This window comes from Nonomuraea sp. NPDC049152 (assembly GCF_040648355.1).
Classification (GTDB): domain Bacteria; phylum Actinomycetota; class Actinomycetes; order Streptosporangiales; family Streptosporangiaceae; genus Nonomuraea.
Genome location: NZ_JBEZDO010000011.1, coordinates 1 through 56,443 on the forward strand (window position 1 = coordinate 1; position 56,443 = coordinate 56,443).

Below are 56,443 nucleotides of genomic sequence, written 5' to 3' on the forward strand. Positions count from 1 at the left end.
CACGACCAGTTCGTCGTCATCGAACGTCGTCAGCATGAGCACCCGGGTCGCCGGTGCGATCCTGACGATCTCCGCCGTGGCGGCGACCCCGTCCATGCGCGGCATGCGGATGTCCATCAGTACCACGTCGAGGCGGTGCCGCCGGACGACCTCGATCGCGTCGCTGCCGTTCGCGACGTCGTGGGTGACCTCGATGCGTTCGTCGGCCGACAGCACCGTACGGAGCGAGGCCCGCAGCAACTCCTGATCGTCGACGAGCATGACACGGATCCCGGTCATGCCCCCTCCTTCGTGGGGAGCCGCGCCCGCAGCACCCACCCGTCGTCCCCGTCGTCTATCGACAGGGTGCCGCCTGCGGTACGCACACGTTCCTCGATCCCTATCAAGCCGGTCCCCTGGCTGCCGCCGTCGCGAAGCGCCTTGCCGCCGTCGTCGCGCACCTCCACCACCACCTCGGCCGGGGTCCAGCGCAGGCGAACGGTCACCTCGACCGGTGGTTCGAGGTGGCGCAGCGCGTTGGTGATGCCCTCCTGCACGGTACGGACCGCCGCGACCTCGGCACTCAGGCTCATCGGCCGTCGCTCACCCACCTCCGCGAACGTCACCGCATGGAGCGGGCTCGCCGCCGAGGCCGCGAGGTCAGGGAGGGCATCGAGCGAGATCGGGACCTCTCTGGGCCGGGAATCGGCGCGCAGCGCCACGGTGGCCGGGCCCAAGGTGGCCAGCATCGCTCGCAGACCTTGGTGGGCGTCCCGGCCGGCCTCGGCGATGTCGCCGAGTTCGCGGCGGGTCGCCGGATCCGCCGTCGTCACCGCCGTGGCCTCGATCCGCGCGACCATGACGGTGACCGTGTGGGCGATCACGTCGTGCAGGTCGCGGCGGATGCTGGCCCGTTCGTCCGCGACCGCCGCGGCCAGTCGTTCGCTCTCGGCTCGTCGGCCGGCCTCGTGCCTGCGGCGTACCAGCAGGGCCGCAAGCCACACACCGCCGACCACGAGCATCAGCAGCCCGCCCTCGACCAGGCGGGTCCACCCAGGGATGTCAGAGGGCAGCCGGGCCCACGCCACCAGCTCGGTGAGGACGATCCCGAGCGCGGCGACGGCCAACGCAACCACCGAGGACCTGACCGAGACCAGGCTGGTCAGCCGCCACAACGTGAGGGGGAAGCACACAGCCGAGGGCAGCATGCTCGGTGACCAACCCAGGGAGGGCGTCATCACCAGGACGAGCATTGCCAGCGCGCCGATCGCGTACCCCACCCACGGCCGTCGATGGGCCACCACCGCTCCCACATGGAGCAGGACGGCAGCACCCGCCGCGGCGAAGATCTGCCACAGGTCCGCGCCGAGGTGCCAGACGCCCGCCAGGATGATCACCGTCAGGAGAGCCAGGACCACGTGCGCCACCACCGTCGTCGCCGGCCATGTGCTCCGGCGCTGGGAGGCTGTCACGGTCATCGCCTCCCGGTGGGCTCGTGGTGGGGAGCCGTGCCGTACCTGGCTCGACGTGCCACAGGATAGCCAGCAGCGGGCAGGCCGATCCTGGCGCCCCGCCACGAACCCGCCGGCGAAGCCCGTCGATGAGCTGCCTCATCGAATGCCGAGCCGTCGAAGCGGCCGGCGTCCCAGAAGACTGCGCGCGCGGGCAGAACGTGGAGCGGGCGGGCAGGCGCTGTCCTGAGCTGTGGTCAAGCGGCGTGGTGGTATTCGCTGATCACGCTTGTGATGGGCGGAGGCGCTGAAGGAGATGGGCCTCCGAGGGCTCCACTTCCATGATCTACGGCACACGGGAACAGCCTGGCCGCGCAGTCCGGTGCGAGCATCGCCGACGCGCTCAGCACACGCGTGAAGGCCGAGCAGAAGAAGACGAAGAAGAAGCGCACCAAGCGGGACGACGCCGGAGGCTAATGGCACGTTAACGGCACGAACGCCCCACACCATGATCGGTGATGGGGCGTTTGGGGAGGTGGACCTAAGTGGACCTAATGTGCGCTTACTCGAACACCGCGCCGCAGGTAGAAGCACTGACGTTAGCGCTCAGCGCGTCGCTGTGATCACAGGGCCCACGCCGCTTCAGGATGACGAGCCGAGAGCGTTTCGCGACCAACACTCCGACTAGGTCGTCTCAAAGTCAGCTTCCCTACTGCATGCCAACGGCCTTGCCCGGCTGCCCGGACAGGATCCTCCGTGAGTTCGTGAATTCTGAAGGGCCGTTGAGCGCGAACCGAAGGGTAAAGACCGACGGAGGGCGCTTCGGGGACTTGGGTTCACTTCAATGCTGTGCGGACTTTCGCGAAGAAGGCGGAATCCGTCGCCATTCGTACAAGGAACTGCTGGTGAGCATAGCTACCCATCCCGGAGAGCCAGGTCGTCTCAGGTAGTCGCCGCAGTGCGAGGACGGTCTCGCGCGGCTTCTGACCTGGCCGGACGATGTACATGGCCTCGCTGATGACGCCGGGCAGCGAGCCGCCCTTGGTGCCGATGAGGAGCGTGTCGGGATCGGCGCCGGGCTGGCGCATCGGCCATTCCAGATGCCGGCTCGCCGTCTTGTCATTCCTGAGCCCGGCGAGCACTCTGCGCAGAACGTCAGGTTCGACGCGGGTCACGGTTTCGCTCCAGGCAGCCTGCTGGGCAAAGCCGGGAAGCGTGAGCCGCACCGGTTTTCCGGCCTTGACGTAGTTCTTCAGGCAGACGTCGGCGGGGAGCGTGCAGCCACCGAAGGCACGGAGCATCTCGCCGTTGATGGTGCTGACGCGAGTTTGCGCGATCTTGCGCAGCGCGCCGGGGCCGAGGCGGTCGCGCAGCAGGTCGGCGGCGGCGTTGTCACTCTCCTCGATCATGGCGGAGACGAGCTGGTCGAGCGTGACGCTCGTACCGGGCTTGAGTCGTTGCAACGCCGCTTCGTGGGCGCCGCCATCGGTGCCGGGCAGGTGGTAGGAGTTCCACAGGGCCACGGAGACGTGTTCGTCCGGCTTCGTCTTTCCCTGGCGGACGGCGTCGGTGTAGGCGGCGAGGTGGATGATCTTGATGGTCGATGCCACGGGGGCGAGGCGGTCGGCATGGTGGCTGATGCCCTGCGTCACCAGCGCGACGTCGTCGGGATGAGCGCGGATGTAGGCGAGTACGGCCTCTGTGTCCGTGAGGTCGGCGGGGGCGGCGGTCATCGGGGCCGCCAGCAGGGGAGCCAGGAGCATGGCGACGATGGTTCGCATATATCAGTCCAACCTTTCGAGATGATCGGTCAGTTACCGCGTTCAGCCGGGAGGGGTGCCCTCGGTGATCTGCCGGAGTATGGACGTGTAGCTCTGGAAGGCGTCGCGCCCTTCGTCGGTCAGCGCCAGCCAGGTTCGAGGGCGTTTGCCGACGAAGCCTTTCGTCACCCGTACGTAGCCCGCCTTCTCCAGCGTTTGGATGTGCTTGGACAGCAGCGAGTCGCTGACCTCGATCGTGTCTCTCAGGAAGCCGAACTCAGCCGTTTCCGCCGCCGCGAGCATGGCCATGATGGACAGCCGCACCGGGGCGTGGATGATCTCGTCGAGCGCGTGCCGGGGATGGCTCACCGGTCATCCGTGGAGCGGAATATGCGCACCGCGCCATACAGCAGGGGGGCGCTCGCGATCAGGGCGACCAGTACACCAGCCACCGCCCACAGAGGGCCCGGCTCCTGCGGGTGCAGGAACATGTTGTAGAGGGCCCCGATCACGGTCGTCCCAACGAACGCCGCGGTGACGGAGAACGAGAGCCGGTAGTGCCGCCGGTCGTAGACGCGCTGGCGCGAGATGTAGATGAACCCGGCCACGGTAAGGGCGCCGATCGCCAGAATGGCGTAATTCTTGACCGTTGCGGGGCCGAGCAGCGTGGCCAGCCAGTAGCCGGTAACTCCGAGCCACATCCCCAGGTAGAAGCGTGCGCCCCGTCGGCTGGACTTCCGCACTGCGCCCTGCGCGCGGTCCACTTCGCGAAGGGCGGCTTCCGCTGACAAGTCGTCATGTTCCGGCATGTTTCCTCCAGCTCAAACATTTGACTCCTAAGAGAGTACTCAACTGTCGTTCAAGTGTCCAGTGATGAATGGATCGCCCTAGATGGGGCTGGATGATCAGTTAGCAGGCATGGCCGGCGCGGAGAGTGAGGTGTGGTCGGAAGGCCGGCTACGCCGGGGGCCTGATCTTTAAAGGACTGGTCGAACGGGTGACATCTGCCAGCTGGGGCCTCCCGGCCCGAGAGCGATACGGCGACGCCGCAAGCAGGTCTTGGCCCCGGACATAGCGACAGCCTGCGCATCGAGATCAAGAAACAGCTCGCCAAGATCGACGCGCAGGAAGACCAGTACCTCGACCTCGTCGGTGACCCTGACTGGCCACGCGAGAAGATCGCCAAGCGCCTGCGCGGCATCCGAGACGAACGCGCCCGCCTGGAAGCACAGCTCACCCGAACTCACGGACCGTCGGCTGTGCAGGTCGAGGCCGTTACGCCTGAAGATCAGGCCGATTTGCAAGCAGGATGTGTCTGGATGACCTACCGATGTGTGCTACCAGGTAGCACCAAATAGCACTCCGTTGTAGAGTCGATGGGTGAACGCTCCTGAGCCTGACCACTCCCACCAGATCTCCCAGCGCGACTTGCGCAACCGATCAGCCGAGATCATGGACGGCCTGGAGCGCGGAGAGCGGTACGCCGTCACCCGTAACGGCCACCACATCGGCGACCTCGTCCCCCTCCGCCGCCGACGCCGGGCCGTCTCTCGGGCCGAATTCGCCGCCGTGTCCCGCGGCATGCCGAGGCTGGACGACCGAAAGTACCGCGAGGATATGGACCACCACGTCAACGACGATCTCTACGACCCTTACGACCGCGCTTACGGCAGAGGCGAGTTCGCGGAGGACGGGGAATGACCCACGCTCAAGGGTTGCTCGACACCAACATCCTCATCCTGCGCGCCGGAATCGATCCCGACGAGCTACCCGACGAGATGATGATCAGCGCCATCACCACCGCAGAGCTGTCGGTCGGCGTATTGGTGGCGACCAGACCTCAGGAGCTCGCCCAGCGAATGAAGATCCTGCAGACTGCCGAGGCCGAGTTCGATCCCCTACCCTTCGACGACACCGCCGCCCGTGAGTACGGCCAACTGTGGACAGCCGTCATCTCCTCAGGACGCAAACCCCGTCCTCGAACAGCGGACCTGATGATCGCCTGCGTAGCCATCGCCAACCGGCTACCCCTTTACACCTGCAACCCCAAGGATTTCAAAGGCCTGGACCACCTGCTCACAGTGGTCCCGGTCACCCGCCCACGATGAGGCGGCGCAGAAAAGAACGCGGCTGGGCAGACAGCTTGGTTGCGCGGCTCCCAAAAGTCCCTTGCACCACTGAAGCCCAGGTGACGACCACAGCGTCCGACCTGGGCTTTTTAGTTCCGAGAGAGGGGTGGAGCCTAGGAGATTCGAACTCCTGACATCCTGCTTGCAAAGACGCAAGTCGATCTCGCTTCACCAGCGCCAACGCACCTCAGCGTACCGATCACACTCCCGTGACTTCCCACCGTTCCCCCATTTTCCCGCCCTATCGGGCACGCAACGGGCACGCCAGGGATGGCGTTTGGTCGAGGTTGCGTTCACCGGCGTCGCCGAAGGCGCCTGCCGCCACTTCCGGTCGCCGAAGCCGCTTCACCGGCCCGCCCTATACAGGCGAGTTCTATTCAGAAGGTCAGCAGAAGGCTTCCTGGACCGAGTTCGGCGGCTCGGCCACGATCAGGGCATGACGAAGAATGGACCAGCGCAGCCGCCGACGGCGGGTGGAGGAGCAGGCTTGCGCCCGAACTGGACGGCAGTGAGCGCTCTGGCGGGTGCGGTAGCCGCCATGGTCGCGCTGGTCGCCTACCTGATGCCGTCGTCCCCGCCTCCGCAGCCCCAGTCCGACGCGGTAGTCACCACCCCGGCTCCGCAGCCGTCGTCACCGGATCCGGTCACCACCCGGCCCGCACCGCCGGACCCGAGCCCGTCGCCCGAGTCCAGCGCGCCCCAGCCGCCGGTGCCAAGCCCCACGCGAGCGGTCCCGGTTGACTCCCCGCTGGTGTCAGCGGTCCGGCCCGGCGGCTGTGACGAGGCGGCGACGGTGCTGACCGCATACCGCCGGAACGCCGGGACCACCCGCAGCAGCCAGGCAGCCGCAGCTCACCAGACCTACCTCGATCTGATGGGCACGGTCCTCGACGCGCAAGGAGCGGTGGGGGCGACGATCAGTCGACTGGCCGCCGAATTCCAGGAACTGAACTTCCGGCTGACCGGCATGACCGGCGGCGATCCCAACCAGGTGATCGCGGATATCAACACGGACCTCGCCGAGCTCAAGAGGCTGTGCGGATCCGGCTGACCTGACGACACGTCACAGCCGGACTGGCACGCGGCGGCTGCGGAGCAGCGGGGCCAGTGGGTCCGCGCATGAGCGCCGTTCCCGCGTGCTCATCACCTCCGCCAGCGCACACCCGACCTCGCAACTGCGGCAGGCGGCTCACTTCGCGGCCTTCCCGATCGACATCCCGCTACGATCCCAACGAGTTGGTCCGTGCAGCTGAAAGAGAGCTGAGAGTCCGGTTCACGAGCTGGGTAGAGCGTTTCGTGGAAGGGGTCTGATCACATCACCGGCGACGGAGGTCCAGGCTCGTCTTCGCGTGAACGTATATCTATCGCCGGTTCCAGGGGCCGCAAGGCGAGCATGCCGACGGCCACAGACGGCTTCCATCGGAGGACTTCCGCCAAGTCCCGGGCCGGCAGAGATCTCCGCCGGAGGCGTCTATGGCGCGAGGAGATCAGGTGTGACGCCCGTGTACGCCAAGGCTTGGACGGCGTCTGGGCTCCAGGTGTACTCGACTACGGGTAGTTCAAAGCCCGCCGGGAAGCCTTCCACGAACTCTCGTGTGGCCTGGCCGCCGCTTCGCTCGTAGAAGCCGATGGCCGGCGCGTTATCACGGAGCACCTCGAGGTAGATGGCCTTACCGGAATGATGGGCGGCTGCCCAGGTGAAGGCGTGACGCATGAGCTGACGACCGATGCCTGAGCGTTTGCGTGTGGGGAGCACGTGGAGGTTCTCCAGCAGGACCCGGCCGTCGGGCTGCAGGAACAGATAGACGAACCCCTGAAGCGCGATGCCCTCTACCGCTACGACCAGCAAGACGGAGTTCTCGCCTACAGACTCAAGCGTGGACGACGAGAGTCGCGTGGTCCAGATGGCCCTGCGCACTTCCTGCAGCGGTCCGTTGAGGTAGGTGGCGGGCATGATTCCGGCGTAGGCAGTCTGCCAGCTCTCGGTGTGCAGCGCTGCGATAAGTTCGGCGTCATCCGTTGTGCCTGTCCTGAAGTGCATGGGCTTAGAGGGTGCCATGGCCACTTATAGGCCTGACGGCGAGGTCGATGTTGGCACGAACGCCCCGCACCGTGATCGGTGGCGGGGCGTTTGGGGAAGTGGAGCCTAGGAGATTCGAACTCCTGACATCCTGCTTGCAAAGCAGGCGCTCTGCCAACTGAGCTAAGGCCCCTGGAACACCGTCTGACCTGCAAAACACCGGCGCGGTCGGACAGCTTCGGCTGTACACCGTAGCAACAGCATACGGGCTCTCGCCACCCGATGTGCCTTCCACGCCCCGAGGCGCGCCCCAACGGTCCAAGCGCAGACGTGTCGCTGCTCGGAGGCGACAGAGCTGTCCCGGTGCGAACGGTCAGCGGAATGCCGGGGCGCGGTAACCGGCTGCCTGACGGATGCCCTGATCGGGTCGATGAAAGCCGGATCACTTGCTTCCTCTACAAGCAGCGGTGATCGCCGACGCCGTGCCGCGGTGGCCTGGCTCTCTCCGGCGGTGGGTGCTCTCGGGCCACACGAACGCCGCAGGGCGTGCGAACGGCGCATGAGGCGAGTATCGCGGCGGGTCAGTTCTGGGCGGCGGCCACCGCGGGTGGGTCGTATTTGCCGCCGAGGATCAGTTCGGGGAACTCCGCCAGTGAGTCGAGGATGTGCGTGGCCCCGCCCTTCAGCAGGCGGTCTCGGCTGTGGACGCCGGTCAGGAGTCCCGCGATCACCGATGCGCCCGCTCGGCGTCCGGTCAGCATGTCGTTCTCGGAGTCGCCGGCGACGGCCACCTGCCGTACGTCCTCGACGCCCAGACGGAGCACCGCGTGGAGCACCATGTCGGGCCATGGCCTGCCGCGGCCCGCGTCCTCGGGGCTGATGGCGAGGTCGATCTTGTCGTGCCAGCCGAGCACGCTCAGCACCCTGCTCAGCGTCGTACGGCTGAAGCCGGTGATCAGCCCGATGTGGATTCCCGAGCCCCTGAGCTTGTCGAGGGCCTCCAGGATTCCGGGCACGGGAACGAGACCTGCCCGCTCGATGGCGCCCTCGTAGGAGCGCTCGAACGTCAGGTTGGCGGCCTGCGCCTGGGCCTCGTTTCCGGGAAAGATCCCGCGGAAGACATCGATCTTGGGGCACCCACGGGACCGGTGCACGTGGACCATGGCCCGCGCGTACGCACCGGTCCCTGGGACGATGCCCTGGGTGGCGATTGCCTCGGCGAAAGCTCGTTCGACCGTGGCGATGTCGCCGATCGTGGTGCCGGCGAGGTCCAGACAGACCAGCTTGATGGGGCCGGACTCGGTCATACCCTCGTCGCCACGATCGTTAGTTCTCGCTGCCGGTCGCCTCGGTCCAAAGATCGAGCTCGGCGCGGTCGGCCTGCACCTTACGCCAGATCAGCAGCCCCCCGAGGGCGAGCAGCGCCAGAACGAGCAGCTTCTTCACGGTGTGACCCCACTTCTTCGACGGTCTCACCTGCCGGGGTGAGACAACGCCCGGTTGCAACGGTTGCAACGCAGCCTAGCAAGGCTATGCGGTGCTCCCCCGGGTGCGGACCTATCCAGTTCTACCCAATCTTCCGATAAGACAGCGCCATCGTCGAAGCGGATCGGCTTCGCGTCCCATCTTGGACACCCCTTTGCAAACCCCTAGGGGGTATGTTACGTTCTCGGCCGTTCACAGATACCCCCAGGGGGTACAAGAAGGGAGCGACCATGTCGCAGTCACGGAGGTGGTGGGCGCTCGTCGTGCTCGCCGCCGCGCAGTTCATGGTGATCATGGATACGTCGATCATCGGCGTCGCCCTCCCCGAGATGCAGCGCGACCTCGGGTTCAGCCAGGGCGGCCTGCAGTGGGTGTTCAACGCCTACGTCGTCGCGTTCGGGGGGCTGCTGCTGCTCGGCGGACGCCTGTCTGACCTGTTCGGGGCCCGCCGGATCTTCTCCACCGGCTGGGTGATCCTGACGGCCGGCTCGGTCGTGGCCGCCGCCGCGGGCACCGCGTGGGTGGAGATCCTCGGCCGCGCCGTCCAGGGCGTCGGAGGGGCGCTGATCGCGCCCGCCGCGATGACGTTGCTGATGACACTGTTCGGGAGCGACCAGCGAGAGCTGGGGAAGGCCATGGCCCTGTACGGCGCGGCGGCCCCCGCGGGCGGCACGGCGGGGGTGTTCCTCGGCGGTGTGATCACCGAGTGGCTCAGCTGGCCGTGGGTGTTCATCGTGTACATCCCGATCGGCCTGATCACGCTGGCGGCCATTCCTGCGCTGCTGCCGGCCACGCAGGGCAGGCGCGGCTCGGTGGACGTGCTCGGCGCGGTCACCGTCACCGGCGGCATCGCGCTGGCCGTGTACGCGATCGTCCAGGCCGCGGAGCGCGCGCCACTGGCCGAGGCGGCCGCCGCGATCGTCCTGCTCGCGGTGTTCCTGATCAGGCAGCGCGGCGCCCGCGAGCCGCTCATGCCGCTGAGGATCTGGCGCACGCCCGGTCTCGCACCCGCGAACCTGGCCATGGCGCTGCTCGGCGCCGCGTGGATCCCGATGTGGTACTTCCTGAACCTGTTCCTGCAGCAGGGCCTCGGCTACGGCGCGTTCGCCAGCGGGGCCGCGCTGCTGCCGATGACGGTCACGGTCATGATCTTCATGATCGGGATCACTGCGCGGCTGCTCGGCCGGTTCGGCGCCAAGCCGCTGATCGTGCTGGGGCTCGGCGTGCTGGCGGTCGGCGTGGGCGGCCTGGCGTTCAGCGGGTCGGCGTTCCTGCCCGCGAGCCTGGTGTCGGCGGTGGGCATGTCCCTGGCGTACATCCCGGCGATGATGTCGGCGCTGTCGGGGGTGGCCCCGGAGGAGAGCGGGCTGGCGTCGGGCATCGTCAACACCACCTACAACGTGGGGTCGGCGCTGGGGCTGGCGATCATGACCGCGATCGCCACATCGCGGGAGGACGGCTTCGACGCCGCCTTCGTCGGCGCGGGGGTGGTGGCCGCGGTGGGCGCACTGCTCACGCTGGCGCTCATGCGGCGCCCCGCGCGGGTCCCGCAGGAGCCCGCCGCGCAGGTGTAGCCGTCCGTACGGCAAGCCGCCCCAAGCGCCACCCCAGGCGCGGGCCGGCCTCTGTCCAGGGATACGCCTCACCGGGCGCACGGGGCCTGGGCCCCAACGGACCCCCAGCCCCGCGACAAGAAAACCCCGCAAACCAGGCCCATCGGAATACCCTAGGGGGGTACGGTGTTACACTGAAGGTAGAGGGAGGCGAGAACCATGGCTGGATACACCGGCAACAAGGAAGACCACCTCAGGCGGCTGCGCCGGATCGAGGGCCAGGCCAGAGGCCTGCAGCGGATGGTCGAGGACGACAAGTACTGCATCGACATCCTCACCCAGGTGTCGGCCGCCACGAGCGCGCTCCAGTCCTTCGCCATCTCCCTTCTGGAAGAGCATCTCGCCCACTGCGTCGCGGAGGCCACCATGAAGGGCGGCCCCGAGGCGCAGGCGAAGGTCAAGGAAGCCACCGACGCGATCGCGCGACTGGTCCGTTCGTAACCGAGACGCGTATCCGCACACATAGCAGGAACACAGCGACAGGGAGATATGACATGAGCACCGCCACCTACACCGTCAAAGGCATGACCTGCGGCCACTGCGTGAGCTCGGTGAAGGAAGAAGTCGGCGAGGTCGCGGGTGTGACGGGTGTCGAGGTGGACCTGACCTCCGGCCTGCTGACCGTCGAGAGCGCCGACCCCGTCGACAAGGGCCGGATCGTCGCCGCCGTCGAGGCGGCCGGATACGAGGTGGCGCATCAGTCGTGAACACTCCCGCCAAGCTCGTCGTCTACGTCTCCAGCCTCGCCGCCGTCTTCGGGGCGGCGCTGGGCGTGGGCAACGCGGTCGGTGAGGTCGGCACGCCGCCCAAGGCGAGCACCCACACCGGGACCGCCGCCCACACCGGGACCGCCGCCCAGGCAGAGGGCGTCGCTCAGACAGAGAGCCACGAAGGAACCGCAGACCACAGCCACACAGAAAGCGCCGAGGCGACCAAGACGGCCACGGCGCCCCAGGATACCCCCGGGGGGCTCCAAGTGTCCGAGAACGGCTACACGTTCACACCGGCGACCAACACGCTGAAGACCGGGCAGCCGACCGACTTCAGCTTCACCATCACGGGCCCCGACGGCAAGCCGGTCACCGGCTACGAGATCCAGCACGAGAAGAAGGTCCACTTCATCGTCGTCTCCCGCGACCTGAGCACCTTCCAGCACCTCCACCCCGAGGAGGGCGCTGACGGCGTCTGGACGGTCAGGCTGACCCTCCCCGAAGCGGGCGTCTACCGCGCCTACGCCGACATCCTCCCCACGGGGGCAAGCGCGATGACGCTCGGCACCGACCTGTTCGCCGCGGGCGACTACGCGCCCAAGCCGCTGCCGGCGGTCAGCCGTACCGCCGAGGTCGACGGATACACCGTGTCGCTCGCCGGAGACCTGGTGCCGGGGAAGGCGGGCAAGCTGACGCTGACGGTCGCCAAGGACGGCAAGCCCGTCACCGACGTGCAGCCCTACCTCGGCGCGCTCGGCCACCTGGTCGCGCTGCGCGCCGGCGACCTCGCCTACCTGCACGTGCACCCCGAGCAGAACAGCCTCACCTTCTACGCCGAGGTGCCGAGCAGGGGCGACTACCGGCTGTTCCTCGACTTCAAGCACCAGGACCAGGTCCGCACGGCCGCGTTCACCCTCAATGCCGCGACGCCCGCCGACGCACCCGGCACCGCACCCAGCACCGCACCCACGGCCGAGCCCACCGAGCCTCACGGCCACGGCCACTAGACGCAGCCGGAAGGAGAAGCTGATGGCCCCCGAGACAGCCGTCGAACTCTCGATCGGCGGCATGACCTGCGCCTCCTGCGCCAACAGGATCGAGCGCAAGCTCAACAAGATGGACGGCGTGACCGCCACCGTCAACTACGCCACGGAGAAGGCGAAGGTCACCTTCCCCGACGGGCTCGACCCGCAGGTGCTGGTCGCCGAGGTGGAGAAGGCCGGCTACACCGCCGAGCTCCCCCGGCAGGAGGCCGAAGGGCGGCAGGAGGCCGAGGAGAAGGACGAGCTCAGGCCGCTGCGCGACCGGCTGATCACCTCCGTGGTGCTGGCCGTGCCGGTGATCGCGATGGCGATGATCCCGCCGCTGCAGTTCCCCTTTTGGCAGTGGCTGTCGCTGACGCTGGCCGCGCCGGTCGTGGTCTACGCGGGCTGGCCGTTCCACAAGGCCGCGTGGACGAACCTGCGCCACGGCGCGGCGACCATGGACACGCTGGTCTCCATCGGCACCCTGGCCGCGTTCGCGTGGTCGGTGTGGGCGCTGTTCCTCGGTACGGCGGGCGCCCCTGGCATGACGCACCCGTTCGACTTCACGATCGCCAGGACCGACGGCTCGGGCAACATCTACCTCGAGGCCGCGGCGGGCGTGACCGCGTTCCTCCTGGCGGGGCGCTACTTCGAGGCCAGGTCGAAGCGCAAGGCGGGCGCCGCGCTGCGCGCGCTGCTGGAACTGGGCGCCAAGGACGTCGAGCTGGTCGACGGGCGGCGCGTCCCTGCCGAGCGGCTCAAGGTCGGTGACCGCTTCGTCGTACGGCCCGGCGAGAAGATCGCCACGGACGGTGTGATCGAGGAGGGCTCGAGCGCGGTCGACGCCTCGATGCTGACCGGCGAGTCCGTGCCCGTGGAGGTGCGGCCAGGCGATCGCGTCGTCGGCGCGACGGTAAACGCGGGCGGACGTCTGGTCGTCAAGGCGGAGAAGGTGGGCGCGGACACCCAGCTGGCCCAGATGGCCAAGCTGGTGGAGGACGCGCAGACCGGCAAGGCCGAGGTCCAGCGGCTGGCCGACAGGATCTCCGGCATCTTCGTCCCCATCGTGATCGCCCTGGCGGTCGGCACGCTCGGCTTCTGGCTGGGCACCGGCGGCGGCGCGGGCGCGGCCTTCACCGCCGCGGTCGCCGTGCTGATCATCGCCTGCCCCTGCGCGCTGGGCCTGGCCACGCCGACCGCGCTGCTGGTGGGCACGGGCAGGGGCGCCCAGCTGGGCATCCTGATCAAGGGCCCCGAGGTGCTCGAGTCGACCAGGAGGATCGACACGGTCGTCCTGGACAAGACCGGCACGGTCACCGAGGGCAGGATGACGCTGACCGCCGTCCACCTGGCCGAGGGCGAGAGCCGTGAGGAGGTGCTGCGCCTGGCGGGAGCGCTGGAGCACGCCTCGGAGCACCCGATCGCGCGGGCCATCGCGAGAGCGGCCGGTTCTGAGGCGACGGTGGAGGACTTCGCCAACGTCGAGGGGCTGGGCGTCCAGGGCATCGTCGACGGGCACGCCGTGCTCGTCGGCCGCCCGATGCTGCTGGCCGAATGGTCGCAGCACCTGCCCGAGGAGCTGGCTCAGGCGCTGGAGCGGGAGCAGGAGGCAGGCCGTACCGCGGTGGCGGTCGGTTGGGACGGCAGGGCGCGCGCGGTCCTCGTGGTGGCCGACGTCGTCAAGCCGACATCGAAGGAGGCGATCCAGCGGCTGCGGGCGCTGGGGCTGACCCCCGTGCTGCTCACCGGCGACAACGAGAAGGTCGCCAGGACCGTCGCGGCGGAGGTGGGGATCGACGAGGTCATCGCCGACGTCCTGCCGGCCGACAAGGTCGACGTGGTCAAGCGGCTGCAGGCGGAGGGCAGGTCGGTCGCCATGGTGGGTGACGGCGTCAACGACGCCGCTGCGCTCGCCCAGGCCGACCTGGGCCTGGCGATGGGCACGGGCACGGACGCGGCGATCGAGGCCTCCGACCTCACGCTGGTCCGTGGCGACCTGCGGGTGACCGCCGACGCGATCAGGCTCTCGCGCAGGACGCTGGCCACGATCAAGGGCAACCTGTTCTGGGCCTTCGCCTACAACGTGGCGGCGCTCCCGCTGGCCGCGCTAGGCCTGCTCAACCCGATGATCGCCGGTGCCGCGATGGCCTTCTCCAGCGTCTTCGTCGTCACCAACAGCCTGCGTCTTCGCAGCTTCAAGTAGTCCCCAGCGGACGGCCGGCGCCATCGCGGCGCCGGCCGCCGCGAACATCCCGCCCAGCACCAGCCAGCCGGGCGTGCCCCAGCCGATGATGAGGCCGGTGAGCACGACGGGGCCCGCCATCCTGGCGACCGCGGTGCTGGTGCCGAAGAATCCCTGGTACTGGCCCTGCTTGTCGGCGGGCGCGAGGCCGAAGCTGATCTCCCAGGCGCCTGAGGCGAGCATCATCTCGCCGAGCACCTGCAGCAGCGCCGCGGCCAGCAGGAGCATGACCGTGTTCCCCTGGGAGAACACCACGCACGAGACGAACAGCACCAGCCCGGCCAGCCGTACGGCGCGGGAGGCGGAGGCCAGGTCGCAGACCCTGCGCGCGACGCGTACCTGGAACAGCACGACGCACACGGTGTTGAGCACGAGCACGGCGGAGACCGTCCACGCGGGCGCGTCGGTCCGCTGGACGATCCAGAGCGGCAGCACCAGGCTGATCAGCGGCCGGTAGAGCAGCATGACCGTGTTGAGCAGCGTGATCACCGTGTACGGCCGGTCGCGGAGCACCGCGAGCCGGGGTTCCCCCTTCACCCTGGCCACCGCCCGTACGGCGGGCACCCTGGTGAGCACCGCCGCCGCGACCAGGTAGCTCGCCGCGTCCACGGCGAAGACGGCCAGGTAGGCCGTCGAGGTGTCGAAGTGCAGCGCGAGGCCGCCGAGCCCGGCGCCCGCGGCGAGCCCGGCGTTCAGCGTCGCCTGCAGCACCGCCCGCACGTGGGTGCGCTCGGCGGGCGGCACCAGACCCGCGAGCAGCGCCTGCTGGGCCGCCGACAGCCCTGTCTGCGCGCTGGCGTAGAGGCATACGGCCAGCACGAACAGCGGGAACGAGCGCACCACCAGGAACGAGCCGACTCCCGCGGCCGTCGCCATGGCCAGCAGCACCGCCACGCCGCGCGGCCCCCGCCGGTCGGCCAGGTTCCCCAGCGGGACGCCGGCCACGGTGCCGACGGCCCAGCCGATGGTCAGGCCGAGGCCGATCTCCACCGGGGACAGGCCGACGATCCTGCTGAAGTACAGGGTGGAGGTGACGACATAAGCCCCGTCGCCGATGGCGTTGGACAGCTGGGCCAGGGTGAGGACGCGGCGGGGGTTCATCTACTTGAAGGACTCGGGCGTCATGTGGGTGATCACGCCGATGCGGTTCCATGCGTTGATGGTGGTGATCTGCACCACCAGGGCGGCGAGGTCGGCCTCGGAGAACACCTTGGCCGCCTGGGCCCACACCTCGTCGGAGACCGAGCCCGTGCTCAGCCTGGTGCCCGCCTCGGTGAGCGCGAGCGCCGCCCGTTCCACCTCGGTGAAGCAGGGCGCCTCCTGCCACACGGCCACCGCGTTGATCCGCGCGTCGCTCTCGCCGCCCTCCTTGGCGTCGCGGCTGTGCATGTCGACACAGTAGGCGCAGCCGTTGATCTGGCTGGCGCGCAGCCGTACCAGCTCCAGGAGGGGCTTGGGCAGATCGCTGCCCGCGATGTACTTCTCCAGCCCTGCCATCGCCCTGTACGCCTCGGGGGCCAACTTGCCGAGGTCCATTCTCTGCGTCATACGGAAAGATTAGAGCCGAAGCTTGGCCGCCTGTAAGCTCCAATTTCTAATCGATTGATTGGGCCAAGATGGAGTTCCACGTCAGCCTCACCGGCAGGGGTGACCTGGCCGCACAGATCTACCGTCAGCTGCGTGACGCCATTCTCGACGGCAGGCTCAGAGAAGGCGAGAGGCTGCCGCCGACGCGGGAGCTCTCGCGCAGCCTCGACGTCGCCCGCAACACCGTGGCCGTCGCCTACGACCGGCTGATGGCCGACGGGTTCCTGGTCGGCAGGGCGGGCGCGGGCACGTTCGTCTGCGCGCCCGCGCGCGTGGAGACCGGGCGGCGCAGGGCGCCTCAGGGAAGCGGCGTGCAGCCGCGCGCGGTGTGGCGCTCGATCCCCCCGATGGCGCCCCGACCCACGCCTGCCTTCGACTTCAGGGTCGGCATGCCGGACGTGCGGCTGTTCCCGCTGGAGACGTGGCGACGCCTGGTCACCAGGGAGCTGAGGGTCACGGCGGCGGGCTATCTGCCGCCGGAGGGCCACGAGGGCCTGCGCGACGCCATAGCCCGATATTTCGGGATCGCACGGTCGGTCAGGGCGGCGCCCGACGACGTGATCGTCACGCAGGGCGCCCAGCAGGCGCTCGACCTCATCGGCCGGGTGCTGATCGAGCCGGGCGACTGCGTGGCGGTGGAGGAGCCCGGCTACCCGCCCGCCAGACGCCTGTTCCACTCGCTCGGCGCACGCGTCGCGGGCGTGCCCGTGGACGCGGAAGGGCTGGACGTGACGGCCATCCCCCGCGCCGCCCGGCTGGTCTACGTCACCCCTTCGCACCAGTTCCCGCTCGGGACGCCGATGTCGCTGGCCCGCCGTACGGCGCTGCTGGCGTGGGCGGAGGGGCGCGACGCGGTGGTGATCGAGGACGACTACGACAGCGAGTTCCGCTTCGAGGACCGCCCGCTCGAACCGCTGCAGAGCCTGGACCGCAGCGGCAGGGTCCTCTACGTCGGCTCCTTCTCCAAGACGCTGGCCCCGATGCTGCGGCTCGGCTTCCTCGTCGCCCCCGCCTCGCTGCAGCCCGCGTTGCGCACCGCCAAGCGGCTGACCGACTGGCACAGCGAGGCGACCGCGCAGGCGGCGCTGGCCAGGTTCATCGACGAGGGGCTGCTGGCCCGGCACGTGCGCAAGGCGACGAGGGTGTACGCGGCCAGGCACGCGCGCATCGCCGCCTTCCTGGGCGACCGGCTCGACCTGGTGCCCTCTGCGGCCGGGCTCCACCTGTGCGCCAAGGGTGAGGCCGACCTGACCGCGGCGCCCGAGGTCGCGGTCGAGGACCTGACGACCTACTACGCGGGCGCGCCCGAGCGCGGGGTGGTCGTGGGCTACGGTGGCATCTCGCTCGAACACATCGACGAAGGTCTGCGCAGGCTCTTCGCGAGGGGGAACAGGGGACCACGGTGAACGATCTCGGCCTGCTTCGCGAGCGTGGGTTCCCTTTACTCCTGGCGGCCAGGACCGTCTCCGTCGTCGGCAGCTCCTTCGCCCCGGTCGCCCTGGCCTTCGGCGTGCTCAACCTGCCAGGCGCCGACGCCACCACGCTCTCGGTCGTGCTGGCCGCCGAGGCGGTGCCGATGGTGGTGTTCATGCTGATCGGCGGCGTGATCGCGGACCGGCTGCCGAGGAACAGGGTGATGCTCGCCGCCGACCTGATGAGCGCGGCGGCCTTCACGAGCCTGGCGATCATGCTGCTGATCCACTGGACGCCGCTGCCCGCCCTGGTGATCGCGTCCGCGATCAGCGGCATCGCGGTGGCGATGATGTTCCCGGCGCTGACGGGGATCATCCCCGACGTGGTGTCGCCCGAGCGGCTGCAGACGGCCAACGCGCTGCTCGGCCTCGGCGCGAACTCGGGGCGGGTGGCCGGGCTGGTGCTGAGCGGAGCCGTCGTGGCTCTGGTGGGCAGCGGGTGGGCGCTGCTGATCAGCGGCGCGATGTTCGCGGCGGGCGCCGCCTGCGTCGCGGCGCTCAGGCTCAAGCCGTTCGACAGGTCCGCGGGGCCGGGCCCTTCGGTGCTGGCCGACCTGCGGGACGGCTGGCGGGAGTTCAGGTCCCGCCAGTGGCTGTGGGTGGTCGTCGCGCAGTTCTCCGTGCTGGTCATGGCCATGCAGGCGGCGCATGGCGTGCTCGGCCCGCTGATGGCCAAGCAGAGCCTCGGTGGCGCGCCGGCGTGGTCGGCCGTGCTCGCGGGTGAGGCGGTCGGCATGATCGGCGGGGTGGTGCTCGCGATGCGGCTGCGTCCCAGGAGGCCGATCCTGCTCGGGACGCTGATGACGTTCCCCACCGCGCTGCCGTACCTGCTGCTGGGGGTGGGGGCGCCGCTCTGGACCGTGGTGGTGGGCGCGGCGGTGATGGGCGTCTGCATGGACGTCTTCGGGGTGCTGTGGCAGACCACGATGCAGCGGGAGATCCCCGCGGAGTCGCTGTCGAGGGTCAGTTCCTACGACGCGCTCGGCTCGCTGATGTTCGGCCCGATCGGGCTGCTGGTGGCGGGCCCGGTCGCCGTCGTGACCGGGCCCGCTCCCGCGCTGCTGGGCTGCGCGGCCATCGTCGTCCTGTGCGGTCTGGCCGCGCTGCTGTCCCCTGGGGTGCGCGGCCTCACGGCTCGATGACGCCCGAGCCTCGCGGTCGCCCCGCCCTAGAGGAGGGCCGCGAAGGCGTCGGCGCTGTCGGGGTGGGCGGCCAGCAGTGCCGCGACCTCGACGTACTCGGCGCCCGCACCCTCACCCGCGCCTCCGCCCTGCCGCCACTCGCCCGAGCAGCCGAGCACGGCGGCGACGGCGTCCGTGGCCGCGGGATGGGCGGCCAGCAGCTCGCTGACCGGACCCGCCGCCACGAGCGCGGACGACGACGGCGCAGCCGCCTGCGTCGACCACGGCGGCACCCATGCGTCGACCGCGGCCAGCGTCCCGGGGAAGGTACGGCCCGCCTCGCGCACCAGCGCGGGCACGAGCTCGGGAGCCTCCTTGCGCAGGGCGGCGATCAGCTTCGGCAGCCACGGGAGCAGCACGTCGTCGGGCAGCCGCCCGAACGCGTTCGACAGCACCTCGACCACGAAGGACGTCAGCACGGGAGCGGACTCCAGCGCCTGCACGAAGCCGGAGACGTAGAGCGGCACCGACGGCACGACGAGCGGGTTGTCCAGGAGTTCGTCGGTGAGCGCGCGCAGCCCGGCCATGGACAGCAGCCCGAGCTGGAACTTCGCCGTCCACAGCAGCGCCACCTTCGCAGGAGCCTCGGGATGCGACTGCTGCACCGCGAGCTCCAGCTGCGCCCTGTCACAGCCCAGGGACAGCGCGAGACTCTCCATGGAGAACAGGAACCCGAGCATCGCGCCGACCTGCCTGACGCCTGACTCCTCGTCGACGAAGGCCGTGGGCAGCAGCGTGCAGTAGTGCGCGTAACCCGTGGTGACGAACGCCTCGCACCAGGCGGGCAGCCCGTTGCCCGCCGACCGGTAGTAGGCCAGCAGCCGCCTGATCCTGCGCAGCACCTCCGGCGCGTCGTCGACGGTGCGTTCGGCGGACAGCAGCTCCACCGCCCGCGCCCCGAGCTCGTCGGTGAACCTGCGCCCGCCCAGGAACAGGATGGAGTCCTCGACCGCGGCGAGCACCTTGGCGGCGGTCGCCTTCTGATCCCACGCGGCCGTGCGCAGCCGCTTCTCCAGCACCTGCTCGACGGTCACGCCCTCGTAGCCGAGCTCGATCAGGTCCCGCTGGTGCTTGCCCAGCCACAGGTCCCAGCTCTCCTGGATCGACCGCTCGCCCAGCACGCGCGAGCCCATGATGGGCTTCACCGCGCCCTCGGGCAGCAGGTAGCGCAGCACCCACAGCAGGTCCGAGCACGGCACCAGCTCGGGGTTGGCGTCGAGGTTCATCAGCGCCCTGGACAGCGTGCGCTTCTCCAGGTCGAGCCCGAGCGGCGCGAGGCGGTCGAGGATGTCGCGGGCCAGCGGCGGCAGCGAGTCGTAGCCGACCTGGCCGATCCTGTCGCCGCCGAGCATGATCTCGCACAAGCGTCGCACGTCGCGCCTGCCCGGCACGACGTCCTTCTCGATGCAGGTGACGGCCGCGTCCTGGAAGTCGTACGGCGTGGGCCGTTTCCTGTTGCGCATGCCTGCCAGCAGGATCGACGTCTCGTACACGGCGATGGCGTCGGCGGTGCTGGACTGGTAACCGTTGCGGCGGGCCAGCCGTACGATGTCGACGCACCAGCCGAGAAGCTCGGCCTCGTCGAAGCCGTCGAGCGACGGCGGCTGCCGCAGGAAGCCCGACAGCCGGTCGGTGACCGGCTGGGGCGCGGCGGGCGGCTTGGCGCGGCCCTTGCGCTTGCTCCCCAGCTGGAACGGCGTGACGCCGCCGCGCTGGACCGCCTTGTCCCACGTCGCCGAGGCGATCGACACCGAGCCTGGCGCCAGCCCGAACTGCTCCTCGATCTGCGAGTGGCTGGAGGGGATGAGCCCGTACAGCCAGCGCGTCTCCGTGCGGGGGGTGATGTCGAGGTGCTCGCCCATCACCGGGCTGGCGGCGTGGAAGGCGCCGCACACGTAGAGGCATGTCGCGGGGTCGGCGCCGGTGGCGGCGAGGTGTTCGCGCATGCGGGTCCACATGTAGCGCTCGCGGTCCTCGTCGACCTCGTTGCCGTGGGGGCGCAGGCGGCGGAACAGGCTGCCGATCAGCACCATGACCTGCCGGTAGGTGTCGTAGTCCGCGCCGGAGAGCGGCTGCTCGACGTACTGGTCCCACCACTCCGACCAGTGGCGCACCTTGCCGTGGTGCAGCAGGTGCTCCTCCAGTTCGGCGAAGCGGGGGCGCAGGTCGCCGATCTCGACGCCCACGGTGTCCACGGCCTTGCCACCCCGTTCACGGGGCTCCCACTGGAAGACGTGGTCGACCGAGCGGTCCACCAGCACGATCTCGACGCCGGGCGTCTCGAGCGCGTAGGCGATGGCCTGGTACTCGGCCGAGGCCTCGGTGATGGGCGCGATCACGCTCAGGGGCGCCCACTCGGGAGGGAAGCCTTCGATGTCGGTGGCGAAGGCCTGCAACGCCACAGGGAGACGGCAGTTGACCAGCTCGTCGAGGACGGGCCGCAGGTCCTCGCACAGCTCGAGGTAGATGACCTTCGGCTGCTTCTCCCTCAGCCTGCGCACCATCGCCAGCCCGGAGGCGGGCGAGTGGTGGCAGACGGGGAAGATCTCCAGTTCCCCGGCCAGCGCCCGTTCGACGTCGTCGACCATGCCGGGCAGGATTCCGTCGCCCGCGAAGGCCTCGGCCGCCGTGGAGAGCTGCTCGCGCAGCGGGTCGAAGGGTCCGCTCATGAGAGCGTGGCGATCGCCTGACGACCGCCTTCGAGGAACTCGGGCCACTCGCCGCCGTCCTTCTTGCTGCGCGGCTCGACGATCCCGTGCAAGTACTTGTTGAGGATCGCCAGGTCCTCGGGGCTGCGCCTGGCCAGCGACGTGACGAGCGAGCCCGCCAGTGTCTGGGCGCGCAGCGTGCGGTCGCCGAAGAAGTTGCTGTGCAGGATGGCGTCCTCGAGCACGCCGATCTGCTCGGCCGTGGACAGCGCCGACTCCAGCTTCTGGTCGTCGCTGGTGGCCGAGGCGGCCGCGGCGCGCAGGTCGGAGAAGCTCTGCAGCAGGATGTCCAGCAGCGTGGGCGGCACGTCCAGCTCGATCTGGTGCCTGCGCAGCAGCTCCTTCGTGCGGAAGCGGACGATCTCCGCCTCGCTCTTCTTGTTGGTCACGACGGGGATGCGGACGAAGTTGAAACGGCGCTTCAGCGCGGAGGACAGGTCGTTGACACCTCTGTCGCGGCTGTTGGCCGTGGCGATGATCGAGAAGCCGGGCTGGGCGAAGACGATGTTGTCGTCGTCGAGCTCGGGGATGGAGACGTACTTCTCGGACAGGATCGAGATGAGCGCGTCCTGCACGTCGCTGGTGGACCTGGTCAGCTCCTCGAAGCGGCCGATCACGCCCTGCTCCATCGCCGTCATGATCGGCGAGGGGATCATCGACTCGCGGGACTGGCCCTTGGCGATGACCATGGAGACGTTCCACGAGTACTTGATGTGGTCCTCGGTGGTGCCGGCCGTACCCTGGACCACCAGTGTGGAGTTACGGCAGACGGCGGCGGCGAGCAGCTCGGCCAGCCAGCTCTTGCCCGTGCCGGGGTCGCCGATCAGCAGCAGGCCGCGGTCGGAGGCCAGCGTGACGATGGCGCGCTCGACGAAGCTGCGGTCGCCGAACCACTTCTGCGGGATCTCGCGGTCGATGCCGTCGGAGCGCTCGGAGCCGAGCACGAAGATCCGCACCATGCGGGGGCTGAGCCGCCACGAGAACGGCTTGGGGCCTTTGTCGATCGACTCCAGGTAGTCGAGCTCTTCGGCGTACTTGGTTTCAGCGGGGGCGCGCAGCAACAGGGGCTCCTAGGAGAGAAAGCTCTTGAGCTCGAACACAAGTTTGCGGATATGTCCGGAAATTACCGGAGTGCCCAGGTCCTTGAGCTTCTGGCGGAACCATGGGTCCACGCTCGCTTGACCCGAGCTGTTCACCGAACCGACGGGGATGAACTTCACCCCCGAGCGGTGGATCGCCTCGAAGTCGGTGATCAGCGACCGATTGTCATAGAAGTCGGAGATCCACACCATGACGGTGTTACGCGGATCGGTGATCTTCGGCCTGGCCAGGGCCATCGCGACCGTCCCGTCGGTGCCGCCGCCCAGCGTCGTGCGCAGCAGCACCTCGAAGGGGTCGTTCACCCACGGTGTCAGGTCGAGGGCGCGGGTGTCGTACGCGACCAGGTGCACGTCCACCTTCGGCAGTCCCGCGAAGATCGAGGCGAGGATGGTGCAGTTGACCATCGCGTCGACCATCGAGCCCGACTGGTCGACGACCACGATCATCTTCGCGGGCGTCGTCCTCTTGGCCGTGTGCCGGTAGAACAGGCGGTCGACGTACAGCCGCTCGTCCTCCGGGCTCCAGTTGGTGAGGTTCTTCCAGATCGTCCGCTCGATGTCGAGGTTGCGGAAGACGCGCTTGGGCGGCACCGACCTGTCGATCGTGCCCGCGCTGGTCTTCTCGACCTGGGTGCGCAGCACCTGGGCCACCTCGTCGACGAACCTGCGGATCAGCGCCTTGGCGTTGGCCAGCGCGACACCCGACAGGTTGGCCTTGTCGCGCAGCAGCTGCTCGATGAGCGACATGCTCGGGGTCAGCTGCTTGGCCAGCTTCGGGTCGTTCAGCACCTCTCTGAGGTGCATGCGCTTGACCAGGTCGCCCTCGATCTGACCGAGCTGGCCCGCCTCGTCGCCGATCAGCTCCTGATAGCAGGCCGCGTCCTTCTTCCACGTGGCCAGCTGGGTGGCGGTGACCGTACCCGAGCCGGTGTCGAAGACGTTGAGCAGCAGCTTGCTGACCAGGGCCGCCTTGCGGACGCTGTCCAGGTCGTGGAGGTTGTCGAGCTGGTCGCGCAGGTCAGGGAAGCGCTGCACGAGGTTGTCGATCGAGATCGACGGGTCGAGCAGCGCGGTCGGCAGCCCGAGGTCGTCCACGATGGCGACGCTGGACGACTCGAGCGAGGGCTGCTCGTCAGGCTCGAACAGCCGTGCCAGGAGGCGCCAGTAGAGCACCTGCCTTCTGTTCTCGTCGCTCATTTGCGCAGCAACCGTCCCGCTCGTTCCCTGAGCACGGTCACGGCGTCGCCCGCCTTGACGGCCTTGGGGCTGAGCGCCAGCTCCGCGTTGTGCGGCGACTTCTTGCCCTTCTGCACCGCGAGCGGCTGCAGGATCCAGCGCCCGGCGTCCCACCGCATGAGCCCGACGCACGCCGTGGCGCCCGCGGCCAGGTCCGCGGTGATCGGTCCCGCGGAGGTCAGGCCCTCGATGGTGTACTCGCCGAGCTTGCCTTCGACCAGCACCGGCTCGGCGATGCGCACCGGATGCCGCTCCAGCGGCGCCACGCCGGGCGCGACCGCCTCGGGCAGCAGCACCCTGGCCGTCACGAACGGATCGGCGATCTCCTTCAGCGTGACCCTGTCCTCCTGCCACAGCAGGTCGCCGCCGCTGAGCAGCGTCAGGTCCTTGACCTCCACGGCCCGTTGCTCGGCCAGCGCCTTCAGCAGCATCGGGTACCCGCTGAGCAGCGGCCACAGCGCGAGCCCGACGATCGTGTCGACCTTGGCGACGACCACGCTGGTGCGGACCAGCAGGTTCTGCTCGCCCGTCTCCAGCACCCCGTGGACCTGCACCTGTACGGCGGTGCCGTGCTCCTGCACCTCGACGCCGAGGATCAGCAGCCGCCCCGACACCTCCTCGGCGGCGGCGTCCGGCCAGCCGCCCTGCGACAGCAGCAGGGCCCTGGACCACAGGTCGGCCCATCGCCGCGCGGGCAGCCGATCCATCGCCGAGACGGGAGAGGAGGCGCTCAGCTCGGCGGCCAGCCCGTCGAGCAGGACGGCCAGGCGCCGCGTGGCGGGCTGGGCCAGCAGGCCCTCGACCACCTGCGAGGAGGCGGAGACCAGGTCGTGGTCGACGCCGCGCCAGCCGGTGATCGCCAGCTCGCTCAACCACGACCTGCAGCTCTCGTTCTCCTGCGAGGTGTTCTCGCCCGCGGCGAAGGGGGCCCGCTTGCGGCCCAGCGCGCTGTCGAGCTGGTCGAGCAGGGCGTCGTGTACCGCGCCGAGCAGCGCGGACCTGCCACCTGCTAGCGCCGACAGGTGCTCCTCGGCGACGGAGCCCGCGGCGATCTTGTCGGTCGCCTCGGCCACGCGCGGGCCGATCGGCGTCGTGGCGAGCGCATCCGCCAGCGCCTTCAGCCGTTCTCCTCCGGACCGCGCGAGCCCGTGCGTCAGGGCCTCGTCGATCCCGGTCACGACCTCGAGGGCCTCTTCGACTCCCTGCGGGGGAGCGTCCAGTCGCATCAACGGAACCAATGCATCTCGGGGACGGGCATGGTGGACTCCGGCACTTCCAGGTAGGCCAGATGGCGCAGGAAGCGGCTGAACACCATGGCCGCGGGAGCGGGCTCGTGCCGGCCTTCCAGCTTGCGGATCAGATACTCGCCCTCGCCGACCTCGACGCGCAGGTACCTGGCGACCCGGTCGAGGCCGTACTGCACGATCGCCTCGTCGACGAGCGCGTCCAGGTGCTTGCACGGCCCGCCGTACAGGCCGCCGCACGGGCGGTTGTTGTTCGTACTGCAGTTGAACTCATGGGTCGTCGCGGCGATCGACGAGACGTACACCCTCGCGATGTCGGACCCGCTCGACACCACGCCCTGCAGCCGCCCGTCCGCCAGTTCGACGAAGGGCACCTTGGCGAGTTTGCGTGGTTGCACGGGCGAGATCACCCGTACCGCACTGCTTATTTCCCACGCGGGACTGTCCGCGTTCACGTCCTCGACCTCCGGCCTTTTCGGCTTGTGGGCGATCAGTGATCCGAGAACTTACCCCATTCCCGATACGTCCGGACACGCTTCTCGATCATGCGATTAAGCCAGTAATGCTACTCTAGGACATGAGAAACTAGAAAAGCGCTTCTGCGCCGACCGGAGAATCGCTTCTCGACCTCGCGGCGCTGAGGGCCGACACGCCGGGCTGCGAGAAGGTCGTCCACTTCAACAACGCGGGCTGCGGCCTGCTCGCCCGCCCCGTCCTCCGGGCCATGGTCGACCACCTCGACCTGGAGGCGACGATCGGCGGCTACGAGGCCTCGGCCGCCATGGCCGAGCAGGTCCGCGACTTCTACGCCGCCATCGCCGACCTCATCGGGTGCCGCCCGGAGAACATCGCCTTCGCCGGCAGCGCCACCCACGCCTACACCAAGGCGCTGTCGGCGATCGCCTTCGAGGCGGGCGACGTCATCCTCACCACGCGCAACGACTTCATCTCCAACCAGATCGCCTTCATGGCGCTGCGCAAGCGCTTCGGCGTCAGGGTCGTGCACGCGCCCGACCACCCCGACGGCGGCGGCGTCGACGTCGAGGCGATGGCCGCGCTCATGCGCGAGCTCCGCCCCAGGCTGGTGGCCGTCACCCACGTGCCCACCAACTCGGGCCTCGTCCAGCCGATCGCCGAGCTCGGCCGCCACTGCCGCGAGCTCGGCCTGCTCTACCTCGTCGACGCCTGCCAGTCGGTCGGCCAGTACCCGATCGACGTCGAGGAGATCGGCTGCGACCTGCTCACCGCCACCTGCCGCAAGTTCCTGCGCGGGCCGCGGGGCTCGGGCTTCCTCTACGTCTCCGACCGGGTCCTGCGCGAGGGCTACGAGCCGCTGTTCATCGACATGTACGGCGCGCGCTGGGTCGAGGCCGACCGCTACCAGCCGGTCGACACCGCCGCCCGCTTCGAGGAGTGGGAATTCCCCTACTCCACGCTGCTCGGCTGCGCAGCCGCCGCCCGCTACGCGCTGGCCGTCGGTCTCGAACCCATCTCCCTGCGCACGCCCGCCCTCGCCGCGCGGCTACGCGATCGGCTGGCCGCCGTCCCCGGCGTCCGCACCCTCGACAGAGGACCGAGCCCCGCCGCGCTGGTCACCTTCGAGATCGAAGGATGGCGGCCGCAGCCGTTCAAACAGGCGATGGACGAGCGCGGCATCAACTCGGCGCTCAGCTTCCGTGAGTTCGCCCAGTACGACTTCGCGGACAAGGACGTCGAGTGGGCGCTACGCCTGTCACCCCACTACTACAACACCGAGGAGGAGGTCGACAGGGTGGCCGCCGCGGTCGCCGAGCTGGCCAGGTCCTGATCGCGCCGGGGCCGGCCGAGCCCCAGCGCGCGCCGCAGGAACTCCAGCTGGTGGACCAGGAGGTTCTCCGCCATCGCCAGGTGCGTCGCCCTGGGCAGCGGCAGCACCTCGTGCGGCCTGCCCGCCTCCAGCAGCGCGGCCGACATCCTGAGCGTGTGGGCCGCCACCACGTTGTCGTCGGCCAGGCCGTGCACCAGCAACAGCGGACGGCTCAGCGACGCCGCCTCCTTGATCGGTGAGCTGCGGTCGTAGGCCTCGGGGTGGTCGTCGGGGTGACCGAGGTGGCGTTCGCGGAAGTGGGTGTCGTACAGGCGCTGGTCGGTGACAGGCGCACCGGCCACCGCCGCGTGGAAGACGTCCGGCCTGCGCAGCACGGCCATGGTCGCCAGGAAGCCGCCGAACGACCAGCCGCGGACGCCCACTCTGGTCAGGTCGAGGCAGGGGCGCAGCCTCGACGCCTCGTGCAGCCCTGCCACCTGGTCGTCGAGCACGGGACCCGCGAGGTCGAGGTGGATCTCCCTCTCCCACGCGGGCCCGCGACCCGGCGTGCCCCTGCCGTCCACCGCGAGGACGGCGAAGCCCTGCTCGGCGAACCACTGCGAGACGTAGACCGGCCAGGACAGCGACGCGGTCACCTTGCGCATGGCGGGCCCGCCGTACGGGTCCATCAGCACGGGCAGCGAGCCGTCTCCCTCGCGATGCCACGACGGCAGGAACAGGGCGGCGCGCAGGGCCCTGGGGCCGAGGCTGAGCAGCTCCATCCGGGGGTCGAGCACCGGACGCTCGCCGTGCGAGACGATCTCCAGCTCGGCCCCTTCGCGCAGGACCGTGACACGCTCGCCCTTCGTCGTGCGGGAGACGAGGACCGTGGCGCCACCCCGCAGGGCGCCGCCGTGGACGCCCGGCTCGCCACTGAGCCGCCGCAGGCCGCGGTCGGGGTCGTGCGCCCACAGATGCGTCTCGGTCGGCTCGTCCGACGCGGTGAACAGGACGGTCTCGCCGTCCACGGCGAGGACGGCGTGGAGCTGGAGCCCGTCAGGCGTGACGGGCCGCCCCTCCCTCAGCAGCCTGCGCGTGTCGTCGAGGTCGGCGCAGGTCAGCAGCGCGCCGGACGCCGTGCGCGCGGGCAGTCCTTCGACGAGCGTCACCCATGCCGCGTCGCGCCGCTCGGAGAGCACCTCGACGGCGCCCGTCGCGGCGTCGACGCCGAGCACCTGGACGTGCCGCTGGTCGCGGCTCTGGACGGCGGCGAACGGACCCGTGGCGTCCCAGCCCGCGGCGGTCAGGTACTCGAACCCCTCCGTGTCCCACCGTACGGCGACGCGCCCGCCGTCCACCCCCACGATCCACAGGCTCACCTCCGCGTTGGCGGTGCCCACCGAGGGATAGCGGATCGCGACGGGCGGCCTGGACGGGTCGGCGGGATCGGACAGGTACCAGCGCTGGACGGGAGCGGTGTCCACCCTGGCGACCAGGATCGAGCGGCCGTCGGGCGCCCACCAGTGGCCGCGGCGCCTGCCCATGGACTCGGCCGCGACGTGCTCGGCGAGTCCGTAGGTGACCTCGGCTCCCTCGGGCGCCGCGATCGCGCGGTCGGCGGTGCCGTCGGCCTCCACCACGCGCAGCGCGCCGCCGCTGACGTAGGCGATCCGCCGGCCCGCCGGGTCGGGGCGCGGGTCTGCGACCGGTTCGGCGGTGGGAAGGCGGCGAACCTCGCCGTCAGCGGTCCTGACCGTCCACAGCCGCCCCGACAGCGCGAAGACCAGGAGCTCGCAGGCGCGGTCGGCAGCGTAGGCGACGATGCCCGACGACAGTTCGCGAGCGCGCTCGCGGCGGGTCCGCTCCTCCGGCGAGAGCCGCTCCTCCTCGCCGTCCAGGAGGGCCGTCGGGTCGGCGAGGAGCCGCTCCTCCCTCATCGCGACGTCCAGGGCCCACAGGCAGGAGACGGGATCGTCGCCCGCCCTGCTGCGCAGGAAGAAGACGGTGCCGCCGTCGGGCGAGACGGTGAGAGCTCCCGGGGCGCCGAGCGTGAAGCGCCTGGTGCGGGCGAGCTGGCGGGGCAGTGATGTGCTGGTCATTCCACTTCCTTCGTCGTCACGTAGAAAGCAGAATGGCCGCCCCCGTCACACGGGAAGCGGCCTCACTGGTCACTTCACTTTACCACGGTCTGCGATCTCTCCCGTCACCCCATGAGTGGCGCCGCCGTCCGGCCCCAGCTCTTCAGGTCTCTCCCATAGACACGGAGCAGCAGCAGGGCCGCGTCGTCGTGCAGCGGGGCGTCGACGTGCGCGACCAGGTCGACGCGCAGGGCCTCGAGCGCCGCCTCAGGGTTGTCCTCCTTCAGCAGGAAGGCCCGTTCGGCCAGCGGATAGAACCTGCCCTCGGGGTCGCGCGCCTCGATGACCCCGTCGGTGTAGAGCAGCATCTGGTCACCAGGGCGGAACAGGACCCTGTGCGGCAGGGGGCCCTCGACGTCGAGCACTCCCATGCCGAGCGGCGGTGCGGTCTCCTTGGGCTCGGCGAAGCGGACGCTGCCGTCGGAGTGCAGGATCAGCGGCGCGGGGTGCCCGTAGTTCAGCAGCGTCATCGTGCCGTCGGAGCTTGCCTCCAGCAGGACGGCGGTGACGAAGTCCTCGCCTTCGAGCCGTCTGTTGAGCGCCTTCTCCAGGCGGGTGCTGACCCCCAGCAGGTCGGGCTCGTCGTGGGCGGCCTCGCGGAAGGCGGCGAGGACGAGAGCCGCGGTCTCCACCGCCTCCAGGCCCTTGCCCTGCACGTCGCCGACGATGACCCTGACGCCCTTCGGGCCCGACACGACCTCGTACAGGTCACCGCCGATGCGCGCGTCCGCCGCGGCCGAGGTGTAGGAGACCGCGACCCGCAGGTGTCCCACCCGCCGCGGCACGGGACGCAGCAGCACCCGCTGCGCCACCTCGGCGACCGAGCGCACGTTGGCCAGCTCGCGTTCGCGCCGCTGCCTGCCGATCGTGGCGAACAGGCTCGCCGCGGTGACGCCCGCGATGACCAGCAGGCTCTGATAGCTCTGGCGCGATCCGATCAGGTTGTCGTAGACGGCTAGCAGCAGGGAGAGCACGAGCCCTATCACCCCGATGAGCACGGTGCGCCTGACGCTTCCCACGACGCTGGCGAAGGCCGGGCCGAGCGCCAGCAGGGACAGGAATCCGAATTCGGGCCCTGACGCCAGGTCGACCACCGTCACGATCGCCATCATGACGTACGGCAGCGCGGTCATGATCAGGTGTGCCGCGCGGTTCCCCGCGGCACCTGCCCCTGGTCCTGCCATCGCGCTCCTCCTGAACCCCCTGGTCAACTCCACTCAACCGCCGACCAGACTTTCCGGCACACCACGGCCGTTGCAACAAGCGACAAAGAGAGCGGAAAGCTCGCCGCGATGAAGTAGGAACTACCCGGGAGGAAAGGTGATAGGCCGGTCTCCCTCCCCCCAAGGCTGACCACCTGTTCGGCATGCTGGGCCATGCCCAGGCCATCCGGCGGGATCGGCCGGATGGGCGGGCCCGCGGGACGAAAGGGCGCCGCCCCTGGGACAGGAGCGGCGCCGGGTCGTACGGGGCTACTGGCGGGTTATCATGACGTCGTCGACGCCCGCCTCCACCAGGCTCGCTCCCAACGCGTCGGCCGCCTCGAACACGACGCGGACGGTCTGCCCCGCGAACGCCGAGATGTCGGCGGTGGACGCCGCCCATCCGCCATCGCGGTCCGAAGCGGCGCCCAGCTGCTGGAACACCGTGGTGGTCGTGCCGCCCACGACCTTCACCCTGAAGAAGTCGGCGCTGGAGGCGTTGCTGCCGTGCGCCAGGTACCACGAGAACGACACCCGCAGCACGCCACTGGCAGGCAGCGTGACCGGAGGCGACTGGATCGAGGTGAGGCCGCCGTCGACGTCGTGGTCGCCCGCGCTCGCTCCCGCCAGCCGTCCGGTGACCAGGTCGTTGACGCCGCTCACCGTGGTGCCCACCTGCTTGGTCCCGCTGGAGGTGGTGGCCTCGGGGTCGCCGCGCTCCCAGAGCCCCGTGGCGGCGGTGTCGGTGCCGTTCGGGTTGGCGGTCCAGCCCGTGGCGGTCTCGAAGTCGTCGGACCACACGGTCACCGGAGGCACGGCCGTGGCGATCGTCCACACGGCGTAGGCGATCGCGTCGGCGTTGCGGTCCAGCGCCGTGTCGTTGATGTTGGCCGTAGTGTCGCACGACCGGTGGTAGCAGGGGTCGAAGGCCTGCCCCGCCGTACCGCCCCAGAGCTGGGCCTGGGCGCTGGACTTGATGCCTTCGGCGCCGGTGAAGGTGCCGCCCGCGGGGATGCCGCGGGAGATGAACGGCCCGTAGTCCGAGCGGCCGTCGAAATCGGTGCCCCTGGTCGGCACGCCGATCGAGGCGAAGTAGTCCTGCAGCGTCCGCTCCAGCTCGGCCGAGCCCGTCGGGCCGGGACCGGATCCGACGCCGTCGGAGTTGTCGCCGTCGTAGACGAAGTAGCCGGCGTTCGGCGAGCCGACCATGTCGAAGTTCAGATACCCCTTGATCTTCGCGCGGTCGGTGGTCGACAGGTTGTTGACGTAGAACTGGGAGCCGCGCAGCCCGAGCTCCTCCGCGCCCCACCAGGCGAACCGCAGGTGCTTGGTCGGCTGTAACGCCTGGCGCGACACCTCCAGCGCGTTCTCCAGGATCGAGGCGCTGCCCGAGCCGTTGTCGTTGATGCCGGGCCCCGCCGTCACGCTGTCGAGGTGGGCGCCGACCATGAGGACGTCGTCGGGGTTGCCGCCCGGCCAGTCGGCGATGACGTTGTAGCCCGTCGCGCCGTTGTAGGTGAACGACTGCAGCGCGGTCTGGAATCCGGCCGCGTCGAGCTGGGCTTTGACGTAGTTGGCCGAGGCCAGGTAGCCGGGACGGCCGTGGGCGCGGTTGCCGCCGTTGGCGGAGGCGATGGACTGCAGCTGGCCGAGGTGGGCCTTCACGTTGGCCAGCGAGATGTTCGGCGGCGCCAGCCGGACGGCCGCCGCCGAAGCGGTCGGGATGAGGGGCGCGGCCAGCGCGAGCGCGGCGGCCACGACGAGGATGCGGGACTTCATCGGTTCCTCCGTGGGGGGTGGACAGAGGGTGCGATGGAGGGAGGGCGGTTGCGTGGGAGACCGCCCTCCCTCACGGGCGCTGTCAGCTCGCGGCGCTGCCGGTAGCCGTCCGTACGGCGGCGCGGGCCGCCGAGGCGGCCTCCCTGCCGGGGATGTCGCGCGTGTTGAAGGCGTAGCGGGCGACGGAGTCGGCGATCGCGTCGGCGTTGACGTCGAGCGCGGTCGCGTTCACGTTGGCGACGGTGTCGCACGCCTGGTGGTAGCAGACGTCGTAGGCGACGCCCGCCGTACCGCCGAACATGGCGGCCTCCTCGGCGGTCTTGAGCTGCTCGGCGCCGGTGAAGATGCCGCCCGACGGGATGCCGACCGCGATGAACGGGCCGTAGTCGGAGCGGCCGTCGAAGTCGGTGCCGACGGTGGGCAGGCTCCGGCCGGTGAAGAAGGCCTTCAACTGCCGCTCGATCTCAGCCGATCCGGGCGGGCCCGCAGGGGAGCCGGTGCTGTCGGAGTCGTCGCCGTCGTACAGCTTGTAGGCGTAGTTGGGCGAGGCGACCATGTCGAAGTTCAGGTAGAGCTTGACCCGGTCGCGCTGTGCCTGGGGCAGCTTCTCGACGTACTGGTCGGAGCCGAGCAGGCCGATCTCCTCCGCTGCCCAGAAGGCGAAGCGCACCTTGTTGCGCACCGGGAAGTGCCTCATCTGCAGGGCGGTCTCCAGGATGGCGGCGGACCCCGAGCCGTTGTCGTTGATGCCGGGCCCCTCGGGCACGCTGTCGAGGTGCGCGCCGGCCATGACGACGTTGTTCGGGTCGCCGAACCTGCTCTCGGCGATCACGTTCTCGTTGGTGCCGAGGACGAGGGTGGCGTCGACCTTGAGGCGGACGCCGGCGCCCGGCGTGCCGGCCAGCGCGTTGCCGACGGCGAAGTCGGCGAAGACCATCGGTACCCCTGCCCGCCATTCGCCGAGGTCGAGGGGGAAGGCCTCCGTCCTGCCCGGCTGGCCCTCGTTGAAGACGATGATCCCTGACGCGCCCGCGGCGCCCGCGTTGCGGACCTTGGTGGCGAACGGGCAGGTGCCGCGCTGGATGAGCGCGATACGGCCCGCGACGAAGCCCGAGAAGTCGGACATCTCGCAGCCGCTCGTGGAGGTCGGCGTCGGCGTGGGCGGCAGCGTCAGGTCCACGCCCTGGACCTGCGCGGTGACGTCGCCCGCCGGAGAGGGCTGGAAGGTGAAGAAGTCCTCGTTCGGCACGTAGGAGCCCAGCACCGGCGGGGAGTTCTCGGTCCAGCTGTCGACGTAGTTGATCGGCTGGAGCGTGACCTTGTAGCCGGCCTTGCGCAGCTTGCCCGCCACGTAGTCGCGGGAGGCGTCGTAGCCGGGGGTTCCCGCGGCCCGGGTGCCGCCGTTGGCGGTGGCGATGGCCTGGAAGGCGTCCAGGTGCTTCTTGACGTTCGCGCCCTTGACCTGCTTGACCAGCAGCTTCGCGAAGACGTCGTCGACCGGGGCGGCTCCGGCGGGGGTGGACAGGGAGAGCGGTAGCGCGAGGGCCGCGGCCACGGTGATGGCCTTGCGGAAGGATAAGTGCATCAGGCTCCTCCAAGAGACCACGCGTAAGCAAGATCCCCCGAGCTCACGCCTTTTGGAACGTACCTCGTTTGCCGATACGCGCCTAGGGCCCAGATCCGGCTCCTCGTCACCCTCCGTAGGCTCTGGGCTCAAGATAGCGACGCGACAATGGGTATGAGGCAGGTGAATGCCGAACGAAGGTGCCGCTATGAACGATTCCACCGGAATCGAGGACATGCTCACCGGACTGCTGGAGGCCAACCATCTGGCGCCACTGGAGCAGCTGCCGTCTCTGGTGAGCCTGTACGCGGCCCGCGCGGGACTGGACCCCGTCCTGATCTACGTGACCGATCTCCAGCAGTGCGTGCTGCGCCTGCTGACGGGGCACGGCGAGGACACCGGCTCGTACCCGGCGGAGCTCGACATCGACGCCACCCTGGCGGGGCGGGCCTTCCAGGAGGTCCGCATCCTGGCCAAGGCCACTCCCGGCGGCGGCACCACCGACTGGTGGGTGCCCATCCTGGACGGCACCGAACGGCTGGGCGTCCTGCGGGTCACCATCCCCGAAGGGCGCAAAGAGGCCGAGGACGCCATGCGGCCACTGGCGTCACTGGTGGCGCTCCTGGTGGTCAGCCACCGCGCCCACAGCGACTCCTACGCGCGCCTGGTCCGCTCCCGGCCGATGAACGTGGCCGCCGAACTGCAGTGGCGGCTCATGCCGCCGTTGACCTTCGCCACCCACAGGGTGACCGTGAGCGCCCTGATGGAGCCCGCCTACGAGGTCGGCGGTGACGCCTTCGACTACGCCATCGCCGGCGACATCCTGCACCTCGCGGTCTTCGACGCCATGGGCCACGACGTCTCCGCCGGGTTGACCGCCACCCTGGCCATGGCGGCCTGCCGTAACCATCGCCGCCACGACATGTCGCTGGCCCCCAACACGGAGGCGATCGAGCGGGTCCTGATCGAGGAGTTCGGGCGCAGCACACGCTACGTGACGGCGGTCGTCGCCGACCTGGACCTCAACACCGGCCTGCTCACCTGGGTCAACCGCGGCCACCACCCGCCGATCATCATCCGCGGCGGCCGCTGGACCGTCACGCTGGAGTGCCCTCCCGCCCACCCCATGGGTCTGGACCTCGGCCTTCCCATCTTCCTGTGCAGGGAACAGCTGGAGCCGGGCGACAGGCTCCTGCTCTACACCGACGGCATCATCGAGGCAGGCGGCCGCGAGGGGAAGGAGTTCGGCCTGGACAGGTTCGTCGACTTCATCATCCGCCACAACACCGCCGACCTCCCCGTGCCCGAAACCCTCCGTCGCCTGGTCAAGAGCATCATGACCCTCCGGGACGGCCGGCTCGACGACGACGCCACGGTCCTGCTCGCCGAGTGGTACGGCCCCGCCGACCGCCGACTCCGTCTGTAGCGTCATCGGTCCAGCCTGGCCTGGAGGCCGTCGAGGAGCCGATCGAGCCCGTAGATGAAGTTCTCCTCGCGGACCTTCGCCGCTCAGGCCGCCACCGCCGTACACACCGAGAAAGAACAGCCCACCGGGCCGGATCAGCCGGTGGATGGCGTCCAGCACCGCAGGCAGATCACAGGTGGCACGTGCAGCGGACAGACCCGATCGGGCGCCGATCTCCAGCCGCCTACAGCCGCCGCGCGAGGATCAGCTCTCCAGGTAGTGCAGGACCGCCGCGACCCTGCGATCCAGCTGGTCGGTGGGGGCCAGATCGAGCTTGGCGAAGATGCTGCGGATGTGCTTCTGTACGGCGCCGTCGCTCACCACCAGCCGCTCGGCGATGGCGGTGTTGCCCAGCCCCTCGGCCATGAGCGCGAGCACCTCGCGCTCCCTGACGGTCAGCCGCTCCAACGGGTCGCTACGGCGGGCGAAGAGCTGGCTGACGACCTCGGGGTCCATCGCGGTGCCGCCCGACGCCACCCGCCGCAGCGCGTCCAGGAACTCCTCGACCCTGCCCACCCGCTCCTTGAGCAGGTAGCCCACCCCATGGGCGCCCTCGGCCAGCAGGCTGGTGGCGAACGCCTGTTCGACATACGCCGACAGCACCAGTACGGCCAGCTCCGGGTGCAGCCGCCTGGCCTTGACCGCGGCCCTGATGCCCTCGTCGGTGTGAGTGGGCGGCATCCGCACGTCCACCACCGCCACGTCGGGGTGGTGCTCGGCGACCGCGGACAGGAACCCGTCGGCGTCGGGCGTGGCGGCAACCACCTCCAGCCCCTCCCCGGTCAGCAGCAACGCGAGGCCCTCGCGCAGCAGCGCGTCATCCTCGGCGATCACGATCCGCATGGCAACTCCACTTCGATCCTGGTGGGCCCGCCCTGAGGGCTGGTCAGTGTGACGACGCCGTCATGCGCCTCGACCCTGCGGCGGATACCGGCGAGCCCGGTCCCTCCCCCGCCTTCGACGGCCCCGCCCATGCCGTCGTCGGTCACCACGACACGCAGCAGGTCGCCGTCGCGGCTCAGCGTCACGTGGGCCCGCTGGGCGCCGCTGTGCTTGGCCACGTTGGTCAGCGCCTCGGCGACGGTGAAGTAGGCGGTCGTCTCCGCCGAGAGCGGCAGTTGCCCCAGCTCGCCCACCGCCAGCCCGCAGGGCACCGCGCTGCCCGCCGCCAACGCGCTCAGCGCCCCGTCCAGCCCCCTGTCCTCCAGGATGGGCGGGAGGATGCCGCGCACGACACCGCGCAGCTCGGCCAGTGCCTGCTCGGCGGCGCTCTGCGCGCGGTCGAGCGCGAGCTCCACCAATGCGGGGTCGCGGGCCAGCGCCCGCCTGACCGCGGCGACCATGACGACCACGGCGACCAGCCGGTTCTGCGCGCCGTCGTGCAACGACCGCTCGATCCTGCGCAGCTCGGCGGCGTGCGCCCGCAACGCGCCCGCCCGCGTGGCCGTGAGCCGGGCGACCCGCTGCGACAGGTCGATCGACGGGTGCGGGCCGAGCAGCCGTATCCCGGACCTGGCCTGCGATCGCGCCATCCGGGGGCCGAGGACTATGACGATCACCTGAACGATCACGGCTCCCAGGGCCACCGCCAGCATCGCGGGCCAGGTCGTCACCGGAACGCCGAAGCTGGTGACCCACATGTCGGGAGGCAGCAACCGCCACCACAGCGGGAAGGTCGCCTCGCGCAACGTGATCATCGGCAGGATGACGGCGATCAGGCCGAGGAACAGACCGACCGTGCCGTGGACGGCCAGCCAGCTCAGGTCGCGAAGCGTCGCGGGGTCGGCACGGGCGGCCCGCAGCCTGGCCGTCCAGCCCACTGGAGCCTCCCCCAACGGGTAGGGACTCACCACCTCGAGCCCCCAGCGGTTCAGCCGCCCGCGCTCCCGCTCGGCCACCGCCCTGGTCAGCGCCAGCATCGCCGGGAGCAACAGCAGCCCCACGCCCACGGCGCAGGCCGCCCCCACCAGAACCCAGGAGACGAGCGCCGCCAGGGCGAGGAAAGCGGTGCCGAGGCCGCCTGCCAGGCGTTCAAGCGCCTCGAAGGCGTCACGGGTCATTCCATGACCCTAGGACAGAGCGGCCGGTCGGATCACTACAGCCTGCACTACCGGCTTTTGGGTTGCTGGCGGGGTTTCCGCAGGTGAAGCGGGTTCTTAGGGTGATCAGCATGAACGATCCCTACCACCTCGACCCCTCCGGCCGACCGACCGCGCCCGCCTCCGGGCGGCGTGGCGGTGGCGTCGCGCTTCGCGCGCTGCTGTGGGTCGTCTTCATCGTGAGCGCGGCGACCAACATCGTCGGCAACACCATCGGCGGCACGAGCACGCTGGTCGGCATGGGTGCCGGAATCATCGCCGTGGGCTGCATCGCAGGCCTCATCACCCATCACTTCGTCGCACGCCGTCGCGCATGAGCGTCGTCACCCTCACCAACGTCGTCAAGAAGCACGGTGACGTCGTCGCGCTCGACGGCGTTTCACTCGGCTTCCCGCGCGGCCGGTTCGTCGCCGTGATGGGGCCTTCGGGCTCAGGCAAGAGCACGCTGCTGAACTGCGCGGCCGGGCTCGACACGCCCACCTCCGGCTCGGTCACCATCGGCGGCGTGGACGCCACCCTGCTCAACGAGGCCAGACGCACCGAACTGCGCAGGAAGCACATCGGGTTCGTCTTCCAGTCCTACAACCTGCTGCCCGCCATCAGCATCCAGGACAACATCACCCTGCCGCTCCGCCTGGCCGGAATCCGGCCCGACCGCGCCTGGCTGGGCGAGCTGGTCGAGCGGGTCGGCCTGGGCGGGCGGCTGCACCACAGGCCCGCCGAGCTGTCGGGCGGCCAGCAGCAGCGCGCCGCGATCGTCCGCGCGCTCGCGGCCCGCCCCGACGTCGTCTTCGCCGACGAGCCCACGGGCGCGCTCGACCTGCGCAGCGCCTCGCAGGTGCTGGACCTGCTGCGGGAGCTGGTCGACGACCTCGGCCAGACCGTGGTCATGGTCACCCACGACCCCGCGGCCGCGGCCAGGGCCCACGACACGCTCGTCATGGCCGACGGGAGGGTGGTGGACCTGCTGTCGGGCCCCACGGCCACGGATCTGGCCCAGTGCCTCACCCGGCTCACCGCCGTACTGGAGGATGCCAGGTGATCAGGACAACTCTCGCCATGGCGGGGCTCAGCGGCCTCGTCGTGGCGTTCCTGGCCGTGTTCGGCGGGATGGCCCTGCTCACCGGGTCCGGTGTGATCGTGGAGTCGGGCCTGCGGTCCAGCGTCTCCACCCAGCGCCTGGCCGGAGCCGACGTGATCGTCTCGGCCAGGCAGACCATCCCGCAGAAGGAGGACCTGCCGGTCGCCCTGCCCGAACGGGCCGTGGTGCCCGCGTCCCTGGTCACCCGGCTGGCCACCGCACCCGGCGTCGCCTCCGTTGCCGGCGACCTGAGCTTCCCCGCCACCGTCCTCCCCCACGACCCGCGCATTCCCGGTACGGCAGGCACCGGTCACGGATGGTCCTCGGCCGCGTTCACCCACGTGCCCGCGCTCAAGATGACCGGCACCGCGCCGAGAACCGCCGACGAGATCGCTCTGCCGTCCACCACCCCGGGTGCGCACCTCGGTCAGAGGGTGCGCGTCGTCGCGAGCGGCACGGTGGGCGACTATCGGGTCACCGCGCTCGTCGACGCGCCCGGCCCCTACTTCAGCGACGCGGCCGCGTCCAGGCTCGCCGCCAGAGACACCGGGCCGCGCGCGAAGACCTTTGACCTCGTCGCGCTCCGCGCGGCACCCGGAGTCTCCCCCGCCGCGCTCGCCGACGACCTCGGCAAGCGGCTCGGCGACAGGTACGAGATCTCCACCGGCCAGGCCAGAGGCGATGCCGAATCCCCCGGCACCGCCGCAGCCCGCGGCATGCTCATCGCGCTGCCCGCCTCCATCGGCGGAATCAGCCTGATGATCGTCGGCTTCGTGGTCGCCGGGGGCCTGTCCCTCTCGATCAACAAGCAGCGCCGCGACCTGGCACTGCTGAGGGCGGCCGGTGCCACCCCGCGCCAGGTGCGCAGGCTCGTCGCCGTCCAGGGCACCGCGGCCGCCCTGGCCGCGATCATCCCGGGAGCGGCGCTCGGCTATTTCCTCGCCGCCCGGTTCGGCGACCTGCTGGTCTCGGTCGGCACCCTGCCCGGCGACCTCCCGCTGTCCTACAGCCCCCTCCCCGCACTGGCCGCCGCGCTGCTGCTGTTCGCCGTGGTCAGGACATCAGCCTGGGGCGCGTCCTATCGCGCTTCGCAGATGTCGGCGGTGTCCGCCGTCGCGGAGTCGCACAGCGAGCCGCGCACCCCCTCCCGGATCCGCACGAACAGCGGACTGCTGCTCATTCTGGCCTCGATCGTGCTCTCCGCGGTCCCGCTGCTGATCCGCACCGACATCGCGGCGGCGGGCCCGGCGACCGCGGCGCTCCTGGCCGTGATCGGTCTCGCCCTGGCCGGACCCTGGCTGGTCCAGCGGGCGACGGGCCTGCTCGCCCGGCGACTTCCCCCCAGCCTGTCCGCAACCGCCTGGCTCGCGGTGAACAACACCCACGGCTACGCACTCAGGACGGCGGGCGCCATCGCCGCGCTCGGCATGGTCGTCACCCTCGCGCTCAGCGTCGTCCTGACCGACACCACGATCGCGAAGGCCACGGGGGACGAGGCCGCCCAGGGAATCCACGCCGACGCCGTGATCACCGCTCCCGTCCTCGGCGGCATCCCGCACGGCCTGCTCTCCGACGTACGCGCCGCCCCCGGCGTGACCGCGGCCACCGCGTTCTCCACGACCACCGTGCTGACCCGGTCCCTGGCCATCGGCGACGACGCCCGCCGACTCGTCCCCAGGCCCGCCATGGTGCTCGGCCCCGACGCGGAAGACCTGGTGGACCTGGGCATCACGCGAGGCAGCCTGGCCGCCCTCAAGGGCGACACGATCGCACTCGACGAACGCGCGGGGAAGCTCGGCGAACACCGCGACCTCACCATGGGCGACGGCACCCGGGTACGGGCCCGCGTGGTGGCCACCTACACCCGCGCCCTGGGCTTCGGCCCGATCGTCGTCTCCCGCGACCTCGCCGCGGGTCACACCACCACCGGCCTGAACTCCACCGTCCTCGTACGGCTCGCCCCCGGCGCGTCCCTCCTTCCCGCACTCCAGAAGCAGTGGCCGGGCATCGTCCTGTCCACCGACCCAGCCCTCCACCTGGGCAAACCTTCGGGGGAGATCTGGGTGAACCTGGCGGTCCTCGCCGTACTCCTCGGCTACGTCCTCGTCGCGGTCACCAACCGTCTGGTGGCCACCACCACAGGAAGAACCGCCGAACTGACCGCCCTGCGCCACCTGGGCGCCACCCCCCGCCAACTGCGAGCCATGATCCGCTGGGAAGCCCTGGTCATAGCCGCCGCGGCCGCCGGATCCGGACTCCTCCTGGTCGCCGCCCCCCTGACGATGCTGAGCATCGGATTCCTGTCCCGCCCCTGGCCGGCGGGCCCCCTCTGGCTCGCCCCCGCCGCCGTACTCGCCATCGCGACGATCGTCTGGCTGGCCATGGACCTGCCCGCCCGCCGCATCATCCGCCGAGCCTGACCCCGCCGAGTCAGGGCAGCAGGAGCGCACGCACGGTGTTCCAGCAGGTCTCGTCCGCGGCGTCGAGCAAGCCGGAGCGCGGGTCGGCGGGCCGGTAGGGGCTCCCGTCCGGACGGCGTGCGACACCGCCCGCCTCGGTCAGCAGCAGGGCACCGGGTGCGTGGTCCCATGGCAGCGTCCGCTGGAACAGGGCGACTTCTCGGCGATCTCTCCATCGGCCAGCGCGCGGAATCGGGGAAGGATCGCGACCTCGGCCGCCTCGACCAGTATCTCGGTCACCTCGTCGATCCACATGGCCTCGACCATAGCCCTGGCGTACACCGGCCTGAGCGGCCTGGTCGCCACCTGGCCATCGGTCTGTGACGCCGTCTTCGGGAAGCGCCACATGCTCGTAATCGCCCTTTGATGCCTTGAATATCGCTGCCGTCGACGGGGAGTGACTGGTATGGGTGGAACCATGATCTCTTTGGGGCGGACCGTCCGAGTCGCCGTACTCACGCTTCTGGTCATCCCGATCACCGCTGTCACCTCCAGCCCACCGGCGGCAGCCGAGCCGCGCAAGCGTCCGCAGGCCGATGCCGGTGCGCCGGCCCGCCGCATGCTGGCCCAGGTGAAAGTGGCGGGGCCCTTATCGATCCGTGGTTACAGCCACCGCCGGTTCCAGCCCCGATGGGCACACCACAAGGGAAGGTGCGACGCACGAGAGATGGTCCTGGCCCGCGACGGGCGACACGTGCGCAGAAACGCGGCCTGCCACCCGGTCAAGGGCATCTGGTACAGCCCCTATGACGGTAAGCGGCTGAGAAGCGAGAAGCAGGTCGACGTCGATCATGTCGTGCCGCTGGCGTACGCCTGGCGCTCCGGGGCCAGCAAATGGAGCCAGGCGCGGCGGCGCGCCTTCGCCAACGACCTCACCCGCCCCGAGCTGATCGTGGTCAGCCACTCCGCCAACATCGCCAAGAGCGGCCAGGGGCCGCAGAGCTGGCGTCCGCCGCGCCGTAGCTACTGGTGCCGCTACGCCACCTCATGGATCACCGTGAAGCATCACTACCGCCTGTTCGTGACCCGGAAGGAGAAGGTGGCCCTGCTCAACATGCTCCGCACCTGCCGAGGATGATCCTCCACACGCCGGCCGGGACCGCCGCGAAGCGAACTGAACCGAGCGTCTCGCCCGGAGTCCCGGCCGCGTGCCGTACACCCGCCGACCTAGCGGAGAGCCCGTCTTTGGCAAGCCGGAAGTGTCCACCGTAGGGGTCAACCTGCCGGGTTATGGGTTACTTCAGGCGTTTTTCGACGATAAACGCTAGACGCCCGCATGTCGGGAGCAAATCCCTCGGCCCGAGCTGCCAGGCACGCCCGACAACGGTTCCCGCCTTACCTGTTTCCAGGCAATTTAGAGAGGCCTAAACACATATGCCCAGGTGGGACACACTAAGAGGGTCCGGCACCGCTTTTTTGGTAAATGGGGAGTATCTTGTACGTGTGTGGCACATGAGCAAGCATGATCGAGCCGCCCGTCCTGCGGGGTGGCTCTTAACGCTGACCTCCATGGTCAGCCTCTGACAGGGGAGAGCGGCGTAACGGTCGAGCCCTAGGCGAGAGGCATCCCTCTCGACCGGCCGCTGGCTGGCGAGCATCACTCGGGCACATCAGTCCGGGATCTCACGGCGGCACATGAACAAGGGCTCCCCCATGATCGTTCTTCATGCCACTTGGCAGAGAGTCGCCCTCGGCGGCCTCCTAGTGTTCCTTCTGACGCCGCTCCTCCTGGCGATGGCTCTTCCCTTGCCGTTGCTCATTTGGCGGGAGCCGGGGCGCAAGTTCGTCCTTGATCTGTTCGACAAGGTGACCGGCCTCGCCAAGGCTCTGCTTCCGCCAGCGGAAGCGGCCGCCGGCGAAGATGCCGCCGAGAGCCTGAGGATCGCGCTGCCTGCGGCTCCTATGCCCAGCCGTCAGAGCGAGCGGGCAGGTGCATGAGCCGCTATTTCGGTAGCGCCCGCTGGGCGGACTCCCGAGAATCAGCGGAAACGTGCTCCCGATCAAACAAACCATTCCATAGCTGAAGGGCCGACCCCCAATGAAGTCGACCCATCAGGGATCTGCTCCACCAATTCGGTCAAGAAGGTGAGATTGGTAAGTGAATTCCAAGCCGCTTCAACAGGTTCGCGGCAGGTAATGCGCCTTCAGCTTGGCCGAACGGCTCAGGCCTACTCGGCCTCCCCTTGCCGTCGAGCCGTCGAGCTGAACCACGCCACCGGTCTGCGGCACGTGTATGTAGCGCATACCGTCACCAGGCCGCAGCCCCCTTCGGCGGCAGGCGATCCTGGTGCCACCGAATTGAGGTACATCGGGGCGTCGCGCGCCGCCGGCGCTGGCCGTTGCCGATGCTCGCCGTCTGCACGCTATCCACCGTGACGCATGTGGCCCAGGCCCTGCCTTTCATGATCGTTGATCTGGGCGTGCCGATCCTGCTATACACCGTCGCCACCCGCTACGGCCGGGCCGTCTCACTCGCGACACTGGCCGGCCTGCTGCTGCTCGCCACAGGCTGGAGCCTGTACTACGCGCTCGCCACGAGTCCAGCACGCGGGCTGCCGGAGGCGTTCCTCGCGGTGACCAACCCTCCGATAGGTCCGGTCACCGCCCCGCCGACCGGGGCCGACAGTGTCCACATGGTCGGCCGGCAGGCGTGGCGCCTGGAGCGGCCTTCCCGTGCTCGGATCCGCCCTGGTCGCCTCCTGGGCGATCGGCTCCGGCTCGCGCAGCCGCCGGGCGTACCTCGACGAGCTGCACGCGCACGCTCAGGATCTCGAACGAGAACGGGACCAGCAGGCGGCCCTCGCGGTGGCCGCCGAGCGCGGGCGGATCAGCCGGGAGTTGCACGACGTCGTCGCGCACGGCTTGTCGGTGATGGTGATCCAGGCGCAGGGCGGCGCCGCCGCGCTGGACAACAGACCCACCGACACCCGGGCCGCGTTGGAGGCGATCGTCAATACCGGACGCGACTCCCTCGCCGACATGCGCAGAGTGCTCACCACGGTGGGCGAGGTGGACGACGCGTGGCACCCGCAGCCCGGGCTCGCGCAACTGTCCACGCTGCTCACCCAGGTGAGAAGGGCAGGCACGCCGGTGCGGCTGCAGGTCGAAGGCACCCCTGCGGCACTGCCGTCGACCGTTGACCTATCGGCGTATCGCATCGTGCAAGAGGCGCTGACGAACACGATGAAGCACGCCGGTACGGGCGCGAAGGCGAACGTGGTCCTCTCGTACGGCGAAGCAGAGGTCGGCATCGAGGTCAGCGACGACGGGCAGAGCCTGGCCAAGAGCGATGGCGCCGGCAACGGGCTGCGGGGCATGCGTGAGCGCGTGAGGTTGCTCGATGGCCGACTCGCCACCGGGCCCGGGCCCCGCAGCGGGTTCGTCGTTCGGGCGGCACTTCCGATCCAAGGACGCGATGCATGATCCGCATACTCCTCGCCGATGACCAGGCCCTGGTCCGCACCGGCTTCCGCATGATCCTGGAAAACGCGGAGGACATGCAGGTGGTCGGTGAGGCAGGCGACGGCGCCGAGGCCGCGGCGATAGCGCTCGAACTGCAGCCGGACATCGTACTGATGGATGTCCGGATGCCCGAGGTCGATGGCGTCGAAGCGACCCGCCGCATCTGCGCCCGCGACGACGCAGGCCGGACCCGGGTGCTGATCCTGACGACCTTCGACCTCGACGAGTACGTCTACGCCGCGCTCCAGACCGGCGCGAGCGGCTTCCTGCTCAAGGACACACTCGCGTCCGACCTGCTCTCGGCCATCCGCATGGTGGCGCGCGGCGACCCGGTCGTGGCGCCGAGCGCGACCCGACGGCTCCTCGAACGGTATGTCCGCACCGCGCCCGCACAGGTCACGTCCACCGCCGACCTGAACGTCCTGACCGAACGCGAACGCGAGGTGCTGGGGCTCATCGCCCGCGGCCTGTCGAACATCGAGATCGCCGACCGCCTCTACCTGTCCGAGGGCACCGTCAAGACACACGTCAGCCGGTTGCTGTCCAAGCTCGGCCTGCGCGACCGAGTACAGGCCGTCGTCCACGCCTACGAATGCGGTCTGGTGCGTGCCGGAACCCCCGAGCGGCCGTGATCCGCAAGGCTGTTCGGCCCCATCGAACAAGCCGCCCACTTCAGGTGGTCGAAGAAGTGCGCACGTTCATCGGCAGGAAGGGATGGCCCGGCGAGACGCGCTGAGCGTTGATCTGGATGAGCCGGTCGAGGCCATGGTGATGATCAACGTTCCGGATCACGTCAGGTGGGCCGTCACACGTACACGGTCCTGTCGGAGATCCTCGAGTCGAGCGAGGAGGCGTGCAAGGCCCGCTACCTCTACCGGATCACCGAAGGTGACAAGGTGATCAACGAGGAGGAGATCATCGGCCACGCCTACCGTCCTGTGCGGGAGACGATCGAAGAGGAACTGGTCGGGGCTGGTTTTATCCAGGCTGATGTTTCCGAGGGGTTCCTCTCCTGGAGGCTCCCCTGAGGTCAGGCAGGCGCAGTAACGGATGCCCCGCAACGTGGTGAGCGATGTCTGATCGTCCCGTCACCGTCGTCCCACCCGTCGGGAAAGCGGGACGATCAGGCTTCCACCTCGACCACTGGTGGGCGTCCGGAGAGGCATCCGCGCCGGGGCGGGCGTGGCCTTCGGGATCAGCGCATGACGCAGAACTCGTTGCCCTCGGGATCGGCCATCGTCACCCAGTCGTCGTGCTCGACCAGCACGCGCGCGCCCAACCCGACCAGCCTGCGGACCTCGGCGTCCGTGTCGTCGGCCGTCAGATCCAGATGCATCCGGTTCTTGGCGACCTTCGATTCGGGCACGAGCGAGAAGAAGAAGCGCGGCCTGATCCCCGGCCCCGCCTCCACCAGGACGTTCGGATCGTCCTCCGGATCGTCGATGCCGTTGCTCCGCAGGCGTTCCAGCTCGGCTTCGTCGTACGGGGCGACTTGGTAGCCGTCGAGCGCCGCCTCCCAGAACCGGGCCAGAGAGGCCGGATGCCGGCAGTCGACCACGATGTCCTTTACGCGCGCCATGAGATCACATACTCTCACTGTCGCCGGCCGCCGCGCGGAACACGGCCAGATAACGTTCGGCAGCAGTTGCAGTAAAAAAGCCCCGGAGCTTGATCGCTTCGGGGCGTTTCTGCTGGTGGGGCTACCAGGACTTGAACCTGGGACCTCTTCCTTATCAGGGAAGCGCTCTAACCGTCTGAGCTATAGCCCCGCGCACAAAGAACGTTATCGCATCCACCAGGTGGAGGCGAACCCGTTGTTCGTACGAGAAGAGCTTACCGTGTCCCGGGCGCTGCTCGCGCCGCGTCCAGGACACGGCAAGGAATCTACTCGGCCTCGCTGAACGTCACTTCGACGCCGCCCACCAGGTCGGCGGCGATGTTGTAGATGACGGCGCCCAACGTCGACAGCGCCGTGATCAGCACGACGTTCACCGCGCCGATCAGCGCGGTGTACCCGAGGATCCTGACCGGCTCGAACCACGAGGAGATGTCGAAGCTCCCCGTGGTCTGCCCATCGGCCTGGGTCAGCTGGTTGACCGTTTGGACGATCGAGTCGAAGACCCCGATGGCCGACAAAACGCCGTACAGGACGGCGACCGCGACGAACAGGACCACGAAGCAGACCAGGGACACGACGAAGCTGAACTTCATCGCCGACCACGGCTCCACCCGCCGCAGCACCAGGTGCGCCTTGCGAGGCAGGCGCGAGGCCGCGGCCGCCTTCTTCTTCGGCAGTTCGACTGCCGGCGGCGGGGCCTCGGAGGTCAGCGAGGGACGGACGCGGATCGTCTCGTTCTGCTGCTCCTCCTCGGCCTGGGTCGCGTCCTTGGTGAGGTCAAGAACTTCTGTCTCGTTGGGCCTTGCGGGCTTCTGCCCGTTCTCCCGAGACGATGTCGTCTTCGCGGGACCGCCCTGGGCGTTCATGGACTACTCTCCTCCCCCGTCTTCCTCAGCTTCCACCGAAGTCTCCATCGACTCGGCGTTCCGAGCGAGGGCCACGACGCTGTCGCCTTCGGCGAGATTCATCAGGCGAACTCCCATGGTCTGACGGCCAGACTGCTTGATCTCCACGGCACGCGTACGGATCACCCCGCCGTTGGACGTGATCGCGAAGACCTCGTCCTCCGGGTTGACCATGACAGCTCCGACCAGCTTTCCACGAGAGGTAACAATCTTCGCAGTCAGCACGCCCTTGCCGCCACGCCCCTGAACCGGATATTGCTCGACAGGTGTCCGTTTCGCGTACCCGCCCTCGGTGGCGATAAGCACGTCCTCACCATCTGCCATGCGATTCATGGCGAGAAGTTCGTCACCTTCTAGGAATCTCATGCCAATGACACCGCTGGTAGCCCTGCCCATGGGGCGCAGCGCGTCGTCGGTCGCGGTGAAGCGGATGGACTGCGCGCCCTTGGAGACGAGCAGCAGGTCGTCCTCCTCGGAGACCAGGCGGGCGGCGATCACCTCGTCGTCCTCGCGCAGGTTGATCGCGATCAGACCGCCGGTCCTGGGGGAGTCGTACTCCGACAGTCTGGTCTTCTTGACCAGGCCGCTGCGGGTGGCCAGCACGAGGTACGGCGCGACGTCGTAGTCACGCAGGTCGAGGACCTCCATGACCGTCTCGTCCGGCTGCATGGCCAGCAGGTTGGCCAGGTGCAGGCCGCGCGCGTCCCGCCCCGACTCGGGCAGTTCGTAGGCCTTGACCCGGTAGACGCGGCCCTTGTTGGTGAAGAACAGCAGCCAGTGGTGGGTCGTGGTTACGAAGAAGTGGTCGACGATGTCGTCCTGGCGCAGCTGCGCCCCTCGCACACCCTTGCCGCCGCGCTTCTGCGCCCGGTAGAGGTCGGTCTTGGTGCGCTTGGTGTAGCCGCCGCGGGTGATCGTCACGACGATCTCGTCCTCGGCGATGAGGTCCTCGATCGACATGTCGCCGTCGTAGGCGATGATCTCGGTGCGCCGGTCGTCGCCGTACTTCGCGACGATCTCCGACAGCTCCTCGTTGATGATCTCGCGCTGGCGGGACTGGCTGGCCAGGATCGCGTTGTACTCGGCGATCTGGGTCATCAAGTGGTCGAACTCGTCCTGGATCGCCTGGCGCTCCAGGGCGGCGAGCTTGCGCAGCTGCATGTCGAGGATGGCCTGGGCCTGGACCTCGTCGATGTCGAGCAGCGTCATCAGGCCGCCCTGCGCCTCGGCGGCCGAGGGCGACTGCCTGATCAGCGCGATGACCTCGTCCATCCGGTCGAGGGCCTTGAGCAGCCCGCGCAGGATGTGGGCGCGCTCCTCGGCCTTGCGCAGGAGGTAGCGGGTCCTGCGGACGATGACCTCGATCTGGTGCGCCACGTAGTGCCGCACGAACTGGTCGAGGCGGAGCGTGCGCGGCACGCCGTCGACCAGCGCCAGCATGTTGGCGCCGAAGGTGTCCTGCAGCTGGGTGTGCTTGTAGAGGTTGTTCAGCACGACCTTGGCGACCGCGTCGCGCTTGAGCACGATCACCAGTCGCTGGCCGACGCGTGAGGACGACTCGTCGCGGACGTCGGCGATGCCGGTCAGCTTGCCCTCGCGGACCAGCTCGGCGATCTTGAGCGCCAGGTTGTCCGGGTTGACCTGGTAGGGCAGCTCGGTGACCACCAGCGACTGGCGGCCCTTGCCGTCCTCCTCGACCTCGACGACGGCCCGCATGGTGATGGAGCCCCGGCCGGTGCGGTAGGCGTCCTCGATGCCGCGACGGCCGACGATCAGGCCTCGGGTCGGGAAGTCGGGCCCCTTGACCAGGCCGATGGCCGCCTCGAGCAGCTCCTCGTCGGTGGCGTCCGGGTTCTCCAGGCACCACTTGACCGCCGAGGCGACCTCGCGCAGGTTGTGCGGCGGGATGTTGGTGGCCATGCCGACCGCGATGCCGCCCGAGCCGTTGACGAGCAGCTGCGGGATGCGCGCGGGCAGGACGTCGGGCTCCTGCGACTTGCCGTCGTAGTTGGGCCTGAAGTCGACGGTGTCCTTGTCGATGTCGCGCAGCATCTCCATGGCGATGGGCGCGAGCTTGCACTCGGTGTACCGCATCGCCGCGGCGGGGTCGTTGCCGGGCGAGCCGAAGTTGCCCTGCCCGTCGACCATCGGGTAGCGCAGCGACCACGGCTGCGCGAGCCGTACGAGCGCGTCGTAGATGGAGGTGTCGCCATGCGGGTGGTAGGTGCCCATGACGTCACCGACGACGCGGGCGCACTTGAAGTAGCCGCGGTCGGGACGGTAGCCACCGTCGTACATGGCGTAGAGCACCCGGCGGTGCACGGGCTTGAATCCGTCGCGGACGTCGGGCAGCGCACGGGACACGATGACGGACATCGCGTAGTCCATGTAACTGCGCTGCATCTCGGACTGGATGTCCACAGGCTCGATGCGGTCAGCCGGGGGAGTGGTGTTCACTTCCGTCACAGGTGATGATCCTTTTTTCTGGTACGGCTACCGCTATACGTCGAGGAAGCGGACGTCACGCGCGTTGCGGATGATGAAGTCGCGCCTCGCCTCGACGTCCTCGCCCATGAGCACGCTGAACAGGTCGTCGGCCTGCGCGGCGTCGTCGAGAGTGACCAGGCGCAGCAGCCGCGTCGCGGGGTTCATCGTGGTCTCCCACAGCTGGCCGGCGTTCATCTCGCCCAGACCCTTGAAGCGCTGGACGTTGTCGCGCGGGCGCGGGTCGGGCTTGCCGGCCGCGATGCCCTCGGCGATGACCGCGTCACGCTCGGAGTCGGAGTAGGCGTAGGAGGCGTCGTCGCCCTTGCGGTCCCACTTGATCTTGTAGAGCGGCGGGCACGACAGGTAGACGTGTCCTGCCTCGATCAGCGGCCGCATGAAGCGGAACAGCAAGGTGAGCAGCAGCGTGTTGATGTGCTGGCCGTCGACGTCGGCGTCGGCCATCAGGATCACCTTGTGGTAGCGCAGCTTGGCGATGTCGAACTCGTCGTGCACGCCGGTGCCGAGCGCGGTGATCAGCGCCTGGACCTCGTTGTTCTTCAGGACCTTGTCGATCCTGGCCTTCTCCACGTTGAGGATCTTGCCGCGGATGGGCAGGATCGCCTGGAAGCGCGAGTCGCGGCCGCCCTTGGCCGAGCCGCCGGCCGAGTCGCCCTCGACGATGAACAGCTCGCACTTGTCGGGCTCGTTCCACTGGCAGTCGGCCAGCTTGCCGGGCAGTCCGCTGCCGGACTCCAGCAGCGACTTGCGCCTGGTCAGGTCGCGGGCCTGGCGGGCGGCGAGGCGCGCGCGGGCGGCCTGCAGCGACTTGTTGATGATGTCCTTGGCCTCGCCCGGATTGCGCTCGAACCAGTCGCGCACGTGGTCGTTGCAGGCCTTCTGGACGAAGGACTTGGCCTCGGTGTTGCCCAGCTTGGTCTTGGTCTGGCCCTCGAACTGCGGGTCGGCCAGCTTCACCGAGACGATCGCCGTCAGGCCCTCGCGGACGTCCTCACCGGAGAGGTTGTCGTCCTTGCCCTCCTTGAGGAACTTCTGCTCGCGCGCGTAGCGGTTGACGATGGACGTCAGGGCCGCGCGGAAGCCCTCCTCGTGGGTGCCGCCCTCCGCGGTGTTGATGGTGTTGGCGAAGGTGTAGACCGACTCGGAGTAGGAGTTGTTCCACTGCATGGCGATCTCGACGGAGATGCCCTCACCGTGGGCCTCGAAGTCGATGACCGACGCGTGCGCCGGCTCCTTCTTCGAGTTGAGGTGCGTGACGAAGTCGGACAGGCCGCCCTCGTAGTGGTAGTGGACCTTGTGGACCTCGCCGTTGATGTGGTCGGGCCGCTCGTCGGTCAGCGTGATCGTCAGGCCCTTGTTGAGGAAGGCCATCTCCTGGAAGCGGCGCGAGAGCGTCTCGAAGTTCCACGCGGTGGTCTCGAAGATCGTCGGATCGGCCCAGAAGGTGATCGACGTGCCGGTCTCGTCCGTGGGCTCGCCCTTGGCCAGGGGAGCGACGGGCTTGGACATCTCGAAGCGCTGACGCCAGACGTGGCCGTTCTGCTTGACGACGACGTCCATGGCTGTGGACAGGGCGTTGACCACCGCGGAGCCGACGCCGTGCAGGCCGCCGGAGACCGCGTAGGACTTGCCGTCGAACTTGCCGCCCGCGTGCAGCGTGGTCAGCACGAGCTCGACCGCGGAGACCTTTTCCACAGGGTGGATGCCTGTGGGGATGCCTCGGCCGTTGTCGACGACCCGCACGCCGTTGTCGGCGAGCAGGGTGACCTCGATGCGGTCGGCGTGACCTGCCAGGGCCTCGTCGACGGAGTTGTCCACGATCTCGTAGACAAGATGATGCAGACCGCGCTCACCGGTCGATCCGATATACATACCCGGGCGCTTGCGGACCGCCTCAAGCCCTTCGAGTACGGTGATTGAGCTAGCGTCGTAGGACAAGTGCGAAATCCTCCTGCCGCGGACACGCGGCGGGGAAGGCGACAACCGCCAGCTGCCCCTACCGTGCCCGTCACCGTCGTGAGTGCCCCGATGCGTGGTCACCCAGGGGAGTCGGCTCGCATGCCGCGGGTGACACGCAAGCGGACGTGTCCGGAATCCGCTTTCATTCTACCGGCTCTGAGCGCCGAAGGTGGCATTGAACGCGCCTGTGATGCCCTGTAGCTCGTTTCCCCCCCTCGCAAGCATCCCCCCTCTTGGAAGAGGGGCTCTCGCGTCTGCGGCCTTCTGATCGCCCGATGCGGGTTTTACCCGTATGTGTCGCCGGGCCCGCGACTGCCGGTGACCCGGAGCCCTCCGGACGGCCTCGGCGCGTTCTGCGGCCCTCTGACCTTGACCTTCTTGACCGTTCCCTCGCCGAGCTCCTCGTTCAGCCTGCGGATGAGCGTGCGGGCCAGCAACCGGACCTGGGTGGCCCACGCCGTCGAGTCGGCGGCGATGACCACCTCGCCGTCCTCGAAGTGCTCCGGTTTGGTGTGCGCGGCCAGGTCGGGGCCCACGATCTCCGGCCATCTGCCGAAGACGCCGCCGACGGCGGCCGAGCGCTCCCAGCCGCGCGCGGCGAGCAGATCCGTGATCGCCTTGCCGAAGAGCTGCGGGTCGGCCGCGTCCCTCGCCGCCGCCCTGCGGCGCGGCTCACGGCGGGGCAGCTGCCCCCTCCTGGCCGCGTCGGCCTTGGCCTGGGCGAGCTTCTCCCTGGCCAGCGCCGCCCCACGGGCGGCGGTCGCGTTGTCGTCATCTGACACGGGTCACGCTCCCCCCTGCGACATCGAATCGGGAACCGGTCAATTCCTGCGGCACGTCGTCGGCCACCGCGGCGGTGATCAGCACCTGCTCGGCCGGCGCGACGATCTCGGCCAGCCTGCGCCTGCGCTGGCTGTCGAGCTCGGCGAAGACGTCGTCGAGGATGAGCACGGGATCGCCGCCGTCGGACCGCAACAGGTCGTAGGCGGCCAGCCGGAGCGCCAGCGCGAACGACCACGACTCACCGTGGCTGGCGTAGCCGCGCGCGGGCAGATCGCCGAGGCCGAGAACGAGGTCGTCGCGGTGCGGACCGACCAGGGTGACGCCCCGCTCGAGCTCCGACTGCCGGACCTCGAGCAGCCGCTCCATCAACCTCGACTCAAGGGTTTTCCCCAGGTCTGTGGATAACGTCTGTGCATCGGAAGATCCGGCCTCACCGGCCTCTTCGTCCTCCGCGCCGTCCCCACCTGTGGACAACGTGCTCCGATAGGCGAGCTCCGCGGGAGCGCTCGTGGGCGCCAGCGAAGCATAGGCCGAGGCGACCAACGGCCGCAGCGCTTCGATCAGATCGAGTCTGGCTCGCAACAGCTCCGCACCGTGCCTGGCGAGGTGGGCGTCCCACACCTCCAGGGTGCTCAGCACGTCTCCAGCGCCCGCGGCGGCGAAGGCGGCCTCACTCTCCGCCCTTCGGGCTCCACCGCGCCCACGGCGCGCCTGAGCGGCCGTACGCAGCAGAGCGCCGCGCTGCTTCAGCACCCGGTCGTAGTCGGCCCTGACGCCCGCGAAACGCGGCGCGCGGGCCACCAGCAGGTCGTCGAGGAAGCGCCTGCGCTCGGAAGGGTCGCCCTTGACGAGCGCGAGGTCCTCGGGGGCGAAGAGCACCGTGCGGAGCAGGCCGATGACGTCTCGAGGGCGGGAGACGGGGGAGCGGTTGAGCCTCGCTCTGTTGGCCCTGCCCGGGTTGATCTCCAGCTCGATCAGCGCGCGTCTGTCGTCCCTGTGGACGGCGCAGCGGATGATCGCCCTGGAGGCGCCCTGTCGTACGAGGGGGGCGTCGTTGGCGACCCGGTGGCTGGAGTGCGTCGCCACGTAGCCCATGGCCTCGACGAGGTTGGTCTTGCCCTGGCCGTTGGGCCCGACGAACGCCGTGACGCCCGGCTCGAGGCCGAGCTCCACGGAGGCGTAGGACCTGAAGTCGGTCAGCGACAGGTGGGCGACATGCACCCCTCGAAGGTTAGTGGGCCACACCGACCACTGGGGTCACGCCGTGCACCCCTGTGGAAAACCGATATGGCCCTCCGCCCCTTGTGGAAACGCCGTCCCTGCGAACCCCGGCGTCCCCACCCTGTGGACAACCGCCGGCTACTGGGCTTCCTTCGGCGGGACGACGTCGGCGCCGGGGGAGTCCGCGCCCTTCTCGTGCGCGCCCTCCGCCGAGGTGACCGCGTGGCCGCCGAACTGGTTGCGCAGCGCCGCGACCATCTTCATCGCAGGCGAGTCCTCCTGCCGCGAGGCGAACCTGGCGTAGAGGGCGGCCGTGATCACCGGCAGCGGGACCGCGTGGTCCACCGCCGCCTGCACGGTCCACCGGCCCTCGCCCGAGTCCTGTGCGTAACCCTTGAGCTGGTCGAGGTGCTCGTCGGAGTCGAGCGCCCGCACCAGCAGGTCGAGCAGCCACGACCTGATCACCGTGCCGGTGCGCCAGCTGGCGAAGGAGCCGCGGACGTCCTTGACGATGTCGGAGGCCTCGAGCAGCTCCCAGCCCTCGGCGTAGGCCTGCATCATGCCGTACTCGATGCCGTTGTGCACCATCTTCGCGAAGTGGCCCGCGCCGACGTCGCCCGCGTGGACGAAGCCGTCCTCGCCCTCGGGCTTGAGCGTCTCGAAGATCGGCATCAGCCGCTCGACGTTGGCCTGGTCGCCGCCACACATGAGCGCGTAGCCGTTCTCCAGGCCCCACACGCCGCCACTGACGCCGCAGTCGACGAAGCCGATGCCGTGCGCCTTGAGCTCCTCGGCGTGGCGCTGGTCGTCCACGTAGTGAGAATTACCGCCGTCGATCACGATGTCGTCCGGATCGAGCAGCTCACCCAGCGCGTTGACGGTCTGCTGGGTGGGGTCGCCCGCGGGCACCATGACCCACACCGCGCGCGGCGCCTCGAGGCGCTCGACGAGCTCCTTGAGGCTGGCGACATCGCTCGCTTCGGCGTGGTGGTCGTAGCCCACCACGTCGTGTCCGCCGCGACGCAGGCGCTCGGCCATGTTGCCGCCCATTTTCCCGAGCCCGACCATGCCGATCTGCATGTTGATAACCCCCTTGTCAGGCTTCCATCATCGCCGATGGCTTCGTCAGCTGGACAAGCGGATGGGCATGATCAGATAACGGTAGTCAGGCGTGCCACCGTCGTCCACAGGCTTGCCGCCAGTGAGGATAGCGGGCTTCGTCGAGGTGGTCATCTGCAGCCTGGCCACGTCCGAGTCGATCGCCCCCAGCCCCTCCAGCAGGAACTGGTGGTTGAAGGCGATGTTCATCTCCTCGCCCTCGTAATCCACAGGCAGCACCTCGACGGCCTGCGCCTCGTCGCCGCTGCCCGCCTCCAGGACGACCTCGCCGCCGCGGAAGGCCAGCCGTACGGGCGTGTTGCGCTCGGCGACCAGCGCCACGCGCTTGACGGCCTCGACGAACGGGCCTGTGGACAGCTCCGCCTTGGCGGAGAACTCCGTCGGCAGCAGCGAGCGGTACTTGGGGAACTCGGGGTCGAGCAGGCGCGTGGTGGTGCGCCGGCCCGCGCTGGAAAAACCGATCATGCCCTCGCCCGTGCCGCCCGCAGAGCTCAGCGCGATCTCGACCTCGGCGCCTGTGGATCCCAGCGCCTTGGCGGTGTCGGCGAGCGTCTTGCCGGGGATCATCGCGATCGCCGAGAAGTCGGGCTGGCCAGGCTGCCACTTCAGCTCTCGTACGGCGAGGCGGTACCTGTCGGTGGCCGCGAGCGTCACGGTGTCGCCCTCGATCTCCATGCGCACACCGGTCAGCATCGGCAGCGTGTCGTCCCTGCCCGCGGCGACGGCGACCTGGCCGACGGCGGAGGCGAACACGTCGCTGCCGACCCGGCCGGCCGCGGGCGGCATCGCGGGCAGGGACGGGTAGTCCTCCACAGGCATGGTCAGCAGTGTGAATCGAGCGCTGCCACAGGTGACGACGGCCTTGGCGCCGTCCACCACGAAGTCCACAGGCTGTGCGGGAAGCGCGCGGGTGATCTCGGCGAGCAGCTTGCCCGAGACGAGCACCACGCCCGCCTCACCGGTCTGCGGCTCCAGCGTCACCTCCGCCGAGACCTCGTAGTCGAAGCCCGAGAGCTTCAACTGGCCCGCGTCGGTGACTTCCATGCGCATGCCTGCCAGGACGGGCACCGACGGGCGCGCAGGGAGGCTGCGTGCCGTCCATGCGACCGCCTCAGCGAGCACATCGCGCTCGATCCGGAACATCACGGAGATCAGCCTCCTGCTTGGTCGTCGCTGCTTGTTAAGTCTTCACTCTCCCGCACCTGAGCTCCGGGAGAACCCCTCTATGGGTCTTTGAATCTCTTAGTTAGAACTAGAGGAAGTCATCTTCATAGGGGCTGTGGATGTTGTGGATGACCGACGTTTCCGCAGCTCATCGCGGAAATTTCTATCCACTGCCCATGTGGGTGAAGCCTGGGGAGAACTTCGCCGCCTGGGGATGACGATCCGTTGCCCACAGGCCGTCCCCAGATCGGGGGGTCGTCATCCACCGGTTATCCACTGGGTTTCAACAGGTTATCCACGGGGTAGAAGGGCCCACCTGGAACTCCCGTTTCCGATGTTCACAGGGCGTCCACAAGTTGTCCACGAGCTGTCCCCAGGTTGTCCCCAACATGTCCCCAGCCTTATCCCCAGGCTCTGTGGGCGGTGTTTGCGCTTTTTGATCTTCATCTGGCCGCTGAGAGCCTGTCTGAGCTGGTCCACAGAGTTATCCACAGGCTGTGCACAGTCAGGCTTTGGACGTCTGCTTGATACGCATCGTCAGCTCGTTGACCTGGTTGTACATCGAACGGCGCTCGGCGATCAGTGAACGTATCTTCCGCTCGGCGTGCATCACGGTGGTGTGGTCGCGGCCGCCGAACTGCTGCCCGATCTTGGGAAGCGACAGATCGGTCAGCTCTCTGGCCAGATACATCGCGATCTGGCGGGCGTTCACCAGCGCCCTGCTGCGCGAGCTTCCACACAGGTCGTCGATCGAGATGCCGAAGTACTCGGCCGTCTTCGCCATGATCGTGGCGATCGTGATCTCCGAGCTCGCGTCGGTGGTGATGAGGTCCTTCAGCACCACCTCGGCCAGCTGGAGATCCACACCCTGCCTGTTGAGGCTGGCGAAGGCGGTGACCCTGATCAGCGCGCCCTCGAGCTCGCGGATGTTCGTGGATATCCGGCTGGCGATGTACTCCAGCACCTCGGGCGGCGCGGCCAGGCCCTCCTGGATGGCCTTCTTCCTGAGGATCGCGATGCGCGTCTCCAGCTCGGGCGGCTGGACGTCGGTGATCAGGCCCCACTCGAACCTGTTGCGCAGCCGGTCCTCCAGGGTGATCAGCTGCTTGGGCGCCCGGTCGCTGGAGATGACGATCTGCTTGTTGGCGTTGTGGAGGGTGTTGAAGGTGTGGAAGAACTCCTCCTGCGTCTG

53 protein-coding genes and 2 tRNA genes (1 of these 55 cut by a window edge) are annotated in these 56,443 nt (G+C 69.2%); 20 read left to right on the top strand and 35 right to left on the bottom strand.

Annotated features, from left to right (window positions below; all coding sequences use genetic code 11):
• The 6 genes from AB0B45_RS20925 to AB0B45_RS20950 form a co-directional block, all read right to left on the bottom strand.
• The coding region (locus AB0B45_RS20925) for a response regulator transcription factor (RefSeq protein ID WP_358132740.1) at nt 1-279 on the bottom strand (279 nt) is incomplete at its 3' end.
• Complete coding sequence (locus AB0B45_RS20930) at nt 276-1,397, bottom strand: histidine kinase (protein WP_358132742.1); 1,122 nt, start codon at nt 1,395-1,397, stop codon at nt 276-278. The genes AB0B45_RS20930 and AB0B45_RS20925, both read right to left, overlap by 4 nt.
• 869 nt (nt 1,398-2,266) lie before the next feature.
• The gene (locus AB0B45_RS20935) at nt 2,267-3,163 is read right to left on the bottom strand and encodes a serine hydrolase (RefSeq protein WP_358132743.1); all 897 of its coding nucleotides are present in this window, start codon (nt 3,161-3,163) and stop codon (nt 2,267-2,269) included.
• A 90-nt stretch (nt 3,164-3,253) separates the two neighbouring features.
• Complete coding sequence (locus AB0B45_RS20940; RefSeq protein ID WP_358132745.1) at nt 3,254-3,559, bottom strand: transcriptional regulator; 306 nt, start codon at nt 3,557-3,559, stop codon at nt 3,254-3,256.
• Nucleotides 3,556-3,999 (bottom strand): hypothetical protein, encoded by a 444-nt coding sequence (locus tag AB0B45_RS20945; RefSeq protein ID WP_358132747.1) that lies wholly within the window; start codon nt 3,997-3,999, stop codon nt 3,556-3,558. The genes AB0B45_RS20940 and AB0B45_RS20945 overlap by 4 nt, the downstream gene beginning before the upstream one ends.
• Nucleotides 4,000-4,167: 168 nt before the next feature.
• Nucleotides 4,168-4,494, bottom strand: coding sequence for a hypothetical protein (locus AB0B45_RS20950; RefSeq protein ID WP_358132749.1), 327 nt, complete (start codon nt 4,492-4,494; stop codon nt 4,168-4,170).
• A gap of 76 nt (nt 4,495-4,570) precedes the next feature.
• Between AB0B45_RS20950 and AB0B45_RS20955 the strand changes: the two genes are divergently transcribed.
• From AB0B45_RS20955 to AB0B45_RS20965, 3 genes are all read left to right on the top strand, one after another.
• Complete coding sequence (locus AB0B45_RS20955; RefSeq protein ID WP_358132751.1) at nt 4,571-4,891, top strand: prevent-host-death protein; 321 nt, start codon at nt 4,571-4,573, stop codon at nt 4,889-4,891.
• A 14-nt stretch (nt 4,892-4,905) separates the two neighbouring features.
• Entirely contained in the window at nt 4,906-5,298 is a 393-nt protein-coding gene (locus AB0B45_RS20960; protein WP_358132753.1) for a type II toxin-antitoxin system VapC family toxin, read from the top strand.
• Between the two features lie 559 nt (nt 5,299-5,857).
• Nucleotides 5,858-6,370 (top strand): hypothetical protein, encoded by a 513-nt coding sequence (locus AB0B45_RS20965; RefSeq protein WP_358132755.1) that lies wholly within the window; start codon nt 5,858-5,860, stop codon nt 6,368-6,370.
• Nucleotides 6,371-6,790: 420 nt separating this feature from the next.
• Here AB0B45_RS20965 and AB0B45_RS20970 read toward each other — a convergent pair whose 3' ends face one another.
• The 4 genes from AB0B45_RS20970 to AB0B45_RS20985 all read right to left on the bottom strand — a co-directional run bounded on the left by AB0B45_RS20970 (nt 6,791) and on the right by AB0B45_RS20985 (nt 8,785).
• Complete coding sequence (locus tag AB0B45_RS20970) at nt 6,791-7,360, bottom strand: GNAT family N-acetyltransferase (protein WP_358132757.1); 570 nt, start codon at nt 7,358-7,360, stop codon at nt 6,791-6,793.
• A 99-nt stretch (nt 7,361-7,459) separates the two neighbouring features.
• Nucleotides 7,460-7,532 (bottom strand) — tRNA-Ala (locus AB0B45_RS20975).
• A 388-nt stretch (nt 7,533-7,920) separates the two neighbouring features.
• Nucleotides 7,921-8,646, bottom strand: coding sequence for an HAD family hydrolase (locus AB0B45_RS20980; RefSeq protein ID WP_358132759.1), 726 nt, complete (start codon nt 8,644-8,646; stop codon nt 7,921-7,923).
• Between the two features lie 19 nt (nt 8,647-8,665).
• Nucleotides 8,666-8,785 (bottom strand): DLW-39 family protein, encoded by a 120-nt coding sequence (locus tag AB0B45_RS20985; protein WP_240506072.1) that lies wholly within the window; start codon nt 8,783-8,785, stop codon nt 8,666-8,668.
• Nucleotides 8,786-9,054: 269 nt separating this feature from the next.
• Between AB0B45_RS20985 and AB0B45_RS20990 the strand changes: the two genes are divergently transcribed.
• The 5 genes from AB0B45_RS20990 to AB0B45_RS21010 all read left to right on the top strand — a co-directional run bounded on the left by AB0B45_RS20990 (nt 9,055) and on the right by AB0B45_RS21010 (nt 14,375).
• Nucleotides 9,055-10,398 (top strand): MFS transporter, encoded by a 1,344-nt coding sequence (locus AB0B45_RS20990; protein ID WP_358132761.1) that lies wholly within the window; start codon nt 9,055-9,057, stop codon nt 10,396-10,398.
• Between the two features lie 198 nt (nt 10,399-10,596).
• Nucleotides 10,597-10,878 carry a metal-sensitive transcriptional regulator gene (locus AB0B45_RS20995; RefSeq protein WP_358132763.1) on the top strand — a complete coding sequence of 94 codons (282 nt, stop codon included), beginning with the start codon at nt 10,597-10,599 and terminating at the stop codon, nt 10,876-10,878.
• 53 nt (nt 10,879-10,931) lie between these two features.
• Complete coding sequence (locus AB0B45_RS21000; RefSeq protein ID WP_358132765.1) at nt 10,932-11,144, top strand: cation transporter; 213 nt, start codon at nt 10,932-10,934, stop codon at nt 11,142-11,144.
• A complete protein-coding gene (locus tag AB0B45_RS21005) occupies nt 11,141-12,154 on the top strand; it encodes a hypothetical protein (protein WP_358132767.1) in 1,014 nt (337 codons plus the stop codon). Before AB0B45_RS21000 ends, AB0B45_RS21005 begins: the two co-directional genes overlap by 4 nt.
• A gap of 22 nt (nt 12,155-12,176) precedes the next feature.
• Nucleotides 12,177-14,375 carry a heavy metal translocating P-type ATPase gene (locus AB0B45_RS21010; protein WP_358132769.1) on the top strand — a complete coding sequence of 733 codons (2,199 nt, stop codon included), beginning with the start codon at nt 12,177-12,179 and terminating at the stop codon, nt 14,373-14,375.
• Here AB0B45_RS21010 and AB0B45_RS21015 read toward each other — a convergent pair.
• Both AB0B45_RS21015 and AB0B45_RS21020 read right to left on the bottom strand, forming a co-directional pair.
• The gene (locus AB0B45_RS21015) at nt 14,280-15,515 is read right to left on the bottom strand and encodes an MFS transporter (protein WP_358132771.1); all 1,236 of its coding nucleotides are present in this window, start codon (nt 15,513-15,515) and stop codon (nt 14,280-14,282) included. The two genes, AB0B45_RS21010 and AB0B45_RS21015, sit on opposite strands and share 96 nt — an antisense overlap.
• Complete coding sequence (locus AB0B45_RS21020) at nt 15,516-15,962, bottom strand: carboxymuconolactone decarboxylase family protein (RefSeq protein ID WP_358132773.1); 447 nt, start codon at nt 15,960-15,962, stop codon at nt 15,516-15,518. It lies immediately after the preceding gene.
• A 68-nt stretch (nt 15,963-16,030) separates the two neighbouring features.
• On the opposite strand from AB0B45_RS21020, the gene AB0B45_RS21025 reads away from it, so the two are divergent.
• Both AB0B45_RS21025 and AB0B45_RS21030 read left to right on the top strand, forming a co-directional pair.
• Nucleotides 16,031-17,407: a PLP-dependent aminotransferase family protein gene (locus tag AB0B45_RS21025; RefSeq protein ID WP_358132775.1), complete on the top strand. Its 1,377-nt coding sequence runs from the start codon at nt 16,031-16,033 to the stop codon at nt 17,405-17,407.
• Nucleotides 17,404-18,615 carry an MFS transporter gene (locus AB0B45_RS21030; RefSeq protein ID WP_358132777.1) on the top strand — a complete coding sequence of 404 codons (1,212 nt, stop codon included), beginning with the start codon at nt 17,404-17,406 and terminating at the stop codon, nt 18,613-18,615. Before AB0B45_RS21025 ends, AB0B45_RS21030 begins: the two co-directional genes overlap by 4 nt.
• A 26-nt stretch (nt 18,616-18,641) precedes the next feature.
• Here AB0B45_RS21030 and AB0B45_RS21035 read toward each other — a convergent pair whose 3' ends face one another.
• From AB0B45_RS21035 to AB0B45_RS21055, 5 genes are read right to left on the bottom strand one after another with little or no spacing between them, the layout of a single operon-like run.
• Nucleotides 18,642-21,323 carry a DUF5682 family protein gene (locus AB0B45_RS21035; protein WP_358132778.1) on the bottom strand — a complete coding sequence of 894 codons (2,682 nt, stop codon included), beginning with the start codon at nt 21,321-21,323 and terminating at the stop codon, nt 18,642-18,644.
• Complete coding sequence (locus AB0B45_RS21040; RefSeq protein ID WP_358132779.1) at nt 21,320-22,423, bottom strand: AAA family ATPase; 1,104 nt, start codon at nt 22,421-22,423, stop codon at nt 21,320-21,322. The genes AB0B45_RS21035 and AB0B45_RS21040 overlap by 4 nt, the downstream gene beginning before the upstream one ends.
• Nucleotides 22,424-22,432: 9 nt before the next feature.
• Nucleotides 22,433-23,659 carry a VWA domain-containing protein gene (locus AB0B45_RS21045; protein WP_358132781.1) on the bottom strand — a complete coding sequence of 409 codons (1,227 nt, stop codon included), beginning with the start codon at nt 23,657-23,659 and terminating at the stop codon, nt 22,433-22,435.
• Nucleotides 23,656-24,924 carry a hypothetical protein gene (locus AB0B45_RS21050; RefSeq protein WP_358132782.1) on the bottom strand — a complete coding sequence of 423 codons (1,269 nt, stop codon included), beginning with the start codon at nt 24,922-24,924 and terminating at the stop codon, nt 23,656-23,658. The genes AB0B45_RS21045 and AB0B45_RS21050 overlap by 4 nt, the downstream gene beginning before the upstream one ends.
• A complete protein-coding gene (locus AB0B45_RS21055; protein WP_358132784.1) occupies nt 24,924-25,397 on the bottom strand; it encodes a hypothetical protein in 474 nt (157 codons plus the stop codon). The genes AB0B45_RS21050 and AB0B45_RS21055 overlap by 1 nt, the downstream gene beginning before the upstream one ends.
• Before the next feature lie 269 nt (nt 25,398-25,666).
• Here AB0B45_RS21055 and AB0B45_RS21060 point away from each other — a divergent pair, with 269 nt between their 5' ends.
• Complete coding sequence (locus tag AB0B45_RS21060) at nt 25,667-26,749, top strand: aminotransferase class V-fold PLP-dependent enzyme (RefSeq protein ID WP_358132786.1); 1,083 nt, start codon at nt 25,667-25,669, stop codon at nt 26,747-26,749.
• Here AB0B45_RS21060 and AB0B45_RS21065 read toward each other — a convergent pair.
• From AB0B45_RS21065 to AB0B45_RS21080, 4 genes are all read right to left on the bottom strand, one after another.
• Nucleotides 26,686-28,827, bottom strand: coding sequence for a prolyl oligopeptidase family serine peptidase (locus AB0B45_RS21065; protein ID WP_358132788.1), 2,142 nt, complete (start codon nt 28,825-28,827; stop codon nt 26,686-26,688). The two genes, AB0B45_RS21060 and AB0B45_RS21065, sit on opposite strands and share 64 nt — an antisense overlap.
• Nucleotides 28,828-28,931: 104 nt before the next feature.
• Complete coding sequence (locus AB0B45_RS21070) at nt 28,932-30,050, bottom strand: PP2C family protein-serine/threonine phosphatase (protein ID WP_358132790.1); 1,119 nt, start codon at nt 30,048-30,050, stop codon at nt 28,932-28,934.
• Nucleotides 30,051-30,338: 288 nt separating this feature from the next.
• Nucleotides 30,339-31,847 carry a M28 family peptidase gene (locus tag AB0B45_RS21075; protein WP_358132792.1) on the bottom strand — a complete coding sequence of 503 codons (1,509 nt, stop codon included), beginning with the start codon at nt 31,845-31,847 and terminating at the stop codon, nt 30,339-30,341.
• An 82-nt stretch (nt 31,848-31,929) separates the two neighbouring features.
• On the bottom strand, nt 31,930-33,432 hold the full coding sequence (locus tag AB0B45_RS21080; RefSeq protein ID WP_358132794.1) for a M28 family metallopeptidase: 1,503 nt from the start codon (nt 33,430-33,432) through the stop codon (nt 31,930-31,932).
• Nucleotides 33,433-33,619: 187 nt separating this feature from the next.
• Between AB0B45_RS21080 and AB0B45_RS21085 the strand changes: the two genes are divergently transcribed.
• Nucleotides 33,620-34,837: a PP2C family protein-serine/threonine phosphatase gene (locus tag AB0B45_RS21085; protein ID WP_358132796.1), complete on the top strand. Its 1,218-nt coding sequence runs from the start codon at nt 33,620-33,622 to the stop codon at nt 34,835-34,837.
• A gap of 243 nt (nt 34,838-35,080) precedes the next feature.
• Here the strand turns inward: AB0B45_RS21085 and AB0B45_RS21090 are convergent, their stop codons facing one another.
• Together AB0B45_RS21090 and AB0B45_RS21095 are read right to left on the bottom strand one after the other, a co-directional pair.
• Nucleotides 35,081-35,719, bottom strand: a complete 639-nt coding sequence (locus AB0B45_RS21090) for a response regulator transcription factor (protein WP_358132799.1) — start codon at nt 35,717-35,719, stop codon at nt 35,081-35,083.
• A complete protein-coding gene (locus tag AB0B45_RS21095; protein ID WP_358132801.1) occupies nt 35,707-36,936 on the bottom strand; it encodes a sensor domain-containing protein in 1,230 nt (409 codons plus the stop codon). Before AB0B45_RS21095 ends, AB0B45_RS21090 begins: the two co-directional genes overlap by 13 nt.
• Before the next feature lie 110 nt (nt 36,937-37,046).
• Between AB0B45_RS21095 and AB0B45_RS21100 the strand changes: the two genes are divergently transcribed.
• From AB0B45_RS21100 to AB0B45_RS21110, 3 genes are read left to right on the top strand one after another with little or no spacing between them, the layout of a single operon-like run.
• Nucleotides 37,047-37,292 carry a hypothetical protein gene (locus AB0B45_RS21100; protein ID WP_358132803.1) on the top strand — a complete coding sequence of 82 codons (246 nt, stop codon included), beginning with the start codon at nt 37,047-37,049 and terminating at the stop codon, nt 37,290-37,292.
• Nucleotides 37,289-38,017 carry an ABC transporter ATP-binding protein gene (locus AB0B45_RS21105; RefSeq protein WP_358132805.1) on the top strand — a complete coding sequence of 243 codons (729 nt, stop codon included), beginning with the start codon at nt 37,289-37,291 and terminating at the stop codon, nt 38,015-38,017. Before AB0B45_RS21100 ends, AB0B45_RS21105 begins: the two co-directional genes overlap by 4 nt.
• Nucleotides 38,014-40,476 (top strand): FtsX-like permease family protein, encoded by a 2,463-nt coding sequence (locus tag AB0B45_RS21110; RefSeq protein WP_358132807.1) that lies wholly within the window; start codon nt 38,014-38,016, stop codon nt 40,474-40,476. Before AB0B45_RS21105 ends, AB0B45_RS21110 begins: the two co-directional genes overlap by 4 nt.
• A gap of 10 nt (nt 40,477-40,486) precedes the next feature.
• Here AB0B45_RS21110 and AB0B45_RS21115 read toward each other — a convergent pair whose 3' ends face one another.
• Complete coding sequence (locus AB0B45_RS21115; RefSeq protein WP_358133347.1) at nt 40,487-40,708, bottom strand: inositol monophosphatase family protein; 222 nt, start codon at nt 40,706-40,708, stop codon at nt 40,487-40,489.
• Nucleotides 40,615-40,863 (bottom strand): hypothetical protein, encoded by a 249-nt coding sequence (locus AB0B45_RS21120; protein ID WP_358133356.1) that lies wholly within the window; start codon nt 40,861-40,863, stop codon nt 40,615-40,617. Before AB0B45_RS21120 ends, AB0B45_RS21115 begins: the two co-directional genes overlap by 94 nt.
• A gap of 70 nt (nt 40,864-40,933) precedes the next feature.
• Here AB0B45_RS21120 and AB0B45_RS21125 point away from each other — a divergent pair, with 70 nt between their 5' ends.
• From AB0B45_RS21125 to AB0B45_RS21145, 5 genes are all read left to right on the top strand, one after another.
• Nucleotides 40,934-41,593 carry an HNH endonuclease family protein gene (locus AB0B45_RS21125; RefSeq protein ID WP_358132809.1) on the top strand — a complete coding sequence of 220 codons (660 nt, stop codon included), beginning with the start codon at nt 40,934-40,936 and terminating at the stop codon, nt 41,591-41,593.
• A gap of 575 nt (nt 41,594-42,168) precedes the next feature.
• Entirely contained in the window at nt 42,169-42,453 is a 285-nt protein-coding gene (locus AB0B45_RS21130; protein WP_358132811.1) for a hypothetical protein, read from the top strand.
• A gap of 735 nt (nt 42,454-43,188) precedes the next feature.
• Nucleotides 43,189-43,938 carry a histidine kinase gene (locus AB0B45_RS21135; RefSeq protein ID WP_358132813.1) on the top strand — a complete coding sequence of 250 codons (750 nt, stop codon included), beginning with the start codon at nt 43,189-43,191 and terminating at the stop codon, nt 43,936-43,938.
• On the top strand, nt 43,935-44,609 hold the full coding sequence (locus AB0B45_RS21140; RefSeq protein ID WP_358132815.1) for a response regulator transcription factor: 675 nt from the start codon (nt 43,935-43,937) through the stop codon (nt 44,607-44,609). The genes AB0B45_RS21135 and AB0B45_RS21140 overlap by 4 nt, the downstream gene beginning before the upstream one ends.
• 165 nt (nt 44,610-44,774) lie before the next feature.
• Nucleotides 44,775-45,005, top strand: a complete 231-nt coding sequence (locus tag AB0B45_RS21145) for a hypothetical protein (protein ID WP_358132817.1) — start codon at nt 44,775-44,777, stop codon at nt 45,003-45,005.
• A gap of 167 nt (nt 45,006-45,172) precedes the next feature.
• Here AB0B45_RS21145 and AB0B45_RS21150 read toward each other — a convergent pair whose 3' ends face one another.
• From AB0B45_RS21150 to dnaA, 10 genes are all read right to left on the bottom strand, one after another.
• Nucleotides 45,173-45,556, bottom strand: coding sequence for a VOC family protein (locus tag AB0B45_RS21150; protein ID WP_358132818.1), 384 nt, complete (start codon nt 45,554-45,556; stop codon nt 45,173-45,175).
• Nucleotides 45,557-45,669: 113 nt separating this feature from the next.
• A tRNA-Ile gene (locus AB0B45_RS21155) sits at nt 45,670-45,746 on the bottom strand.
• A gap of 115 nt (nt 45,747-45,861) precedes the next feature.
• Complete coding sequence (locus tag AB0B45_RS21160; protein ID WP_358132820.1) at nt 45,862-46,461, bottom strand: DUF3566 domain-containing protein; 600 nt, start codon at nt 46,459-46,461, stop codon at nt 45,862-45,864.
• 3 nt (nt 46,462-46,464) lie between these two features.
• Nucleotides 46,465-48,966: a DNA gyrase subunit A gene (gyrA, locus tag AB0B45_RS21165; RefSeq protein WP_358132822.1), complete on the bottom strand. Its 2,502-nt coding sequence runs from the start codon at nt 48,964-48,966 to the stop codon at nt 46,465-46,467.
• A gap of 33 nt (nt 48,967-48,999) precedes the next feature.
• Entirely contained in the window at nt 49,000-50,943 is a 1,944-nt protein-coding gene (gyrB, locus tag AB0B45_RS21170; protein ID WP_358132824.1) for a DNA topoisomerase (ATP-hydrolyzing) subunit B, read from the bottom strand.
• Between the two features lie 305 nt (nt 50,944-51,248).
• Nucleotides 51,249-51,746, bottom strand: coding sequence for a DUF721 domain-containing protein (locus tag AB0B45_RS21175; RefSeq protein ID WP_358132825.1), 498 nt, complete (start codon nt 51,744-51,746; stop codon nt 51,249-51,251).
• Nucleotides 51,736-52,968, bottom strand: coding sequence for a DNA replication/repair protein RecF (gene recF, locus AB0B45_RS21180; protein ID WP_358132827.1), 1,233 nt, complete (start codon nt 52,966-52,968; stop codon nt 51,736-51,738). Before recF ends, AB0B45_RS21175 begins: the two co-directional genes overlap by 11 nt.
• Before the next feature lie 138 nt (nt 52,969-53,106).
• Nucleotides 53,107-54,048 carry a phosphogluconate dehydrogenase (NAD(+)-dependent, decarboxylating) gene (gene gnd / locus AB0B45_RS21185; protein WP_358132829.1) on the bottom strand — a complete coding sequence of 314 codons (942 nt, stop codon included), beginning with the start codon at nt 54,046-54,048 and terminating at the stop codon, nt 53,107-53,109.
• A 45-nt stretch (nt 54,049-54,093) separates the two neighbouring features.
• Entirely contained in the window at nt 54,094-55,233 is a 1,140-nt protein-coding gene (dnaN, locus tag AB0B45_RS21190; RefSeq protein ID WP_358132830.1) for a DNA polymerase III subunit beta, read from the bottom strand.
• A gap of 523 nt (nt 55,234-55,756) precedes the next feature.
• Nucleotides 55,757-56,443, bottom strand: the 3' end of a protein-coding gene (gene dnaA / locus AB0B45_RS21195; protein ID WP_358132832.1) for a chromosomal replication initiator protein DnaA. Its footprint extends 831 nt past the window's final position; 687 of the gene's 1,518 nt are visible here — the last part of the coding sequence; its start codon lies off the right edge, out of view; it ends in the stop codon at nt 55,757-55,759.

Bases quoted from the DNA above. Each gene is read 5' to 3' on its own strand.
- AB0B45_RS20935 (WP_358132743.1), bottom strand. From the start codon at position 3,163: ATGACCGCCGCCCCCGCCGACCTCACGGACACAGAGGCCGTACTCGCC.
- AB0B45_RS20945 (WP_358132747.1), bottom strand. From the start codon at position 3,999: ATGCCGGAACATGACGACTTGTCAGCGGAAGCCGCCCTTCGCGAAGTG.
- AB0B45_RS20965 (WP_358132755.1), top strand. From the start codon at position 5,858: ATGGTCGCGCTGGTCGCCTACCTGATGCCGTCGTCCCCGCCTCCGCAG.
- AB0B45_RS20970 (WP_358132757.1), bottom strand. From the start codon at position 7,360: ATGCACTTCAGGACAGGCACAACGGATGACGCCGAACTTATCGCAGCG.
- AB0B45_RS20980 (WP_358132759.1), bottom strand. From the start codon at position 8,646: ATGACCGAGTCCGGCCCCATCAAGCTGGTCTGTCTGGACCTCGCCGGC.
- AB0B45_RS20990 (WP_358132761.1), top strand. From the start codon at position 9,055: ATGTCGCAGTCACGGAGGTGGTGGGCGCTCGTCGTGCTCGCCGCCGCG.
- AB0B45_RS20995 (WP_358132763.1), top strand. From the start codon at position 10,597: ATGGCTGGATACACCGGCAACAAGGAAGACCACCTCAGGCGGCTGCGC.
- AB0B45_RS21000 (WP_358132765.1), top strand. From the start codon at position 10,932: ATGAGCACCGCCACCTACACCGTCAAAGGCATGACCTGCGGCCACTGC.
- AB0B45_RS21010 (WP_358132769.1), top strand. From the start codon at position 12,177: ATGGCCCCCGAGACAGCCGTCGAACTCTCGATCGGCGGCATGACCTGC.
- AB0B45_RS21015 (WP_358132771.1), bottom strand. From the start codon at position 15,515: ATGAACCCCCGCCGCGTCCTCACCCTGGCCCAGCTGTCCAACGCCATC.
- AB0B45_RS21020 (WP_358132773.1), bottom strand. From the start codon at position 15,962: ATGACGCAGAGAATGGACCTCGGCAAGTTGGCCCCCGAGGCGTACAGG.
- AB0B45_RS21025 (WP_358132775.1), top strand. From the start codon at position 16,031: ATGGAGTTCCACGTCAGCCTCACCGGCAGGGGTGACCTGGCCGCACAG.
- AB0B45_RS21035 (WP_358132778.1), bottom strand. From the start codon at position 21,323: ATGAGCGGACCCTTCGACCCGCTGCGCGAGCAGCTCTCCACGGCGGCC.
- AB0B45_RS21045 (WP_358132781.1), bottom strand. From the start codon at position 23,659: ATGAGCGACGAGAACAGAAGGCAGGTGCTCTACTGGCGCCTCCTGGCA.
- AB0B45_RS21050 (WP_358132782.1), bottom strand. From the start codon at position 24,924: ATGCGACTGGACGCTCCCCCGCAGGGAGTCGAAGAGGCCCTCGAGGTC.
- AB0B45_RS21060 (WP_358132786.1), top strand. From the start codon at position 25,667: ATGGTCGACCACCTCGACCTGGAGGCGACGATCGGCGGCTACGAGGCC.
- AB0B45_RS21065 (WP_358132788.1), bottom strand. From the start codon at position 28,827: ATGACCAGCACATCACTGCCCCGCCAGCTCGCCCGCACCAGGCGCTTC.
- AB0B45_RS21070 (WP_358132790.1), bottom strand. From the start codon at position 30,050: ATGGCAGGACCAGGGGCAGGTGCCGCGGGGAACCGCGCGGCACACCTG.
- AB0B45_RS21075 (WP_358132792.1), bottom strand. From the start codon at position 31,847: ATGAAGTCCCGCATCCTCGTCGTGGCCGCCGCGCTCGCGCTGGCCGCG.
- AB0B45_RS21080 (WP_358132794.1), bottom strand. From the start codon at position 33,432: ATGCACTTATCCTTCCGCAAGGCCATCACCGTGGCCGCGGCCCTCGCG.
- AB0B45_RS21085 (WP_358132796.1), top strand. From the start codon at position 33,620: ATGAACGATTCCACCGGAATCGAGGACATGCTCACCGGACTGCTGGAG.
- AB0B45_RS21090 (WP_358132799.1), bottom strand. From the start codon at position 35,719: ATGCGGATCGTGATCGCCGAGGATGACGCGCTGCTGCGCGAGGGCCTC.
- AB0B45_RS21095 (WP_358132801.1), bottom strand. From the start codon at position 36,936: ATGACCCGTGACGCCTTCGAGGCGCTTGAACGCCTGGCAGGCGGCCTC.
- AB0B45_RS21100 (WP_358132803.1), top strand. From the start codon at position 37,047: ATGAACGATCCCTACCACCTCGACCCCTCCGGCCGACCGACCGCGCCC.
- AB0B45_RS21105 (WP_358132805.1), top strand. From the start codon at position 37,289: ATGAGCGTCGTCACCCTCACCAACGTCGTCAAGAAGCACGGTGACGTC.
- AB0B45_RS21120 (WP_358133356.1), bottom strand. From the start codon at position 40,863: ATGTGGCGCTTCCCGAAGACGGCGTCACAGACCGATGGCCAGGTGGCG.
- AB0B45_RS21125 (WP_358132809.1), top strand. From the start codon at position 40,934: ATGATCTCTTTGGGGCGGACCGTCCGAGTCGCCGTACTCACGCTTCTG.
- AB0B45_RS21130 (WP_358132811.1), top strand. From the start codon at position 42,169: ATGATCGTTCTTCATGCCACTTGGCAGAGAGTCGCCCTCGGCGGCCTC.
- AB0B45_RS21140 (WP_358132815.1), top strand. From the start codon at position 43,935: ATGATCCGCATACTCCTCGCCGATGACCAGGCCCTGGTCCGCACCGGC.
- AB0B45_RS21150 (WP_358132818.1), bottom strand. From the start codon at position 45,556: ATGGCGCGCGTAAAGGACATCGTGGTCGACTGCCGGCATCCGGCCTCT.
- AB0B45_RS21160 (WP_358132820.1), bottom strand. From the start codon at position 46,461: ATGAACGCCCAGGGCGGTCCCGCGAAGACGACATCGTCTCGGGAGAAC.
- gnd (WP_358132829.1), bottom strand. From the start codon at position 54,048: ATGCAGATCGGCATGGTCGGGCTCGGGAAAATGGGCGGCAACATGGCC.